51 protein-coding genes, 4 tRNA genes and 3 pseudogenes are annotated in these 56736 nt (G+C 60.9%); 41 read left to right on the top strand and 17 right to left on the bottom strand.

Annotated elements, in window-relative coordinates; translation table 11 throughout:
- Positions 1 to 54: 54 nt before the first annotated feature.
- From cysM to BI292_RS02190, 5 genes are all read left to right on the top strand, one after another.
- The gene (gene cysM / locus BI292_RS02210) at positions 55 to 957 is read left to right on the top strand and encodes a cysteine synthase CysM (protein ID WP_092279152.1); all 903 of its coding nucleotides are present in this window, start codon (positions 55 to 57) and stop codon (positions 955 to 957) included.
- Positions 957 to 2309 carry a 23S rRNA (uracil(1939)-C(5))-methyltransferase RlmD gene (rlmD, locus tag BI292_RS02205; protein ID WP_101206841.1) on the top strand — a complete coding sequence of 451 codons (1353 nt, stop codon included), beginning with the start codon at positions 957 to 959 and terminating at the stop codon, positions 2307 to 2309. Before cysM ends, rlmD begins: the two co-directional genes overlap by 1 nt.
- Positions 2310 to 2432: 123 nt before the next feature.
- The gene (gene relA / locus BI292_RS02200) at positions 2433 to 4676 is read left to right on the top strand and encodes a GTP diphosphokinase (RefSeq protein WP_092279156.1); all 2244 of its coding nucleotides are present in this window, start codon (positions 2433 to 2435) and stop codon (positions 4674 to 4676) included.
- A 128-nt stretch (positions 4677 to 4804) separates the two neighbouring features.
- Positions 4805 to 5638, top strand: coding sequence for a nucleoside triphosphate pyrophosphohydrolase (gene mazG, locus BI292_RS02195; RefSeq protein ID WP_101206840.1), 834 nt, complete (start codon positions 4805 to 4807; stop codon positions 5636 to 5638).
- 28 nt (positions 5639 to 5666) lie between these two features.
- On the top strand, positions 5667 to 6209 hold the full coding sequence (locus BI292_RS02190; RefSeq protein WP_092279160.1) for a DUF2058 domain-containing protein: 543 nt from the start codon (positions 5667 to 5669) through the stop codon (positions 6207 to 6209).
- Positions 6210 to 6312: 103 nt separating this feature from the next.
- Here BI292_RS02190 and BI292_RS02185 read toward each other — a convergent pair whose 3' ends face one another.
- The 6 genes from BI292_RS02185 to BI292_RS02160 all read right to left on the bottom strand — a co-directional run bounded on the left by BI292_RS02185 (position 6313) and on the right by BI292_RS02160 (position 13884).
- Positions 6313 to 6501: a hypothetical protein gene (locus BI292_RS02185; RefSeq protein ID WP_092279162.1), complete on the bottom strand. Its 189-nt coding sequence runs from the start codon at positions 6499 to 6501 to the stop codon at positions 6313 to 6315.
- A 432-nt stretch (positions 6502 to 6933) separates the two neighbouring features.
- A complete protein-coding gene (gene fabB / locus BI292_RS02180; protein WP_092279164.1) occupies positions 6934 to 8154 on the bottom strand; it encodes a beta-ketoacyl-ACP synthase I in 1221 nt (406 codons plus the stop codon).
- An 11-nt stretch (positions 8155 to 8165) separates the two neighbouring features.
- Complete coding sequence (gene fabA / locus BI292_RS02175) at positions 8166 to 8681, bottom strand: 3-hydroxyacyl-[acyl-carrier-protein] dehydratase FabA (RefSeq protein WP_042560484.1); 516 nt, start codon at positions 8679 to 8681, stop codon at positions 8166 to 8168.
- Positions 8682 to 8929: 248 nt separating this feature from the next.
- Complete coding sequence (locus BI292_RS02170; RefSeq protein WP_101206839.1) at positions 8930 to 10834, bottom strand: ATP-binding protein; 1905 nt, start codon at positions 10832 to 10834, stop codon at positions 8930 to 8932.
- Positions 10831 to 11760 (bottom strand): ABC transporter substrate-binding protein, encoded by a 930-nt coding sequence (locus tag BI292_RS02165; protein ID WP_101206838.1) that lies wholly within the window; start codon positions 11758 to 11760, stop codon positions 10831 to 10833. Before BI292_RS02165 ends, BI292_RS02170 begins: the two co-directional genes overlap by 4 nt.
- On the bottom strand, positions 11761 to 13884 hold the full coding sequence (locus BI292_RS02160; RefSeq protein ID WP_101206837.1) for a TonB-dependent siderophore receptor: 2124 nt from the start codon (positions 13882 to 13884) through the stop codon (positions 11761 to 11763). It abuts the gene before it with no gap.
- Between the two features lie 196 nt (positions 13885 to 14080).
- Here BI292_RS02160 and BI292_RS02155 point away from each other — a divergent pair, with 196 nt between their 5' ends.
- The 10 genes and pseudogenes from BI292_RS02155 (at position 14081) to BI292_RS02110 (ending at position 22393) form a co-directional block, all read left to right on the top strand.
- Positions 14081 to 15106: an NAD(P)H-dependent glycerol-3-phosphate dehydrogenase gene (locus BI292_RS02155; RefSeq protein ID WP_092279172.1), complete on the top strand. Its 1026-nt coding sequence runs from the start codon at positions 14081 to 14083 to the stop codon at positions 15104 to 15106.
- Between the two features lie 31 nt (positions 15107 to 15137).
- Complete coding sequence (locus tag BI292_RS02150) at positions 15138 to 15485, top strand: DUF4389 domain-containing protein (protein WP_092279174.1); 348 nt, start codon at positions 15138 to 15140, stop codon at positions 15483 to 15485.
- Entirely contained in the window at positions 15482 to 15934 is a 453-nt protein-coding gene (gene sixA / locus BI292_RS02145) for a phosphohistidine phosphatase SixA (RefSeq protein ID WP_092279176.1), read from the top strand. The genes BI292_RS02150 and sixA overlap by 4 nt, the downstream gene beginning before the upstream one ends.
- 204 nt (positions 15935 to 16138) lie before the next feature.
- On the top strand, positions 16139 to 17806 hold the full coding sequence (locus tag BI292_RS02140) for an AMP-binding protein (protein ID WP_101206836.1): 1668 nt from the start codon (positions 16139 to 16141) through the stop codon (positions 17804 to 17806).
- A 38-nt stretch (positions 17807 to 17844) separates the two neighbouring features.
- Entirely contained in the window at positions 17845 to 18288 is a 444-nt protein-coding gene (locus BI292_RS02135) for a hotdog fold thioesterase (protein ID WP_101206835.1), read from the top strand.
- Positions 18289 to 18601: 313 nt separating this feature from the next.
- Positions 18602 to 19408 carry an alpha/beta fold hydrolase gene (locus BI292_RS02130; RefSeq protein ID WP_092279182.1) on the top strand — a complete coding sequence of 269 codons (807 nt, stop codon included), beginning with the start codon at positions 18602 to 18604 and terminating at the stop codon, positions 19406 to 19408.
- Entirely contained in the window at positions 19405 to 20259 is an 855-nt protein-coding gene (locus tag BI292_RS02125) for an alpha/beta hydrolase (protein WP_092279184.1), read from the top strand. The genes BI292_RS02130 and BI292_RS02125 overlap by 4 nt, the downstream gene beginning before the upstream one ends.
- Before the next feature lie 50 nt (positions 20260 to 20309).
- Positions 20310 to 20432: pseudogene (locus BI292_RS29080) on the top strand (glutathione S-transferase); the annotation flags it as partial.
- Between the two features lie 17 nt (positions 20433 to 20449).
- On the top strand, positions 20450 to 21256 hold the full coding sequence (locus BI292_RS02115) for a DUF4892 domain-containing protein (RefSeq protein ID WP_101206856.1): 807 nt from the start codon (positions 20450 to 20452) through the stop codon (positions 21254 to 21256).
- Between the two features lie 84 nt (positions 21257 to 21340).
- Positions 21341 to 22393 carry an AI-2E family transporter gene (locus BI292_RS02110; RefSeq protein WP_092279188.1) on the top strand — a complete coding sequence of 351 codons (1053 nt, stop codon included), beginning with the start codon at positions 21341 to 21343 and terminating at the stop codon, positions 22391 to 22393.
- Positions 22394 to 22551: 158 nt separating this feature from the next.
- Here the strand turns inward: BI292_RS02110 and BI292_RS02105 are convergent, their stop codons facing one another.
- Positions 22552 to 23562, bottom strand: coding sequence for a HAMP domain-containing sensor histidine kinase (locus tag BI292_RS02105; RefSeq protein ID WP_101206834.1), 1011 nt, complete (start codon positions 23560 to 23562; stop codon positions 22552 to 22554).
- Entirely contained in the window at positions 23562 to 24320 is a 759-nt protein-coding gene (locus BI292_RS02100) for a response regulator (RefSeq protein WP_092279192.1), read from the bottom strand. The genes BI292_RS02105 and BI292_RS02100 overlap by 1 nt, the downstream gene beginning before the upstream one ends.
- A gap of 292 nt (positions 24321 to 24612) precedes the next feature.
- Between BI292_RS02100 and pyrF the strand changes: the two genes are divergently transcribed.
- Positions 24613 to 25311, top strand: coding sequence for an orotidine-5'-phosphate decarboxylase (pyrF, locus tag BI292_RS02095; RefSeq protein ID WP_167370440.1), 699 nt, complete (start codon positions 24613 to 24615; stop codon positions 25309 to 25311).
- Positions 25312 to 25443: 132 nt separating this feature from the next.
- On the opposite strand, the gene BI292_RS02090 is transcribed toward pyrF, so the two are convergent.
- A complete protein-coding gene (locus tag BI292_RS02090) occupies positions 25444 to 26448 on the bottom strand; it encodes an NADP-dependent oxidoreductase (protein WP_092279196.1) in 1005 nt (334 codons plus the stop codon).
- A gap of 236 nt (positions 26449 to 26684) precedes the next feature.
- Between BI292_RS02090 and BI292_RS02085 the strand changes: the two genes are divergently transcribed.
- From BI292_RS02085 to BI292_RS29400, 4 genes and pseudogenes are all read left to right on the top strand, one after another.
- Positions 26685 to 27446 (top strand): SDR family oxidoreductase, encoded by a 762-nt coding sequence (locus BI292_RS02085; RefSeq protein ID WP_092279198.1) that lies wholly within the window; start codon positions 26685 to 26687, stop codon positions 27444 to 27446.
- Between the two features lie 244 nt (positions 27447 to 27690).
- Positions 27691 to 29085 carry a PLP-dependent aminotransferase family protein gene (locus tag BI292_RS02080; RefSeq protein WP_101206833.1) on the top strand — a complete coding sequence of 465 codons (1395 nt, stop codon included), beginning with the start codon at positions 27691 to 27693 and terminating at the stop codon, positions 29083 to 29085.
- A 108-nt stretch (positions 29086 to 29193) separates the two neighbouring features.
- Positions 29194 to 30300 (top strand): annotated as a pseudogene (locus tag BI292_RS29405) (HAMP domain-containing protein); the annotation flags it as partial.
- Complete coding sequence (locus BI292_RS29400; protein ID WP_371918701.1) at positions 30280 to 31161, top strand: methyl-accepting chemotaxis protein; 882 nt, start codon at positions 30280 to 30282, stop codon at positions 31159 to 31161. The pseudogene BI292_RS29405 and the gene BI292_RS29400, both read left to right, overlap by 21 nt.
- 483 nt (positions 31162 to 31644) lie before the next feature.
- Here BI292_RS29400 and BI292_RS02070 read toward each other — a convergent pair whose 3' ends face one another.
- Complete coding sequence (locus BI292_RS02070) at positions 31645 to 32403, bottom strand: hypothetical protein (protein WP_178076517.1); 759 nt, start codon at positions 32401 to 32403, stop codon at positions 31645 to 31647.
- Positions 32404 to 32793: 390 nt separating this feature from the next.
- On the opposite strand from BI292_RS02070, the gene BI292_RS02065 reads away from it, so the two are divergent.
- The 4 genes from BI292_RS02065 to BI292_RS02050 all read left to right on the top strand — a co-directional run bounded on the left by BI292_RS02065 (position 32794) and on the right by BI292_RS02050 (position 33208).
- A tRNA-Glu gene (locus BI292_RS02065) sits at positions 32794 to 32869 on the top strand.
- A gap of 3 nt (positions 32870 to 32872) precedes the next feature.
- A tRNA-Gly gene (locus BI292_RS02060) sits at positions 32873 to 32948 on the top strand.
- Between the two features lie 105 nt (positions 32949 to 33053).
- A tRNA-Glu gene (locus tag BI292_RS02055) sits at positions 33054 to 33129 on the top strand.
- 3 nt (positions 33130 to 33132) lie between these two features.
- Positions 33133 to 33208 (top strand) — tRNA-Gly (locus BI292_RS02050).
- 133 nt (positions 33209 to 33341) lie between these two features.
- Here BI292_RS02050 and BI292_RS02045 read toward each other — a convergent pair.
- From BI292_RS02045 to BI292_RS02035, 3 genes are all read right to left on the bottom strand, one after another.
- Positions 33342 to 33980, bottom strand: a complete 639-nt coding sequence (locus BI292_RS02045; protein WP_101206831.1) for a LysE family translocator — start codon at positions 33978 to 33980, stop codon at positions 33342 to 33344.
- A gap of 1 nt (position 33981) precedes the next feature.
- On the bottom strand, positions 33982 to 34752 hold the full coding sequence (locus BI292_RS02040; RefSeq protein ID WP_101206830.1) for a 2OG-Fe(II) oxygenase: 771 nt from the start codon (positions 34750 to 34752) through the stop codon (positions 33982 to 33984).
- Between the two features lie 104 nt (positions 34753 to 34856).
- Positions 34857 to 35483 carry a hypothetical protein gene (locus BI292_RS02035; RefSeq protein WP_101206829.1) on the bottom strand — a complete coding sequence of 209 codons (627 nt, stop codon included), beginning with the start codon at positions 35481 to 35483 and terminating at the stop codon, positions 34857 to 34859.
- Between the two features lie 90 nt (positions 35484 to 35573).
- On the opposite strand from BI292_RS02035, the gene BI292_RS02030 reads away from it, so the two are divergent.
- Positions 35574 to 36572, top strand: a complete 999-nt coding sequence (locus BI292_RS02030) for a LysR family transcriptional regulator (protein ID WP_101206828.1) — start codon at positions 35574 to 35576, stop codon at positions 36570 to 36572.
- A gap of 147 nt (positions 36573 to 36719) precedes the next feature.
- Here BI292_RS02030 and BI292_RS02025 read toward each other — a convergent pair whose 3' ends face one another.
- Entirely contained in the window at positions 36720 to 37127 is a 408-nt protein-coding gene (locus tag BI292_RS02025) for a PA2817 family protein (RefSeq protein WP_101206827.1), read from the bottom strand.
- A 65-nt stretch (positions 37128 to 37192) separates the two neighbouring features.
- A complete protein-coding gene (locus tag BI292_RS02020; protein ID WP_101206826.1) occupies positions 37193 to 39640 on the bottom strand; it encodes an acyl-CoA dehydrogenase in 2448 nt (815 codons plus the stop codon).
- Between the two features lie 249 nt (positions 39641 to 39889).
- On the opposite strand from BI292_RS02020, the gene BI292_RS02015 reads away from it, so the two are divergent.
- The 4 genes from BI292_RS02015 (at position 39890) to BI292_RS02000 (ending at position 43069) form a co-directional block, all read left to right on the top strand.
- Positions 39890 to 40561 carry a transglutaminase family protein gene (locus BI292_RS02015; RefSeq protein WP_092279220.1) on the top strand — a complete coding sequence of 224 codons (672 nt, stop codon included), beginning with the start codon at positions 39890 to 39892 and terminating at the stop codon, positions 40559 to 40561.
- A gap of 43 nt (positions 40562 to 40604) precedes the next feature.
- Positions 40605 to 41228, top strand: coding sequence for a glutathione S-transferase family protein (locus BI292_RS02010; RefSeq protein ID WP_101206825.1), 624 nt, complete (start codon positions 40605 to 40607; stop codon positions 41226 to 41228).
- 132 nt (positions 41229 to 41360) lie between these two features.
- Positions 41361 to 42293: an ABC transporter ATP-binding protein gene (locus BI292_RS02005; RefSeq protein ID WP_092279224.1), complete on the top strand. Its 933-nt coding sequence runs from the start codon at positions 41361 to 41363 to the stop codon at positions 42291 to 42293.
- Complete coding sequence (locus BI292_RS02000) at positions 42290 to 43069, top strand: ABC transporter permease (protein WP_092279226.1); 780 nt, start codon at positions 42290 to 42292, stop codon at positions 43067 to 43069. Before BI292_RS02005 ends, BI292_RS02000 begins: the two co-directional genes overlap by 4 nt.
- A gap of 146 nt (positions 43070 to 43215) precedes the next feature.
- Here BI292_RS02000 and BI292_RS01995 read toward each other — a convergent pair whose 3' ends face one another.
- Positions 43216 to 43734, bottom strand: a complete 519-nt coding sequence (locus BI292_RS01995) for a DUF2062 domain-containing protein (protein WP_092279228.1) — start codon at positions 43732 to 43734, stop codon at positions 43216 to 43218.
- A gap of 136 nt (positions 43735 to 43870) precedes the next feature.
- On the opposite strand from BI292_RS01995, the gene BI292_RS01990 reads away from it, so the two are divergent.
- From BI292_RS01990 to BI292_RS01935, 12 genes are all read left to right on the top strand, one after another.
- The gene (locus tag BI292_RS01990; RefSeq protein WP_101206824.1) at positions 43871 to 46117 is read left to right on the top strand and encodes a DNA internalization-related competence protein ComEC/Rec2; all 2247 of its coding nucleotides are present in this window, start codon (positions 43871 to 43873) and stop codon (positions 46115 to 46117) included.
- 98 nt (positions 46118 to 46215) lie between these two features.
- Positions 46216 to 46851, top strand: a complete 636-nt coding sequence (locus tag BI292_RS01985) for a MotA/TolQ/ExbB proton channel family protein (protein WP_167370441.1) — start codon at positions 46216 to 46218, stop codon at positions 46849 to 46851.
- A complete protein-coding gene (locus tag BI292_RS01980) occupies positions 46848 to 47279 on the top strand; it encodes a biopolymer transporter ExbD (RefSeq protein WP_092279234.1) in 432 nt (143 codons plus the stop codon). The genes BI292_RS01985 and BI292_RS01980 overlap by 4 nt, the downstream gene beginning before the upstream one ends.
- On the top strand, positions 47279 to 48289 hold the full coding sequence (lpxK, locus tag BI292_RS01975; RefSeq protein WP_101206823.1) for a tetraacyldisaccharide 4'-kinase: 1011 nt from the start codon (positions 47279 to 47281) through the stop codon (positions 48287 to 48289). The genes BI292_RS01980 and lpxK overlap by 1 nt, the downstream gene beginning before the upstream one ends.
- A 25-nt stretch (positions 48290 to 48314) precedes the next feature.
- Complete coding sequence (locus BI292_RS01970) at positions 48315 to 48500, top strand: Trm112 family protein (protein WP_007945752.1); 186 nt, start codon at positions 48315 to 48317, stop codon at positions 48498 to 48500.
- Positions 48497 to 49261 (top strand): 3-deoxy-manno-octulosonate cytidylyltransferase, encoded by a 765-nt coding sequence (gene kdsB / locus BI292_RS01965; protein ID WP_101206822.1) that lies wholly within the window; start codon positions 48497 to 48499, stop codon positions 49259 to 49261. The genes BI292_RS01970 and kdsB overlap by 4 nt, the downstream gene beginning before the upstream one ends.
- Complete coding sequence (locus BI292_RS01960; RefSeq protein WP_101206821.1) at positions 49261 to 49725, top strand: low molecular weight protein-tyrosine-phosphatase; 465 nt, start codon at positions 49261 to 49263, stop codon at positions 49723 to 49725. Before kdsB ends, BI292_RS01960 begins: the two co-directional genes overlap by 1 nt.
- Positions 49722 to 50741 carry a UDP-N-acetylmuramate dehydrogenase gene (gene murB, locus BI292_RS01955; RefSeq protein ID WP_101206820.1) on the top strand — a complete coding sequence of 340 codons (1020 nt, stop codon included), beginning with the start codon at positions 49722 to 49724 and terminating at the stop codon, positions 50739 to 50741. Before BI292_RS01960 ends, murB begins: the two co-directional genes overlap by 4 nt.
- Before the next feature lie 255 nt (positions 50742 to 50996).
- Entirely contained in the window at positions 50997 to 51467 is a 471-nt protein-coding gene (locus BI292_RS01950) for a (2Fe-2S)-binding protein (protein ID WP_092279244.1), read from the top strand.
- A complete protein-coding gene (locus BI292_RS01945) occupies positions 51464 to 53791 on the top strand; it encodes a xanthine dehydrogenase family protein molybdopterin-binding subunit (RefSeq protein WP_101206819.1) in 2328 nt (775 codons plus the stop codon). Before BI292_RS01950 ends, BI292_RS01945 begins: the two co-directional genes overlap by 4 nt.
- Positions 53791 to 54774, top strand: a complete 984-nt coding sequence (locus BI292_RS01940) for an XdhC family protein (protein WP_101206818.1) — start codon at positions 53791 to 53793, stop codon at positions 54772 to 54774. The genes BI292_RS01945 and BI292_RS01940 overlap by 1 nt, the downstream gene beginning before the upstream one ends.
- A complete protein-coding gene (locus BI292_RS01935; RefSeq protein ID WP_101206817.1) occupies positions 54771 to 55361 on the top strand; it encodes an NTP transferase domain-containing protein in 591 nt (196 codons plus the stop codon). The genes BI292_RS01940 and BI292_RS01935 overlap by 4 nt, the downstream gene beginning before the upstream one ends.
- A 175-nt stretch (positions 55362 to 55536) precedes the next feature.
- Here the strand turns inward: BI292_RS01935 and BI292_RS01930 are convergent.
- Positions 55537 to 56736, bottom strand: a pseudogene (locus BI292_RS01930) (hypothetical protein); the annotation flags it as partial.

The following is a 56736-nucleotide window of genomic DNA, read 5'->3' as shown; positions in this document are numbered from 1 at the left end:
GCCAACGTTTGCCGGTATGATAGGCGCCCCCGCAGTCTGGATTGCGAATACGCCATGACCTTGCAGTACCCAACCATCGCCGATTGCGTCGGCAACACTCCGCTGGTCCGCTTGCAGCGCCTGTCTGGCGCCACCAGCAATACCCTTTTGCTCAAGCTTGAGGGGAATAACCCGGCGGGTTCGGTCAAGGACCGGCCGGCGCTGTCGATGATTACCCGTGCCGAGTTGCGCGGGCAGATTCATCCTGGCGATACGCTGATTGAAGCGACGTCGGGTAACACCGGGATCGCGCTGGCCATGGCCGCCGCGATCAAGGGTTACAAGATGATCCTGATCATGCCGGACAACTCCAGCGCCGAACGCAAAGCCGCGATGACGGCGTATGGCGCCGAGCTGATTCTGGTGACCCAGGAAGAAGGCATGGAAGGCGCTCGCGACCTCGCCCAGCGGATGGAAGCCGAAGGCCGCGGCAAGGTCCTGGATCAGTTCGCCAACGGTGATAACCCCGAGGCGCACTACACCAGCACTGGCCCGGAAATCTGGCGTCAGACCCAAGGCTCGATCACCCATTTCGTCAGCTCGATGGGCACTACCGGGACGATCATGGGCGTGTCGCGCTACTTGAAAGAGCAAAATCCTGACGTGCAGATCGTCGGTCTGCAACCGATGGAAGGCTCGGCGATCCCGGGTATTCGTCGCTGGCCGCAGGAATACCTGCCGAAGATTTATCAGGCCGATCGTGTCGACCGCATCGTCGACATGGCGCAACGCGAGGCCGAGGACGTAACCCGTCGTCTGGCCCGCGAAGAAGGGATCTTCTGCGGCGTGTCCTCGGGCGGCGCCGTGGCAGGGATGTTGCGCCTGTCGAAGGAAGTGGAAAACGCGGTGATCGTTGCGATCATCTGCGACCGTGGCGACCGTTACTTGTCGACCGGCATTTTCGACGCGCCCAACTGATGGCCAAGCAAGAGAGAGGCCTGCGCTTCCAACCCACGGGCGGCAGCAAGGCACCACAAATCCCGACCGGCAAAAAGCAGCGCTTGAGCATCGAGCGCCTGGCCAATGACGGTCGCGGCATCGCGTTTTTCGAAGGTCGTACCTGGTTCGTCATCGGCGCGCTGGCCGGTGAGGAGGTCGAGGCGCGCGTGCTCAATGCCCACGGCAAAGTGGTCGAGGCGCGCACCGAGCGGGTATTCCAGGCCAGCGAACTGCGGCGCCCGGCACCGTGCCCGCACGCCGGTCGTTGCGGCGGTTGCAGCGTGCAACATCTGCCGCACAGCGAGCAGCTTGCCCTGAAACAGCGCATGCTCGCCGAGCAATTGTCCAAGGTTGCCGGAGTCGAACCGCAAGAGTGGGCGGCGCCGCTGAGCGGCCCGGAATTCGCCTACCGTCGTCGCGCCCGCGTGGCGGTGCGCTGGGACATGAAGGCGAAAAAGCTCGAAGTCGGGTTCCGTGCTGCCGGCAGTCAGGACATCGTCGCCATCAGCGAATGTCCGGTGCTGGTACAGCCCTTGCAACCGATCATGACGCGCTTGCCGGAAATGCTTCGACGCCTGAGCAAACCTCAAGCGCTGGGGCACGTGGAATTGTTCAGCGGTTCTTCGTTGGCGGTGTTGTTGCGGCATATGTCGCCGTTGTCCGAGGCCGATCTGACGATTCTCAAGGATTTCTGCGCGTTTCATGAAGCGCAATTGTGGCTGCATGGCGATGGCGAGCCGTACCCGGTGGAGGCTGACCAGACGTTGGGTTATCGGCTGCAGCAGTGGGATTTGGACCTCGCGTATCGGCCCGGGGATTTTATCCAGGTCAACGCCGGGGTCAACGAAGCCATGGTCGCGCAGGCGCTGGAATGGCTGAAGCCGGCGGCGGATGAGCGGGTGCTGGATCTGTTCTGCGGTCTCGGCAATTTTGCCTTGCCGCTGGCCAAAGTCGTCCGCGAAGTAGTCGCGGTCGAAGGTGTGCAGACCATGGTCGAGCGCGCCGCTGCCAACGCTGCCAGTAACAATTTGCATAACACCAAATTTTTTCAGGCCGATTTATCCCAGCCTTTGGCCGATGCCGAATGGGCGCGCGAAGGCTTTTCTGCGGTACTCTTGGACCCACCGCGCGACGGTGCTTTCGAGGTGGTGCGCAAGCTCGCATCCCTGGGCGCCAAACGGTTGGTGTACGTGTCGTGCAACCCGGCAACGCTGGCGCGCGACACGGTCGAATTGGTCAAGCAGGGCTACCGGTTAAAACGTGCCGGGATTCTCGATATGTTTCCTCAGACGGCACATGTCGAGGCCATGGCGTTATTTGAAGCGAGCTAGGACGGCTCGTCTGGTCCGACTGGCCGCCCGTGCAGCCGCCGCGCAACCGCCCGGCGCGGGCGCACGGGCAGTGAAGGTCAGCGATTTGACGCATTGAACTGCGTCGTAGGGAAGGTAAGCAAGATGGTACAGGTGAGAGCACACCAGCCGATCAACACCGACGGCAGTATCAATCTCGAGGCTTGGCTCGATCATGCGGTCAGTGTCGATCTGGCACTGGATCGCGAAGCCTTGAAGGAAGCGTGCGAGTTCGCTCGCATGTCCGAACAACAGGCCAATGCGGCAAAAAACCTGTGGTCCGAGGGGACCTCAAGTTTTCGCACCGGCCTTGAGATCGCCGAGATTCTCGCCGACCTTAAACTCGATCAGGATTCGTTGGTGGCGGCGGTGCTGTACCGCGGCGTGCGTGAAGGCCAGATCGAACTGCCGGCAGTCAGCCAGCGTTTCGGCCCGGTGGTCGCCAAGCTGATTGACGGCGTGTTGCGCATGGCGGCCATCAGCGCCAGCCTGAGCCCGCGTCAATCGCTGGTGCTGGGCACCCAGGGCCAAGTTGAAAACCTGCGCAAAATGCTCGTGGCGATGGTCGATGACGTGCGCGTCGCGCTGATCAAACTGGCTGAACGTACCTGCGCGATCCGTGCGGTGAAAACCGCCGACGACGAAAAGCGCAATCGCGTTGCCCGCGAAGTCTTCGACATCTATGCACCGCTGGCCCATCGTCTCGGCATCGGCCACATCAAGTGGGAACTGGAGGATTTGTCCTTCCGTTACCTCGAGCCCGACCAATACAAACAGATTGCCAAGTTGCTGCACGAGCGGCGGCTGGATCGCGAGCGCTTCATCGGCGACGTGATGAACCAGCTGCGCAACGAATTGACCGCCACCGGCGTCGATGCCGACATCAGTGGCCGGGCCAAACACATTTATTCGATCTGGCGCAAAATGCAGCGCAAAGGTCTGGAATTCAGCCAGATCTACGACGTGCGGGCCGTGCGCGTGCTGGTCCCGGAAATGCGCGACTGCTACACCGCGCTCGGCATCGTTCACACCTTGTGGCGGCACATCCCGAAAGAATTCGACGACTACATCGCCAACCCGAAAGAGAACGGCTACCGCTCGCTGCACACGGCGGTCATCGGCCCGGAAGGCAAGGTACTGGAAGTGCAAATCCGCACGCATTCCATGCACGAAGAAGCCGAACTCGGGGTTTGCGCGCACTGGCGCTATAAAGGCACCGACGTCAAATCCGGCTCCAACCATTACGAAGAGAAGATTTCCTGGCTGCGTCAGGTCCTCGAGTGGCACGAAGAGCTGGGTGATATCGGCGGTCTGGCCGATCAATTGCGCGTCGATATCGAACCGGATCGGGTGTACATCTTTACCCCAGACGGCCACGCCATCGACTTGCCGAAAGGCTCGACACCGCTGGACTTCGCCTACCGCGTGCACACCGAAATCGGTCACAACTGCCGCGGCGCCAAGATCAACGGGCGCATTGTGCCGCTCAACTACAGCCTGCAAACCGGTGAGCAGGTCGAGATCATCACCAGCAAACACGGGACGCCGAGTCGCGACTGGCTGAACTCGAACCTTGGTTACGTCACTACCTCGCGAGCGCGGGCGAAGATCGTTCACTGGTTCAAATTGCAGGCCCGTGACCAGAACGTCGCGGCCGGTAAAACCTTGCTCGAGCGCGAACTGACGCGTCTCGGTTTGCCCGCGGTGGATTTCGACAAGCTGGCCGAAAAAGCCAACATGAAAACCGCCGAGGACATGTTCGCCGCCCTCGGTGCCGGCGATTTGCGCCTGGCGCAACTGGTGAATCTGGCGCAACAACTGGTCGAGCCGGAGCGCGGCAACGAACAGCTGGAGCTGATCCCGCGCAAAGCCACCGGTTACAAACCGGGCAAGCGTGGCGACATCCAGATTCAAGGCGTCGGCAACCTGATGACGCAAATGGCCGGCTGCTGCCAGCCGTTGCCGGGCGACGCGATTGTCGGTTACATCACCCAGGGCCGGGGCGTGAGCATTCACCGCCAGGATTGCGCCTCGGTGCTGCAACTCGGCGGGCGCGAGCCGGAGCGGATCATCCAGGTCAGCTGGGGCCCGGTGCCGGTGCTCACCTATCCGGTGGACATCATCATCCGCGCCTACGACCGTTCCGGCCTGCTGCGTGACGTTTCGCAAGTGCTGCTCAACGAGCGGATCAACGTGCTCGCGGTCAACACCCGCTCGAACAAAGAGGACAACACTGCGTTGATGTCCCTGACCATCGAGATTCCGGGGTTGGACGCATTGGGCCGATTGCTCGGGCGGATTTCGCAGTTGCCGAACATCATCGAAACCCGGCGTAACCGCACACCGTGAAGCGGTCCCTTGTAGGAGCGAGGCTTGCCCGCGAAGGCGTCATACCTGACACACCGCCTTCGCGGGCAAGCCTCGCTCCTACAGGTTTCCGGTTGCCCAATACACCGCGTTGCCGCAGAGATTGATTGATGTATTCACTTGAAGATTTACTGCACCTGATGAACCGCCTGCGCGACCCGCAGTTCGGCTGCCCGTGGGACATCAGGCAAACTTACACGAGCATCGTCCCGCACACCCTGGAAGAAGCCTACGAAGTTGCCGACGCCATCGAGCGTGGCGACTTCGATCACTTGCAGGGCGAGTTGGGCGATTTGTTGTTTCAGGTGGTTTATTACAGCCAGCTGGCCCGGGAAGAAGGGCGCTTCGAATTCGCCGGCGTGGTCGACAGCATTACCAGCAAGCTGATTCGCCGGCATCCTCACGTGTTCCCTACTGGCGATCTGTATGCGCCGCTGGACGTACCACGCCTGAACGAAGAACAGGTCAAACAGCGCTGGGAACAGATCAAGGCTGAGGAGCGCGCCGAGAAATCGTCGGCGCCGGAGCAACTGTCCTTGCTCGATGACGTGCCCGCCGCGCTGCCAGCCTTGTCCCGTTCGGCCAAATTGCAGAAGCGCGCCGGGCAGGTCGGTTTCGACTGGCCGGACGCCTTGCCGGTGCTGGACAAGGTCCGCGAAGAGCTCGATGAAGTGCTCGAAGCGATGGCCGACAACGACTCGGCAGCGATTGCCGATGAAGTCGGGGACTTGCTGTTTTCAGTGGTCAATCTGGCGCGGCACCTCAAGGTCGATCCGGAAACCGCACTGCGCGGCGCCAATGGCAAATTCGAAAGACGCTTCCGTTTTATCGAACAGGCATTGCGCGACACCCACCGTCCCATAGAAGATTGCACCCTCGAAGAGTTGGACGCCTTGTGGGGCGAAGCCAAACGTCAGGAAAAGAATTTGCCCAGCTGCGGTTGAGCAGTTGCCTAAGTGAGAAATAAGCACCATGAGCATTTCCCTTCGCGACCAGTTGCTCAAAGCAGGGCTGGTCAACCAAAAGCAGGCCAAACAGGTCGGCAAAGACAAGCAGAAACAGCAACGCCTGGCCCACAAGGGGCAGATTGAACTCGATGATTCGCAGCAGCGCGCGGCTCAGGAAGCGAAGGCCGAGAAGGTCAAGCGCGATCAGGAGCTGAACCGTCAGCAACAGGAGAAGGTCGAGGCCAAGGCCCGCGCCGCTCAGGTCAAGCAACTGATCGAGGCGTCGCGCCTGCCGAAGCTGACCACCGAGGATTACTACAACTTCGTTGACGACAAGAAGGTCAAGCGCCTGTGCGTCAACACGCTGATGCGCAACAAGCTCAGCAACGGTTCGCTGGCGATCGTGCATCACGCTGGCGGCTACGAAGTGATTCCGCGTGAGGCGGCGCTGAAGATCCAGGAGCGTGATCCGCAGCGCATCGTGCAGATGAACGTCAAGACTGAAGAAGTCGCGGCTGAGGACGATCCGTACGCGGCTTACCAGATTCCTGATGATCTGATGTGGTAAGCCTTTCTGTGTCGAGTCGATAAAAGGCCCGCGACAACGACGAACCCCGCCAATGGCGGGGTTCGTCGTTTTCAATGCTGTGATTGCCAAATGCTTCGCGGTGTCAGGCAGAACGTAACTCGCGTTGTTGTTCCAGGGTTTCCAGTTCGGCCTTGTAGTTGTGCGCGTCGGTCTCGGAATGAAACATCCCGACCAGCAAGTCTTGTTGATGCACGTCCCAGATCCGCACACCGGCGGCCACACCTTCGTGGGACATGTGTGAATCGTCGCGTTCAGTTACTTTTACAGTCATCTGCTAGCTCCAATTTCAGTTATCTGCAGCAAAGCGTGTGCAGGCCTCTGTTATATGTTTGGTTAGCTCCCTAAGTAAACGCTTTCGTTTCGCAATGAATAATTGCGAAAACTGCAAATGAGCTGCAGCCCGCTGAAACCGCGACATTCGGTCGCAGGCTCTTGAGTTTCATGACAAATGTTTCATGTTGGCCCGAGTAAATGCACGACTTGTAGCAGCTGGCGAAGCCTGCGTTCGGCGACGAAGTCGTCGCAAATTCGGAATATACGATTTACCTGACACACCGCGGTGCCTGATTTCACGACGACTACGTCGCCGAACGCAGGCTTCGCCAGCTGCTACAGGAGGGCGGCGGGGCCGCCATTTTCCAGGCATAAAAAAACGCCCCGAACCAGTCGGGGCGTTTTTATCTGAAGCGAGCGGCGGCGAGTATTACTTGCCGGCCCAGCGCTTCAACACCAGCGTGGCGTTAGTACCGCCGAAGCCGAAGCTGTTGCTCATCACGGTGTTGATGGTGGCGTCTTCGCGCGTCTTGGTCAGGATCGGCATGTCTGCCACTTCCGGGTCCAGTTCGTCGATGTTGGCGGAGCCCGCCATGAAGTTGCCTTCCATCATCAGCATGCAGTAGATCGCTTCGTGAACGCCGGCGGCGCCCAGGGAGTGACCCGACAGGCTCTTGGTCGAGCTGATGGCCGGAGCGTTCGCGCCGAACACTTCACGCACACCTTTCATTTCCGCGACGTCGCCGACCGGAGTCGAAGTGCCGTGGGTGTTCAGGTAGTCGATCGGGGTATCCACGGTGGACATCGCCATCTGCATGCAGCGGATTGCGCCTTCGCCGCTTGGGGCGACCATGTCGTAGCCGTCGGACGTTGCGCCGTAGCCAACGATTTCCGCGTAGATCTTCGCGCCGCGGGCCAGAGCGTGTTCCAACTCTTCAACCACGACCATGCCGCCACCGCCGGCAATGACAAAACCGTCACGGTCAGCGTCGTAGGCACGGGAGGCTTGTTCCGGGGTGTCGTTACGCTTGCTGGACAGAGCGCCCATGGCGTCGAACAGGAACGATTGGCTCCAATGCTCTTCTTCACCGCCGCCGGCGAACACGATGTCCTGTTTGCCCATCTGGATCTGTTCCATGGCGGTACCGATGCAGTGAGCACTGGTGGCGCAGGCAGAAGCGATGGAGTAGTTCAGGCCCTTGATCTTGAACGGCGTTGCCAGGCAAGCGGAAACGGTGCTGCTCATGGTCCGCGTGACACGGTATGGGCCGACGCGCTTCACGCCTTTCTCACGCAGGATGTCCAACGCTTCCATCTGGTTCAGCGTGGAGGCGCCACCGGAACCGGCGATCAGGCCGGTGCGCGGGTTGGAGACTTGCTCATCGGTCAGACCGGAGTCAGTGATGGCGTCTTTCATGGCCAGGTAGGCGTAAGCCGCCGCGTGGCCGACGAAGCGATAAATCTTGCGATCGATCAACTCTTCGAGGGGCAGGTCAATGGAGCCGGAAACCTGGCTACGCAGACCCATTTCGGCATATTCCGGGTTGAACCGGATGCCCGGGCGACTTGCACGCAGGTTAGCGGAGACGGTCTCTTTGTCATTGCCCAGGCACGAAACGATGCCCAGACCAGTGATAACGACGCGGCGCATGCGGATAACCCTTAGAAGTTTTCAGTGGAGGTAAACACGCCGACCCGGAGGCCTTCGGCGGTGTAGATTTCGCGGCCATCGACACTGACCGAACCGTCGGCGATTGCGAGGTTCAGCTTGCCTTTGAGGACGCGCTTGATCTGAATGTTATACGTAACTTTCTTGGCGGTCGGCAGGACCTGACCAAAGAACTTCACTTCGCCCGAACCGAGGGCGCGACCGCGGCCCGGCAGACCTTGCCAGCCGAGGAAGAAACCGACCAGTTGCCACATGGCGTCGAGGCCCAGGCAGCCCGGCATCACCGGATCACCTTCGAAGTGACAGGCGAAAAACCACAGGTCTGGAGTGATATCCAGCTCGGCGACCAATTCACCTTTGCCGTACTTGCCACCTTCTTCGCTGATATGGGTGATGCGATCCACCATCAGCATGTTCGGCGCGGGCAGTTGCGCGTTACCTGGGCCGAACAGCTCACCGCGACTGCAGCGCAGCAGGTCTTCCCGAGTAAAGGCGTTTTGTTTGGTCATGCGAGCTCCTCAATAGTCCCGTGCGGCAGGGTGGGGCAAATCTTCCCGGCCGATCGAAGCGTTCATGCCTCGAGTCGACAGCCTACTCATAGACTATTGCGTTGTGGTGAAAGTCACAGCGCCAAGGACATGAATGTACACTTGTGCACTGAAATTATTATTCAAGCCCCTTTTCGGGCCTGTTCGGGTGCCTAAGACTGCCGCACTTTCGCCTTTCACGCCAGTCGCAGATAGCCGAAAGGACAGCACTACTGCACCCAACGCTGCAGAATTTGCTGCAGATCAGTGCGTTTGAACGGCTTCGCCAGGTAATCGTTCATACCCGCCGCCAAACAAGTTTCGCGGTCACCCTGCAAGGCGTTGGCGGTGAGCGCGATGATCGGCACGTCGAGGCAGCCGGGTAACTGGCGAATCTGCCGGGTTGCTTCGTAGCCGTCGATAATCGGCAGTCGGCAGTCCATCAGGATCGCTTCGAAAATCAGGCTCTCGGCACTGCGTACCGCTTGCTCGCCGTCAGTGGCGACGCTGACGGTGAAACCGAGACTGCGCAACATCGCTTCAATAACCGTCTGGTTGACCGGATTGTCCTCCACCAGCAGCACATTGCGGCCCTCGCCATGACCATTGCCCGACGGTGCGCGCGGGCTCGGCAACGGCGGCAATGCCTGCTTATAAAGAGCCAGCGGTATTTCCAGGGTAAACACCGAACCGCGACCTTCCTCGCTTTGCGCGCGCAACGTGCCGCCCATGCGTTCGGCCAGCGTGCGGGCAATCGGCAAGCCCAGCCCGGTGCCGCCGTAACGTCTGGAAATCGAACTGTCGGCCTGCTGGAAAGCGTTGAACATCAACTCCAGGCTCGCCGCCGGAATACCGATGCCGCTGTCGCGCACGGTGCAGGTGAACCACAGCAATTCGTGATCCAGCGATTGCCATTGCGCTTCAATGGACACGCGGCCGTGCTCGGTAAACTTCAGCGCGTTGCCGACCAGGTTGACCAGAATCTGCCGGATCCGCGTCGGATCGCCCTGTACCTGCAAGGCGCGCAGGTCTGCGGGGATGGTCAGGTCCAATTCCAGTTTGCGTTGCGCCGCGCTGTGCTGGAACGCCTGCGCGCAACTGCCGATCAGGTCCGCGAGGTTGAACGGGATGTGCTCCAGTTCCAGCTCCGAGCGCTCGATGCGCGAGAAGTCGAGAATGTCGTTGATCACCTTCAGCAAGTGCTCGGTCGACTCCGAGGCCAGCGCCGCGTATTCGACTTGCTCCTCGGTCATGTCGGTGGTTTCGAGCAACTGCAACATGCCCAGCACGCCGTTCATGGGCGTGCGCAATTCGTGGCTCATCATCGCCAGGAAGTCGGATTTGGCGTTGTTGGCTTTCTCCGCTTCTTCACGCGTCTGGATCAACTGCGACATGGCTTGCTGCTGTTCGCGGCTGGCCTGTTCGAGGCCGTCGGCGAGGTTGTTGATGTGTTGCGACAAGGCGCCCAACTCAGTGTCATCGACGATTGGCAGCGGCGTGCTGTAGTCGCCTTGCTGGATGGCCTTGACCGCGTTGCCGATGTCGCGGATCGGTTGCGACAGACTGCCGGCCAAGCGTCGCGCCAGCAGGAAAGTGAAGAGCAAGGCGAACAACGCCAGAATCGCTGCTTTGAACAGAATCTCTTGCTGGCGCTGGCTGAAGGCGTCATTGGACAGACCGACGATCACCCGGCCCAGGTAGTCCTCGCTCGGCGCACTGACCGAGGTGCGGGTGTTCTCGAAGAAGTCGTTGTTCAGCGCAATCCGTTGCAGGCGCACCGGTGCCTGGAACACCTCGACCTGCTGCGAACGGTTGTGCGATTCCGACGGTTGCTCGACATACACCAGAATCCGGTCGGCGCTGTCCTGCACTTCGAGAAAGCGCACATTGGGCGTGGCCAGCGTGGCTTTGAGCAGGCTTTCGAGCACATCGTTGTTGCCGGAAATCACCCCGTATTCGGTGGCCGGCGCCAGTTGGTTGGCGATCAGTTGCCCGGTGTGATTAAGCTCCTGGCGCAGGTCTTGAATGCGCACAAACGTGAAGAAACTGATCAGCAGCAAGGTCAGCAACAGGGCAGGGCCGAGGCTGATGATCTGGGTGCGGGTGTTGATGTCCCAACGGCGTCGGAAGGTCATGGGTGGCGTTCTCCTTCGGCCAACTGTGTTGCGACAGACGCTTCATTCATCTGTTCAATACCTAATGAACGAGCCACTTGCGCATTGCTTAACACTTTGAAGTGCCGTGGGTAGAGCGTGCGTGGCCAACTGGCGGTCGGGCGGTCGAGCAAATCGTCGAGAATCGCCAGCCAGTCATTCTGGTCGCTGTAAGTGCTGGCAAGGCTGCCGGCCTTGACGAAAGCGGCGTTGGGCCCGATCAGCGCCATTTGCCGCGCGTAGCTGCTGAGCAGCAGGTTTTTCGCGGTTTTCGGGTTGTACAAATCGGGGTCGTCGAGGCCGAGCAATACGTCGCTGTTTTTCAGCAGGTCCTGCAAAGGGCGGCTGTCGCTGGTGTCGTCCCAGCGCTCGGCGACGATCTCCAGGCCCAGTGGCAGGGCGGCGTGGCGCAGTTCTTTGAGGAGAAATTCGCTGTGGCGGTCATACAAAACGCCGACGCGGCGCGCTTGCGGCAGGATCATCCGGGTCAGGCGCAATTGCCGCTCCAGCGGCGGATCGCTCCATAACAGACTCAAGTGACTGGGCTGCAGATTGTTCAAGCGTTGCCGCGCTTGCAGGCGGCTGATGCGCAGCACCAGCGTGGCCGGGCCCTGACTTTCCTGTAGACGCCAGTCGAGGCTCGGCGGGTCGAGCAGAATCAAGCGTGTGCCGCTGGGCAAGTTGCCCGGCGCCGGCAGGCTGTCCAGTGCTTGAAAACGCACGTTGTCGCTGGGGCGCAACGTTCTCAGGGCCTGGACGAAAGATTGCACGCCGGGGCTGTCCTCAGCGCCGGTCAGCAGAATTTCCACGGCACTCGCCGACAGACTGGCAAACAAACCACTGACGACCACGCACAGCACGCCGAGCAGTTGGCCAAAGGTTGGCGTCTTCCGTGACTGAACCCGCATTTAGAACGCCAGCTCCGCGCTGAAATAAAGCACTCGGCGCTGGTCGTAATGGTTGTCGGCGAAGGTAGTCGGCTGATTGTCGAGGCGCTGTTGCAGCACGCCGGCCAGCTCCAGATTGGCCTTGCCCAGACCGATACGTTTGGCCAGGCGCGCGTCGACCCGTTCGAAACGGTAGCCGTTCAGCGCGTCGTCACCATAGTAGAAGAGCGCGCTGTTCCAGCCGTGGCCCCAATCGCGCAACCAACCTGCCGAACCGCTGTTGCGCGCGGTTTGCTGCTGGTCCAGCGGGTTGCTCGCCTTGGCATCGACGTAGGCGTAAGTCAGGCGCACGCGATCGGCACTGCCGAGGCGCCAGTCGAGTTGCGTTTCGGCGCCGGAGAATTGCGAGGTGTTGGCGTTGCTGGCGATGTATTGGTTGTTGCGCAACGGCTCGCTGATCATCCCGGTGATTTCGTCGTAGAACAGCTTCACATCGATTGCCAGCCCGAGCTCGGCGAAGAAGCCGTTGTAGCCCAGTTCCCGCGAGCGCATGCGTTCCTTGTCGAGGTCGCCGGGGCCGCGGGTCTTGACGAAATAACGAGCGCTGGACTGGCCGTAGGCGCTGGGGCGCAGGTTGGTCACCTGATAGCTCCAGTTCACGTTGTTTTCGAACATGTTCGGCGAGCGGATTGCTTCCGAATACACCGCGCGCACGCCGTGGCGCGGGTTGATCAGGTAGTTCACCGCGACGCGCGGGGTCAGCGAACTGCCGGTCAATTGCGTGTCTTCAAACATCGCGCCGCCCTGCAGCAGCCAGTGTTCGCTGGCGCGCCACTCGAGTTGGCCGAACGTGCGCCACGTGGTGTCGTCGAGCGTGCCATTGAAGTAGGTCTCGGAATCTGCCCGGTCGTAACGATAGTTCATGCCGCTGACCAGTCGCAGACTATCGGACAGGCTCAAGGTGTCCTGCAATTCGAGGTCGTAGCGCGACTCGCGGGTGCTCTGGTCGATGTCGCCGCAGAGGGTTCGGCGGGCGCCGTTTTTCCATTGGTCGAGCACTTGATTGGCCAGCGCCTGCTCGGTGGCGGTGCCGGCCGGTGCGCCGGGGCCGGTGAACATCAACATGTTGCGCGCGAGACGCTCGGTGTAGTTCGGGTTGATCTGCCACAGCTCGCTCAGTTGCGGGCTGAACGACACCTCGGCATCACAGGCGCGCCAAGTCTGCTGGCGGTCCCAATGTTGCGCCGAGCCCTGAACGTACAGGCTGTGATCAGGATTGATGTCGAGGTTCCAGCGCAGCGAGCCGGCGTAATCCTTGGCAATCACGTCGGAATTGTTACCCGCAGCGGTAATCCCCGAGAACACTGGCCGGTAGGTATAAGGCCGCTGGTTGGCGCCGTCCTTGGCATTCAACTGCACGTCGATGCTCTGGTTGTCGTTGAGCGCCTGGCTGACTGCAAGGTTGAAGCGGTCGAGGCGTCGACTGTCGCGGTAGTCGGCGCCATTGCGGTCGGTGTCAAAGCCGTCGTCCTGCTGGCCGGAAAGCGACAGGCGCAAATCGCCGCCGTCCCAGCCGGTGCCTTGGCTGGCGTAGAAATCATTGATGCCGCGCTGGCCTCGGGTGATTTTCAGGCGTGTGCCGTGGCTGTCCGCCGGGTTGCGCGTGATGATGTTGACCACCGCCATCAGCGCATTGGCGCCGTAGCTGACGGTGTTCGGGCCGCGAAACACTTCGATGCGCTCGATGTCTTCCATGGCCACCGGAATATCGCTCCAGTCCACCGTCGCCAGGCCCGCGCGGTACACCGAGCGGCCATCGATCAACACCTGCATGCGCCGTGCTTCGCTGGCGTTGGTGCCGTGGTAATTCACCGCCGGCTGATTGCCGTTGATGTTGCCGACCATCATCCCCGGCACCAGCCGCAGCAACTCGCTGATGTCGCGGGCACCGCTGGCGTCGATCAGTTGGCTGTCGATCACCGTCATGCTTCCCGGCACGGCCGCTGGCGACTGCTTGAGCCGCGTTGCGGTGAGCACTTGCGGCAGCGCTTCGCTGTCGAGAAACAGGTCGTCGGCGAGCAAAACCGGGCTGAAGATCAGCGCCAGCAGCAATGACGAGCGAGGTGCAGGAGGACCGAAAAACACGACAAAGCCTTGGTAGCGATTAAGTGGCGCGCATGTTAACCGAGGTCGTCGAGTTTTCCAGTCACGATCTGGGCATTTTCCTCGGTTTTATTGGTCTTCTTCCTACAACTGCCGGTAATTGTCGCAGGGGCTGGCCGCCACTGGGCCGCTCCGTATAATGCCGGCATCGCCACTGGTATGGATTAACGGATTGCATATGACTGAACAGCGCCCGATTGCGGTCCTGGGAGGCGGAAGTTTTGGTACCGCCGTGGCTAATTTACTGGCCGAGAATGGCCATCAGGTTTTGCAGTGGATGCGTGATCCCGAGCAAGCCGAGGCCATTCGGGTCAATCGCGAGAACCCGCGTTACCTTAAAGGCATCAAGATTCTGCCCGGCGTCGAAGCTGTCACCGACTTGCAAGCTACTTTGCAGGCGTGTGATTTGTGCTTCGTCGCGCTGCCATCCAGCGCGTTGCGCGCCGTGTTGGTGCCGCACGCCGAACGCTTGAGCGGCAAATTGCTGGTGAGCCTGACCAAAGGCATCGAAGCCCAGACCTTCAAATTGATGAGCGAGATCCTCGAAGAGATCGCGCCGCAAGCACGCATCGGCGTGTTGTCGGGGCCGAACCTGGCCCGTGAAATCGCCGAGCACGCGTTGACCGCCACGGTGGTCGCCAGCGAAGACGAAGAGTTGTGCCAGCGCGTTCAGGAAGCGTTGCACGGGCGCACTTTTCGCGTGTACGCCAGCGCCGATCGTTTCGGCGTGGAGCTGGGCGGCGCGCTGAAAAACGTTTACGCGATCATCGCCGGCATGGCGGTGGCGCTGGGCATGGGCGAAAACACCAAGAGCATGCTGATCACCCGCGCACTGGCGGAAATGACCCGTTTCGCGGTGAACCAGGGCGCCAACCCGATGACCTTCCTGGGTCTGGCCGGCGTCGGCGATTTGATCGTCACCTGCTCATCGCCGAAAAGCCGCAACTATCAAGTCGGCTTTGCTCTCGGCCAAGGCTTGAGCCTGGAAGATGCAGTGACGCGCCTCGGCGAAGTGGCCGAAGGGGTCAACACGCTGAAAGTGCTCAAAGCCAAATCGCAGGAAGCGGGGGTCTACATGCCGCTGGTCGCCGGGCTGCACGCCATCCTGTTCGAAGGTCGCACGCTTGATCAGGTGATCGGTCTATTGATGCGGGGCGAGCCGAAAACCGACGTCGACTTCATTTCCACCAGCGGTTTCAACTGAACACGTTTTGCCAATGGAGCAGGGACGAGATATGAACGATCCGAAAACCGAAGCCAAGTACGAATCCATCCTCCTGCGGGTGTTGTGGATGATCGTCTACTTGCTGGTCTGGCAAGTGGCGCAATTTATCCTCGGCGCCGTGGTGCTGGTGCAACTGATCTACCGTTTGATCTACAGCGCGCCGAGCGGCAGCCTGATGAATTTTGGCGACAGCCTCAGCCAGTTCCTCGCGCAGATCGGTCGTTTCGGCACCTTCCACACTGATCAGAAACCCTGGCCGTTCGCCGATTGGCCAACCCCGCGCGCACCCGAAGGTGAAGCGCCGCACGCGGTCGCGCCTGCGCCACATCCGGCGCGTGATGAGGAGCCGAAGCTATGAAAATCTGGGTATTGCGCCACGGTGAAGCCGAGCCACACGGCTCGCGTCCGGACTCCGAGCGCGCCTTGACCGATCACGGTCGCGAAGAAGTGCTGCGTACCGCCGCCGAGTTGATCGGCCATCCGATCAGCGCCATTTATGCCAGCCCTTATTTGCGCGCGCAGCAGACCGCCGAGCTGGTGCGCGATGCCTTGGGTTTCCTGCCGGAGATTCGCACCGTCGAATGGCTGACCCCGGACAACCGCCCGCAAGCGGTGGCCGAACAGTTGGTGTCGGTGGATAACGCCTTGCTGGTCAGCCATAACCCGCTGGTCGGCAACTTGCTCGGGTTCCTCCAGCACGGCCACGTGCAAGACCCGGAAGCGGTGAAAACCGCAGGCCTGGCTGAACTCGAAGGCGACCTGCCATTGGCCGGCGCGATGAAACTCAAAGCGCTGAAACACCCCTGATCCGCTTTGGCTCTCGTAGGAGCGAGGCTTGCCCGCGAAAGCGGCGTCCCAGGCAATAAATCTGCCGAAGGATGCGCCCTCATCGCGAGCAAGCTCGCTCGCACCATGTCGCAGGTCATCGCAAAAATTTGTATCAAATAAGCAACCAAGCACTTGCTTGGTTGACTACGCTTGCTCCAGACCAAAAAAACAGGAGCGAGTCGCATGTCTGCTGCTTTCCGTTTGCCGCTGGACGTGTTCTACGAGCGTGAAGCCCGTCATCCCGAGCAGCGATTTCTGGTTCAGCCCAGCGGCGGCGGTCGCGTCGAAACCCTGACCTGGGCCGACGTCGGCCATCAGGCTCGCTGCGCCGCGCACTGGTTGCGCGCGCGGGAATTGCCGCCAGGCAGCCACATTGCCCTGATCTCGAAAAACTGTGCGCACTGGATCGTCGCCGACCTGGCGATCTGGATGGCCGGCCATGTGTCGGTGCCGCTGTACCCCAACCTCACCGCCGAATCCGTGGCTCAGGTGCTGGAGCATTCCGAAGCAGCGCTGGCCTTTATCGGCAAACTCGATGACTGGCCCGGCATGTCGCGCGGCGTCAGTGCTGATTTGCCGACCATCAGCCTGCCACTGCATCCGCCCGGCACATTCAGTTTCAGTTGGGACGACCTGCAAAACAGCTCGCCGATCCAGGACAATCCGACGCCGGCCGCCGATCAATTGGCGACGATCATCTACACCTCGGGCACCACCGGCCTGCCCAAAGGCGTGATGCACACCTTCGGCAATCTCGGTTTCGCCACTACGCGCGGCACGCAACTGTTCGGGCTTAACGAGTCGGATCGGCTGCTGTCGTACTTGCCGCTGTGCCATGTGGCCGAGCGCATGTTCGTCGAACTGGCGTCGATCTATACCGGGCAAACCGTGTTCTTCGCCGAGAGCCTCGAGACTTTCCTCACCGATTTGCAGCGCGCGCGACCGACCGCGTTGTTCGGCGTGCCGCGCATCTGGACCAAATTCCAGATGGGCGTGTACAGCAAGATCCCGGCGAAACGCCTGGATTGGCTCCTCGGCCTGCCGTTCATTGGCAAGCGAGTCGGGCACAAAGTGCTCGCCGGGCTCGGCCTCGACGCGTTGCGCATTGCCTTGTCGGGGGCCGCGCCGGTGCCACAAACCCTGCTGCTGTGGTACCGCAAATTGGGGCTCGACGTGCTCGAGGTGTATGGCATGACCGAAAGTTGCGGTTACTCGCACATCGGGCGGCCCGGCGACAACAAACCGGGCTGGATCGGCCGGCCATGTCCGGACGTCGAAGTGCGAATTGCCGAGACCGGCGAGGTGATGGTGCGCAGCGGTGCGACCATGCTCGGCTATTTCAAGGAACCGCAGAAAACCGCCGACACCATCACTGTCGACGGCTTTCTGCGCACCGGCGACAAAGGTGAGCAGGACGCTCAGGGCAACTTGCGCCTGACCGGGCGCCTGAAGGAAATCTTCAAGACCAGCAAAGGCAAATACGTCGCCCCGGCGCCGATCGAGAATCGGCTGGCGGTGCATTCGCGGATTGAACAAGTGTGCGTTGTCGGCGATGGCTTGAGTGCGCCGTTGGGTTTGTGCGTGCTCTCGGCCGTCGGCCAGCAGGACGCGACGGGCGCCGCGCGAGCGGGGTTGCAAAGCAGCCTGGAAAAACTCCTCGAAGAGGTCAACGGCGCGCTCGACAAACATGAGCGCTTGCGCCGATTGGTGGTGGTCAAGGACAGCTGGGCGGTGGAAAACGGCTTCCTCACGCCGACGCTGAAGATCAAGCGCAACGTCATCGAGGCCGCGTATGGCGCGCGTTTCGAAGAATGGAGCGAGCGAAACGAGCCAGTGCTGTGGCAGGATTGAGCGACCATCAATACCTATACCTGTAAAAGGAACCTGCGATGAGTCTCTGGCGTACTGCTCCCAACATTGAACAACTGAACACATTCCAGAAAAACACCATCGGCGAAGTGCTGGATATCCGCTTCGACGCCTTCGACGACGAATCCCTGACCGCCAGCATGGTCGTCGACCATCGCACCCATCAGCCGTTCGGCCTGCTGCACGGCGGCGCCTCGGTGGTGCTGGCCGAAACCGTCGGGTCGATGGCCAGTTACCTGTGCATCGATGCCAGCAAATTCTATTGCGTGGGCCTTGAAGTCAACGCCAACCATCTGCGCGGTTTGCGCAGCGGCCGGGTGACAGCGGTGGCCAAAGCCATTCACATCGGCCGCACCACGCACGTCTGGGACATCCGCTTGAGCAGCGACGAAGGCAAAGCCAGTTGCGTGTCGCGCCTGACCATGGCGGTTGTGCCGTTGGGCGAGAATCCTCCGGCGCGTTGAGGTTGAGTTTCTTCAGATGAAACCATCCCTCACCCCAACCCTCTCCCCAGAGGGGAGAGGGGGCCGACCGAGTTGTTTAGTCGAAGTACATCGACCTGAAAGTCCGAGTCGAACGCAGGTTCTGAAAAGTCCTCGATCGGCTCCCTTTCCCCCTCTCCCCCTTGGGGAGAGGGCTGGGGTGAGGGGTGGATTTAACTGACACCCCCCATAGCCATGGCCAGACTGTCATCATTCCTGTCAGTTACAGTCATTGCCGCCGCTCATGCTGTTGCGGACAATCACCCTCACGTTTCTCGCCCATGGATTGACCGGTATGCCGCAGCAGATCTTTTTCGCCCACGCCAATGGCTTCCCGTCGGGGACCTACGGCAAGTTGTTCGCGGCGTTGGCGCCGGAGTACCAGGTGACGCATCTGGAGCAGCACGCCCACGACCCGCGTTTCCCGGCGGACGACAACTGGCACAACCTCGTGGACGAGTTGATCCATCACCTCAACCAACAGCCTGAGCCGGTCTGGGGCGTCGGTCATTCCTTCGGTGGCGTCTTGCATTTGCATGCCGCGCTGCGGTGCCCCGAACTGTATCGCGGCGTGGTCATGCTCGATTCGCCGGTGCTGACCCGCGCCGATCAGTGGGTGATCCGTGCGGCCAAGCGGTTTGGCTTCATCGATAAGTTGACCCCCGCCGGGCGTACTTTGGGCCGTCGCGAAGAATTCGCGGACATCGAAAGCGCGCGCAGCTACTTCGCCGGCAAAACCCTGTTTCGCGGCTTCGACCCGGAATGTTTCGACGCCTACCTGCAGCACGGTTTGCACAAGGTCGGCGACAAGCTGCGACTGCGCTTCGACCCGGCCACCGAAATCAGCATTTACCGTGGCGTGCCGCACACCAGCCCCGGCCGCGCCCGGCAATTGAAAGTGCCATTGGCGGTGGTGCGCGGGCACAAAAGCCGCGTGGTCATGCGCCATCACGCCAGCTCCGTCGGGCGCATGCCGTTCGGCGAATCCCTGAGCATGCCCGGCGGCCACATGTTTCCCCTCGAACGCCCGCAAGACACCGCTACGCTGCTGAAAAACCTGTTCAGCCGCTGGGAAGGCCGCCGCCAGCAGGATTGCGCATGAGCAGCGTCGTCGAAGAAGTCCGCCTGAGCCTGCCGCACATCGAATTGGCCGCGCACCTGTTCGGCCCCGAAGACGGTTTGCCGGTGATCGCCCTGCATGGCTGGCTGGACAACGCCAACAGCTTTGCGCGGTTGGCGCCCAAGCTCACCGGTTTGCGGATTATCGCGCTGGACATGGCCGGTCACGGTCATTCCGGACACCGTCCGACTGGCGCTGGCTACGCAATGTGGGATTACGCGCACGACGTGCTGCAAGTCGCCGAGCAATTGGGGCTGAAGCGTTTTGCGTTGATCGGCCATTCAATGGGCGCGATTGCTGCGTTGATCATTGCCGGCTCGATGCCGGAGCGCGTCACGCATCTGGCGTTGATCGATGGCGTGATTCCTCCTACAGACAAAGGCGAAAATGCGGCCGAGCGCATGGGCATGGCCTTGCAAGCGCAACTCGACCTGCGGGAGAAACGCAAACCGGTCTACAACACCCTCGACCGCGCCATCGAAGCGCGGATGAAAGGCTTGGTGGCGGTGAGTCGCGAGGCTGCGGAGTTGTTGGCGCAACGCGGTTTGATGCCGGTGCCGGGCGGCTACACGTGGCGCACCGACAGCCGTCTGACGTTGCCATCGCCGCTGCGGCTGACAGAAGAACAGGCAATGGCCTTCGTAGCGCGTATCACTTGTCCTACGCAATTAGTGGTCGCGGCTGACGGCATGCTCGCCAAACACCCGGAGTTGCTGGAGCGTCTACCCTTTGCCCGGGAACAGCTGCCGGGCGGCCATCATTTGCACCTGAATGACGAGCTCGGTGCCGGCCTTGTCGCAGACTGTTTCAATCGGTTCTTCGCCGTTCCTTGACTTGCGCCGGGCAACTGTCGAGGCTGGGCGGGTTGAAATGGGAGACAACCATGATAGATCTCTACACCGCTGCGACCCGGGAAGGCCACAAGGTCTCTATCGTGTTCGAGAAACTCCGCTTGTCCTGCACGATGCAGGCACTGAGTTTCGACCAAAAGGAACAGGGCGTGCCAATCCGATGAGCAGCCCCATGCGTACACTCAGTCTGCTGGCCCTCAGTTGTTTCAGTCCGTTGCTGTTGGCGGCTGACATTGCGGGCAGCCAGGACTTGCCGATCGTGCCGCGCCTGGCCGACGCGCAAATCGTCGACTATCGCGCGCCGGTCGAGCTTGAGCGGATCTATCCGCTGGGCTCGATCCGCAAGATCAGCGGCCAATTGCGTTTCGACGGCCAAGTCAGCGCCCGTGGCCAGACCACCTCGGTGACCTACGAACTTCCCGCCGAGCATTCCTCCACCGAAGCCTTCACCGTAGCGCGCGAAGCCTTGCAAAAGCAGGGCGCCGAGTTGCTGTTCTGGTGCCAGGCCCGCGATTGCGGCGAGAGCAGCCTGTGGGCCAATGAAGTCTTCGGCAATTCCAAACTGTACGGCGCCGACGAACAGCAGGCGTACTTGCTGCTGCGGCTGGCGGCGCCCAACGATGACTCGCTGGTGGCGCTTTACAGCATCACTCGTGGCAATCGCAAAGCCTATCTGCACGTCGAGCAATTTGCCGCCGCCGCACCGCTGGGCGATCTGCTGCCGACCTCCGCGACCCTGCTGCGCCAGCTCAAAAGCACCGGCAAGCTGGATTTCCCCAAACTCGACGCTGAACCTGACGCCACCTGGCTGCGTCTGATTTCCCGTGGTTTGAACCTCGACACGACCCTGCGGGTCAGTGTTTCCGGGGCCAATGCCGAAGCCTGGCGTCAATCGCTGATCAGCCAAGGGGTGCGCGCCGCCCGCATGGAGACTGGCAACGTCGAAGGCTCTGGCCTGCACTTCGAACTGTTGCGGTAAGCTGCACCCGGCGAGCGCGCCCGTCGCGTTCGCCTACTCTTTGTTTTAGTGACCTTTGCTCTACTGACTTTTCTCGAGACTTGGATGATCAATAACGATCGGCTGTTGGTGCAGATTCTGCTCCTGGTGCTGTTTGGCGCGAGCCTCTGGGTGATGGCACCGTTCTGGTCGGCATTGTTCTGGGGCGCGGTGCTGGCGTTTGCCAGTTGGCCGCTGATGCGTTTGCTGACCCGTTGGCTGAATGGCCGCGAATCGCTGGCGGCGGCTGTGCTGACCCTCGGCTGGATGTTGCTGGTGGCGGTGCCGCTGGTTTGGCTGGGGTTCAATCTGGCTGATCACGTGCGCGACGCCACGGCGTTCATCAAGGATGTGCAGGTCGACGGCCTGCCGGAAGCGCCGACCTGGCTTGGCAGCATTCCGCTGATTGGCGAACGGCTGGTGGGTTTGTGGAACAGCATCGACGAGCAGGGCGCGGCGCTGATGGTCACGGCCAAACCTTATCTGGGGCAGGTCGGCAACTGGTTGCTCGCGCGCAGTGCGCAGATCGGTGGAGGAATCCTCGAGCTGACCTTGAGCATCGTCTTCGTGTTCTTCTTCTACCGCGACGGCCCGCGTCTGGCCGCGTTTGTTCATGGTTTGCTCGAGCGGCTGATCGGTGACCGCGCCGGTTATTACATCGAACTGGTCGCCGGCACCGTGCAGCGCGTGGTCAACGGCGTGATCGGCACCGCGGCGGCGCAAGCGGTGCTGGCGTTGATCGGTTTCCTGATTGCTGGCGTTCCGGGCGCGCTGGTGCTGGGGATCGTCACGTTCATGTTGAGCCTGATTCCGATGGGTCCGCCGCTGATCTGGATTCCGGCGACAGCTTGGCTGGCGTGGAAAGGTGAGTATGGAATGGCGGTGTTCCTCGGCATCTGGGGCACGTTCATCATCAGCGGCGTCGACAACGTGCTGAAGCCGTACCTGATCAGCCGTGGCGGGAATCTGCCGCTGGTGATCGTATTGCTCGGGGTGTTTGGCGGGCTGATCGCGTTCGGGTTTATCGGCCTGTTTATCGGCCCGACGTTGTTGGCGGTGGCGTACAGCTTGCTGACGGACTGGAGCAAGAGCCATGCGCGGATAGAAGATCGGCGCTGAATTGTGGCGGGCTTGCGGCCACCCTAAAAACCCTGTGGGAGCGAGCTTGCTCGCGATGAGGGCGTATCAGCCGACATCAATGTTGACTGATACACCGCCATCGCGAGCAAGCTCGCTCCCACAGTTGATTTGTATTTCAGCGCGAGTATTGCCGGAATTCAATTGCGCGGCAGGTTGATCACGGCGGTCAGGCCGCCGCCCGGCGTCTCTTCCAGGCTGAGCTGCCCGCCGAGGCGTTCCGCCGCTTCCCGGGCAATAGTCATGCCCAGTCCCACCCCGCCGGAATTACGGTTGCGCGAACCTTCCAGGCGAAAGAACGGTTCGAACACCGCTTCGCGTTTATCCGCAGCAATCCCCGGACCGTGGTCGATCACCCGGATCACCAGATGTTCGCGGCTGTCCTCCAGCGTTATCAGCGCCTGCCCGGCATAGCGCAGCGCGTTGTCCATCAGGTTATTGATGCACGAACGCAGCGCCATCGGCTGCACTTGCAGCGGCACGCAATGCCCGCTGGCCTGCACATCGGCGCCCTGATCCTGGGCGTTTTCACTGAGCGATTCGACCAGCGCCTGCACGTCCATCCACTGCCGGGCTTCGCTTGTGCGTTGCTCGTGCAAATAGGTCAGGGTCGCGTCGAGCATGCCGATCATGTCGTCCAGGTCCTGACGCATCTGGCCTTGCAGTTTGCTGTCGTCGATTTGTTCCAGCCGCAGTTTCAGCCGCGACAACGGCGTGCGCAAGTCGTGGGACACCGCGCCGAGCATCCGCGAACGCTGCTGCACTTGTTCGATGATTCGCCGCTGCATCTTGTTGAAGGTGTGGGCCGCCTGCCGCGCCTCCCGTGGACCGGACTCGTCGAGCGGCGGGCTGTCGAGGTTCTCGCTCAAGCGCTCGGCGGCATCGCTGAGGCGCTGGATCGGCCGACTGAGCAGTTTGGCGCCGTACCACGCGGCGATGATCAGCGAGACAAACTGAAAGGTCAGCGGCACCAGCGGTCCGCCAAACCACGGGCGTGGCGGCCGCTGCTGGTCAGAGAAACCCGGCGGTGGCGGCGGGGGCGGCGGGCCGTAATGGTGAAACCAGAAAAACGCCAACAGGTGCGCGAGGATAATCGCGATCAGCAACATACCAAACAGGCGGCCGAACAGCGTATCGAAGCGCGCCCGCATCAGCCGATGTCTCGAGCGTCGAACAGGTAACCCTCACCGCGAACGGTTTTGATCAGCTGCGGATTTTTCGGGTCATCACCGAGTTTCTGCCGCAGGCGCGACACCAGCAGATCGATGCTGCGATCAAACGCTTCAATCGAACGACCGCGCGCGGCATCGAGCAATTGTTCGCGGCTGAGCACGCGCCGGGGACGTTCGATAAATACCCACAGCAGGCGGAATTCGGCGTTGGACAGCGGCACCACCAAACCATCAGCGGCGATCAACTGGCGCAGCACACTGTTCAGGCGCCAATTGTCGAAGCGAATATTCGCACGCTGCTCGGTGCGATCGTCGCGCACCCGCCGCAGAATCGTTTGAATCCGCGCGACCAACTCACGCGGCTCGAACGGCTTGGCCATGTAATCGTCGGCGCCCAGCTCCAGGCCGATGATCCGGTCGGTGGGTTCACAACGCGCGGTGAGCATCAGGATCGGAATATCCGATTCGGCGCGCAACCAGCGGCACAACGACAAACCGTCTTCGCCGGGCAGCATCAGGTCGAGCACCACCACATCGAAATGTTCCGCTTGCAGCGCCTGGCGCATGGCCGCGCCGTCGGTGACGCCGCTGGCGTGGATATTGAAGCGCGCCAGGTAGTCGATCATCAGTTCGCGGATCGGAATGTCATCGTCAACGATCAAGGCGCGAATGCTCCAACGCTTGTCGTCGCCGGGCGTCTTTTGATCGTCGTTCACAGGTGCAGGGGTGTTGTGCATGCGTGTGTTCATCTGCCAGAGAGGCTGCCAACCACAAAGTGGGCTGCGAGGTTGTGGCTTCAGCATAGGCGTCCGGCCCGGAGGCGGGAAGTGCTGTAAGGACATGTTGCGGTGGACGAGGGTAGCGCCGGCAGTTGTTGCCGGCGTGTCGTGAGTGTATCGGCCTCGACACAATTGGCGCAGCGGCTAGGCTTGGCAGAGTCTGCGGGACGAATTACCGATCATCGGGTCCCGCAGCGGCGCTGGTTCCGCTACAATGCGCGCCGATTTCGTCCTGCCTGAGAGCCCGCACATGTCCGTCTGCCAGACTCCTATCATCGTCGCCCTGGATTTCCCCACTCGTGACGCCGCACTGAAGCTGGCCGACCAGTTGGACCCGAAACTGTGCCGGGTCAAAGTCGGCAAGGAACTGTTCACCAGTTGCGCCGCAGAAATCGTCGGCACCTTGCGCGACAAGGGTTTCGAAGTGTTCCTCGACCTCAAGTTCCACGACATCCCGAACACCACCGCCATGGCGGTGAAAGCGGCGGCGGAAATGGGCGTGTGGATGGTCAACGTGCATTGCTCCGGCGGCCTGCGCATGATGGCCGCGTGCCGCGAAGTGCTCGACCAGCGCACCGGCCCCAAGCCGCTGTTGATTGGCGTGACCGTGCTGACCAGCATGGAACGTGAAGATCTGGCGGGGATTGGTCTGGACATCGAGCCGCAGGAGCAAGTCTTGCGCCTCGCCGCGTTGGCGGAAAAAGCCGGGATGGACGGTCTGGTGTGTTCTGCACTGGAAGCGCAGGCGTTGAAATCGGCGCATCCGTCGCTGCAATTGGTGACGCCGGGGATTCGTCCGGCGGGCAGCGCGCAGGATGACCAGCGACGCATTTTGACCCCGCGTCAGGCGCTGGATGCTGGCTCGGATTACCTGGTGATTGGTCGCCCGATCAGCCAGGCAGCGGATCCGGCGAAAGCGTTGGCCGATGTCGTCGCCGAAATCGCCTGAACACCGCTAAACCTGTAGGAGTGAGCCTGCTCGCGATTGCGCAGTATCAGCCGACATGAATGTTGACTGATACACCGCTATCGCGAGCAGGCTCACTCCTACATTGGTTTAAGTGGTGTATTAAAAAATCCGTTAAACCTTCAACACCAACTTGCCGAAATTCTCGCCGCTGAACAATTTCATCAGCGTCTCCGGGAATGTCTCCAGTCCCTCGACAATATCTTCGCGACTCTGCAATTGCCCCTTGGCCATCCAGCCGGCCATTTCCTGCCCGGCGGCGGCGAATTGCGCGGCGTAGTCCATCACCACAAAACCTTCCATGCGCGCGCGATTGACCAGCAGCGACAGGTAGTTGGCCGGGCCCTTGACTGCTTCCTTGTTGTTGTACTGGCTGATCGCGCCGCAAATCACCACCCGCGCTTTCAGCGCCAGACGACTCAACACGGCGTCGAGAATGTCGCCGCCGACGTTATCGAAATACACGTTCACGCCTTTCGGGCATTCGCGCTTGAGCCCGGCGTGGACGTCTTCGTTCTTGTAATCGATGACGCCGTCGAACCCCAACTCATCGATGAGGAACTTGCACTTGTCTGCGCCGCCGGCGATGCCGATCACCCGACAGCCTTTGATTTTGGCGATCTGCCCGGCAATGCTGCCCACCGCACCTGCCGCGCCGGACAGCACCACGGTGTCGCCGGCCTTCGGTGCGCCGACGTCGAGCAGCGCAAAGTAAGCGGTCATGCCAGTCATGCCCAGCGCCGACAGATAGCGCGGCAGCGGTGCCAGTTTCGGGTCGACCTTGTAGAAGCCGCGCGGCTCGCCGAGGTAATAATCCTGCACGCCGAGGGCGCCGTTGACGTAATCACCGACGGCAAACCCCGGATTGTTCGACGCGACGACTTTTCCTACGCCCAACGCGCGCATTACCTCGCCGATACCGACCGGCGGGATGTAGGACTTGCCCTCGTTCATCCAGCCACGCATGGCCGGGTCCAGCGACAGGTATTCGTTCTTGACCAGGATCTGACCCGCCGCCGGCTCGCCGACCGGTACTTCTTGATAGGTGAAGGTTTCGCGGGTCGCCGCGCCGACCGGGCGTTTGGCGAGCAGGAATTGGCGATTGGTCTGGGTAGTCATGACGGGCACTCAAGCTGAATGAAGCTTTGTTGATAGCCGTTCGTGGCCCATGTCGCAAGGTTGGCTGACGCGGCGAATGCACTCCGATCCAGTGCAGTGATAGTTGCGCGGGCGCTTTTATCACTGCAACGCATGGCCGCTCAACCGGGCTTCTGATAGTGCTGCCGCGCGATGCGTCGCTGTGGCTAGACTGCGAAACACGCGATCCCCCCGCACCTTCTTTCGAGGACATAACAATGAGCATGACGTTTTCCGGCCAGGTCGTCGTAGTCACCGGCGCTGCCAACGGCATCGGCCGCGCCACCGCCCAGGCCTTTGCTGCCGAGGGCTTGAAAGTGGTGGTCGCCGATTTCGACACGGCGGGGGGCGAGGGTACGGTGGCGCTGATTCGTACAGCGGGCGGCGAAGCGTCCTTCGTGCGCTGCGACGTAACGGTGGAGAGCGAGGTAAAAAATCTGATGGACGAGGTGATCAATACCTACGGCCGTCTCGACTATGCCTTCAACAACGCCGGGATCGAGATCGAAAAAGGCAAACTGGCTGACGGCACGCTCGACGAGTTCGACGCGATCATGGGCGTCAACGTCAAAGGCGTGTGGTTGTGCATGAAGTATCAATTGCCGCTGTTGCTGGCGCAGGGCGGTGGCGCGATCGTCAACACCGCGTCGGTGGCCGGCCTCGGCGCGGCGCCGAAAATGAGCATCTACGCGGCCTCCAAGCATGCGGTGATCGGCCTGACCAAATCGGCGGCGATTGAATACGCGAAGAAGAAAATCCGTGTCAACGCGGTGTGCCCGGCGGTTATCGACACCGACATGTTCCGCCGCGCCTACGAGGCCGATCCGAAGAAAGGCGAGTTCGCCAACGCGATGCACCCGGTCGGGCGAATCGGCAAAGTCGAAGAAATCGCCAGCGCAGTTTTGTACCTGTGCAGCGACGGCGCAGCGTTCACCACCGGGCATTCGCTGGCAGTGGACGGCGGCGTTACTGCGTTTTAACTTTGCCAGCCCGATCCCCTTGTAGGAGTGAGCCTGCTCGCGAAATCGGTGTATCAGTCGGTATCAGTAGTGACTGAAACACCGCAATCGCGAGCAGGCTCACTCCTACATGGGATTGTGGTCGGCAGTGAGCAATGTGTTTCAAATAGTTAGAACCGCTGTTTTTGACGGCGTTGTCGCACAGCCCTGTCCGCACTCCTGTGATTAACTGCGCGCAGCAAAACGGACAGGAGTTTGCGTGCTCATGGAATTGAGAATTGACCGACAGGCAATGGTGCCGGTCGTACAGCAAATCGTCGACGGATTGGCGAGCTGGATCGCTCAAAGCGAAGTCCCGCCCGAGACTCGCTTGCCCTCCGTGCGACAGATCGCGCGGCTCAATCTGCTCAGTCAATCGAGTGTCGTCGAAGCGTGTGAACGGCTGGTGGTGCAGGGCGTTCTGGCCTCGCGTCCGGGTTGTGGCTTCCAGGTCGCAACGTCGCTGGCGGTGGCCCCGGAGACCTTGGACCTGCCGCGATTCGAAGGCATGCACAGCCTTTGCAGCGCCAGCCTGTCGGGCGAGTTGCTGCTGGGCTGCGGCGGATTGCCCGAGAGTTGGCGCGAGACTGATGACCTCAGCTACGCGATCCGCGAGGTCACGCGAACCGACATGGCCGGCCTGTTCAATTACAGTACGCCGCTGGGATTGCTGCCATTGCGCCAGCAGATTCTCCAGCGCCTGAAACCGCTGAATATCGTCGCCACTGAATCGTCTGTCCTGACCACCGCCGGGGCCAGCCAGGCACTCGACCTGATCGTGCGCACGTTGCTCAAACCCGGCGATTGTGTGGTGGTGGAAAGTCCGGGTTTTTCGCATTTGTTCGATTTGCTCAGGCTGCACGGCGTGCGCATGCTTGCAGTGCCGCGCACGCCGACTGGCCCGGATACCCGAGTGCTCGAGCGTTTATGCCGCGAGCACAGCCCGCGCGCGATGTTCATCAATAGCTTCCACCACAACCCGACGGGCAGTTGCCTGACAGCCGTGGTCGCGCAAAAAATTCTGCAGTTGAGCAGGGCGCACGGTGTGCTGGTGATCGAGGACGATGTCTACGCGGACATGCACCACGCGCCCGGCACACGTCTCGCGGCGCTGGATGACCAAGCGCGAGTGATTTACGTCGGCAGCTTCTCGAAAACCCTGAGCAGTTCGTTGCGCGTGGGTTTTGTGCTGGCGGGGGCAGGGCTGATTGCGCAGCTGGCCGAGGTCAAGATGGTCAGCAGCATGGGCGGCTCACGGTTTTGCGAGTCGGTGCTGGCCAATCTGTTGAGCACTGGCGCCTATCGCAAGTTGGTTCAGCGCCAGCGTCAGCGCTTGAGCATGGACCGTGCCGCCGCGCTGCAATTGCTCGAAGATGCTGAGTGGGAAGTGTTCGGCAAGCCGGTCGGTGGCCTGTTCATCTGGGCGCGATCGACCCGATGCGACTACGCTCAGCTGCGCACACTGGCGCGGCGATTTGGTGTGCTGTTGTCGTCCGCGACGGCGTTCAGCCCGGGCGGCGAGGCCGGCTCGTGGCAGCGGATCAACGTGGCGTATGCCTGTGATCCAAGGGCGCGGAGGTTTTTCCAGGCCAGCGCTGGGGATCGACCTAAAACGTTCTGAAAACGACGCGGGCGTAGCTTTTTGCCATTATTCCGACGCCAGAGACTTGTGCTGGCACAGGCCCGTTGCGAATCTCCATCTACAGACTATGGCAGGGGACTACGCGCAATGATTTCGGCCGTGCAAGGACGTTTTGCCAACCTCGGTATGGCGAAAAAACTGGGCATCGGGTTTGTCCTGGTGCTGTTGTTGACCGCCGTGGTGGCAGCCATTGGCGTATGGTCCCTGCAAACCATCAGTCAGCGTTTCGATGGGCTCAAGCAGATGTCTTCGCTCAACAGCGAGTTGCTCAAAGTGCGTTTGCTGGAACAGGACTACGCGCTGCACAACAACCCGAAAACTGCGGACGCGTTGCGTCAGGGCGTCGATGAGTTGGTTGCTCTGGCCAACCAATTGAAAGCGCAATCGGCGGCCAATGTGCCGGTCATGAACGATGTCGAGCAGTCGCTTGGCGCCTATCGCAAGGCGTTCGACGAGTTCGTCTCGTTGACCCAGGCCAAGGACCTCGCTCTGGAAATGGCCAGTTGGTCGGTGTCGAGCGTGGCCAATAACCTCGACGTGTTGCAGGCCGGGCTGGCTGATGATGGCGCTTATACCTTGAAGGAATCCGAGGGCAAGGACGGCGCGCAGTTCATCGAGCAGGCCAGTCAGGTCAGCCAGGTTTCGCAGTTGATGTTGCAAGCGATGAACGAGGCCCGAGTGCGCCTCGACCTGAGCCGCAAGGGCGATGACGACAGCGCCGGCAAAGGCAAGATCGAACAGGCCGATCAGGCGTTGGCGCAAGCCGAACAACTGAAAACGTCGGTCAAGGATGAGGGTTATCAAACGGTGCTCAACGAAGTGGCCGGGCATATCGCCGGTTTCAGCGAGAAACTGGCCGAGTACACCGGGCTGCTGGCTCAGGAAAACACCGTCTACGAACAATTGCATCAGCGCGCCGCTCAGGTGGTAGCGCGGGTCGATCAGGCGTATGTCGCCGAAGATGCGGCGATGCAGGCTGAATTGAAGAAAAACTCATTGTTGATCATTGCTTCTTCGGCGCTGGCGCTGTTGGTCGGGTTGATCGCGGCGTGGGTGATTACCCGGTTGATCGTCGCGCCGTTGCGCAGCGTTATTCGCGTCGCGCAGCAGATTGCGGCGGGGGATTTGAGTGCGACGGTGGAGGTGACCCGGCGTGATGAGATCGGCCAATTGATGCTGGCGATGCAGCAGATGGGCGCGGGGCTGAGCAGTATTGTCAGTGGGTTGCAGGCGGGGATCGAGCAATTGGCCAGTTCGGCGCAATCGCTGTCGGCGGTGACTGAGCAGACCAACCTGGAGGTCAGCAGCCAGAAGGAAGAAACCGAGCAGGTGGCGACGGCGATGAATCAGATGACCGCCACGGTGCATGACGTGGCGCGCAATGCCGAAGAGGCCGCGACCGCCGCGCAGACCGCCGATGACAAGGTTGAGAGCGGGCAGCAGGTGGTGCGCCAGAGTATGGCGCGGATCGAGCAGTTGGCGGATTCGGCGACGTCGGCGAGTTCGAGTATCGAGAGTTTGAGTGCCGAGATTCAGAATATCGGCACGGTGTTGGGGGTGATCAAGAGTGTTGCCGAGCAGACTAACCTGTTGGCGCTGAATGCGGCGATTGAGGCGGCGCGGGCGGGCGAGCAGGGCCGGGGTTTTGCGGTGGTGGCGGATGAGGTGCGGGCGTTGGCCAAGCGTACTCAGCAGTCGACCGAGGAGATTGAGCGGTTGGTTTCGGCGTTGCGTTCGGCGGCGCAGTCGTCGGTGCAGCAGATTCGCAGCAGTGGTGAGTTGGTGAAGTTGGCGGTGAGTGATGCGTTGCAGACGGAGAGTGCGTTGGGGAGTATTGCGGCGGCGGTGTCGTTGATTCAGCAGATGAATCAGCAGATTGCGGCGGCGGCAGAGCAGCAGAGTTCGGTGGCCGAGGAGATTAATCGGAGTGTGACGAGTATTCGGGCGAGTGCGGATCATTCTTCGCTGGCAATGCGCGGGAATGCGGCTTCGAGTATTGAGTTGGCGCAGTTGGGGGTGGAGTTGAAGGGAATGGTTGGGCATTTTCGGCTTTGATTATTTGGTCTCGCGGCCTCCGGGCCAACCCATCTCCCCAAATTCACCCGATCCCCTGTGGGAGCGAGCTTGCTCGCGATGAAGCCCTCCCAGCCAACCACTCTCCCCAGAATGTACCCAACCCAACTGTAGGAGCGAGCCTGCTCGCGAAGACGTCCTTAAACTCAACCATCCCCTCCCGAATGTACTCATCCCCACATAGTCAAGGCAGGCGTCGTAGGGTAATGGATCGGTGTGCGGCGGATTGGGCGTTACTTTGAACATCTTTGCTTTCCTGTTTTGGGGCAGCAACCGTTCAGTCGTAGGTAAAGGCACAAGGTTTTGTAGCCTTCAGGACGTTTCTGCGCGTGTCGTTAAACGGATCTTCTTAAACGTGTTTATACCGATTCGCCTGCACCTGTGACAGGCATCGGCAGGCGCCGAAACGCAAAACGCCCGGTGCAATGCACCGGGCGTCAAGGTGTTACAGCAAGCCAGCGACGATCAGTCGTAAATCGCTTTTTTCTTCCAGTCCGCATCAGCCTCAACGTCTTTCAGGCCTGAGGTCAGTTGATTGACTTCGTCTTCGGCCGGGGCGTTTTGGTCCATGACTTGGGCGTTGACGCGGGCCAGGAGTTTTTCCAGGTATTCGAGTTGTTCGGCGTAGATCTGCGGTTCCTGCTGTTTGCGCAGGTATTGCACGCCGCGTTCGAAGGCGAGGCGGGCCTGGCCGGGTTGGCCTTGTTGCAGGGAGTGCTGGCCGAGGTTGTTGAAGAATTCGATGTGCAGCAACACGAGGATGTGGCGGACTTCGCGGATCCAGCGCTTGGCTTCGTTGGTCGGCAGGAAGCCGTCTTGCGCGGCGCGGGTGATTTGGCCGTGCAGGGCTTCGAGCAGGAAGCGCACGTCTTTGGCTTTGGCTTCGGTCTGGATCGGTGCCGGCGGGTTGTTCACCGGGAGCGATTCGCCTTGGGCGACCAGAGCGTTGAGTTCGATGATGCGGGCCTTGAGCGCGGCGTTGTTTTTTTCCAGGTTTTGCAGACGCTGGCAGACGTTCAGCTCCAGACGGGTCAACAGCAGCTTGAGCGCAGGGTTCATCAACTGACCGGGGAAGGTCTCGGTGATTTCGCCGCAGCGACGCATACGGTCGTTGAGTTCAACCTTGGTACGGGCCTTTTCCAGCTTATTGTTTTCCACCACATGGTTCATGTAGCCAATGGCGATCAATAGTGCGATCCCGGCTACAACTAGCAGGGTGATCATGAGTGGTGTCACCGGTAAGACCTCTTTATTGGGTTCGCGTGCGAGTGTAGTGGCTTGGCGTGGGGGCGCATAGCGCCGCTCGACCAGTTGGAGCAGCCGGACTCTACTGTTTATCGGCCGTCATCGCGCTTATATAAGCAGCGGCGTGCACGTTGCACATGGCCATCATTGTTGCAGGCGGACTATAACGCCTTGATCGGCGCCAGAATATAGGCGCCAAACACCGAGCGACGGAAAACCCGGATTCGCTGCTCAAAGCAGGGCGAAGTCATTGATTTAAATAAATTTATATCAAGGGGTTGACGACCCCTCAATCCATCCATAGAATGCGCGCCACTTACAGCGTAAAGCACACAGCGAAACGCGGTAGGGAGTGAATGTTGTACGTGTGTCCCCTTCGTCTAGTGGCCTAGGACACCGCCCTTTCACGGCGGTAACAGGGGTTCGAGTCCCCTAGGGGACGCCATATGCGGGAATAGCTCAGTTGGTAGAGCACGACCTTGCCAAGGTCGGGGTCGCGAGTTCGAGTCTCGTTTCCCGCTCCAATTTTAAACAGCGTTGCTTTCGGGCAGCGCTGAGTGAAACCAGAACCGACATCTTCGGATGCGGATTTGGGCACTGAAATACACACCATGTGTTTCAGTTAGCGTGTCCCCTTCGTCTAGTGGCCTAGGACACCGCCCTTTCACGGCGGTAACAGGGGTTCGAGTCCCCTAGGGGACGCCATTTGCGGGAATAGCTCAGTTGGTAGAGCACGACCTTGCCAAGGTCGGGGTCGCGAGTTCGAGTCTCGTTTCCCGCTCCATATTCAACAAAAACGCCGCTCACTGAGCGGCGTTTTTGTGTGCGCTCGATTTATCCCTAGCCTGCAAAAAAAAGGCCCGCCAGTCTGACTGGGCGGGCCTTTTGCGTGGTGCATGTCTCGTCGTGAATAAGCCTTACATCGACAAAATCAGGCGCCCGGCGAACAGGATCAGAATCACCCCCATGCTGCGTTCGAACCAATGCCCCATGCGCATGAACAGCAGGCGCACCCGGTTACTGGAAAAAAACAGCGCCACAATCACGAACCACAGCGCGTTGACAAAACACATCCACACGCCGTACAGCGCTTGAATGTTCAGCGGCGTCGTGGCGCTGATGATGGTGGTGAAGATCGCCAGAAAGAACAGCGTGGCTTTCGGGTTGGTCGCGTTGGTCAGGAAACCCGTGGTAAACGCTTTCAACAGCGTCTGCTCGACCACTGGTTCGTCCGTGACTTTTTCCCCTTCAAGCACGGTTTTCGGCTTACTGCGCAACAGGCTGACGCCGAGGTAAAGAATGTAGGCGCCGCCCACGACCTTGGCCACGGTCAACAGCCACGGCGTGGTGTGCATCAGCGCGCCAACGCCGAGCAGGGTGTAAAGCACGTGCACGGAAATCCCCGCGCCGATGCCCAGCGCAGTGCAGATGCCTACCAGCCGGCCGAAACGTACGCTCTGGCGGATGGTGACGGCAAAGTCCGGTCCGGGGGCGACGACGGCCAGAAAGTGAATGGTCGCCAGTGCCAGAAACTCGCCCAGGTAATTCGAAAACATCTCAACTCCAGAAAGTAAGGGGTGAAGCGTTGCCGCGATAACCGACAAAAAAGGACACGCTCAAACGCGGATCTGCCACGCCCGGAGTCACCGAGTGCATGCAGCGCGAGTTGAACATGATGAAATCGCCCGGATCGGGGCGTACCTCCAGGGTCGGAGGGCCAAGCAGTGCCGGGTCGATGCCGTAGCTGTCGCCACGCATTTCATCGAACTGGTCGGGGGTGATGGGGTGGTCCCACATCTGCAACGCGCCGCCCTCGGTCGGCATGTTCAGGTAGACGTTGCAGGCGAACTGCGCGTCGAGGCTGCGCGCCTGAAAACTGTCCGGGGCGTCCTTGGCGAAGATGTCGTGATGGGCGAGAAAACACACGCCGGGCTTCACCACTCGCGACAGGCCGACGTACATTTTGCGCCCGTAGAGGTTTTCCAGATGCGCGCCCGCCGGCCAGGTCTCGTCGAGCATGCAGCGCAGCGTGTCGACGGGGGAGGCGTAGGGCGCGCAGCGGTTGCGCAGTTCTTCAATGTTGCTGGCGGCGCGGGCGAAATAGTCTTCGATCAGCAGCGGCTGGTTTTCCGCTTCATAAAACGCCATGCCGATGCGACCGATGCTCGGTGCGTTGATGTAGCCCTCGAAACCAGGCGCAAGAATCTTGTCGCCAATCTGCACCGCCAGCGGCTGGGGCAAAAAGCCTTTGACGCGAACGGCCAGCACTTCTTCGTTGGCGAGTTTTTTTATGCACGTCTCATCGAGACGCTCGACGTCAAGCATCATGTTTTTAGGTCCATCTATCGAATAGTCAACGGAGCTCGCGAATGCGCGCCCCTCCGGCGCCGGGCGATGACATTGGCGCCATCGCGCAAAGCTCAGTCCGCGCGTCAGTCCACGTGGTAATGGACGGACAACGTGCCCTTTTTCTGTGCAAGGGAGTCGATCGTTACCGTGCCCAAATCCTTCAGGCTCCGTACATGCGTGCCGCCACAACCGTAGGCCGGCAGGTCGCCGAAACTGATTTCCCGAGCGCCTTCGCGCAGTGACGTCAGGCGCGGCAGGTCGGCGGCAATCCACTGTTCGATGCCGCGTTGAACCGTTTCCACATCGAGTTCTTCAGCCGATTCGGCCGGTTTGAATTGCACGCGGCTTTCACCCGGCCAGTGGTGCGCCTTGATCGGCATCCAGCCGCGCGCCTGAATGAAATGCCCAATCAGGTGACCGGCCGAGTGCAGGCGGGCGTTGAGTTGGCGGCGTTGTTCGTCGACGCGGATCTGGATCATCCCGAGTTGTACCGGGTGGTCGACGTAATGGACGATCCGCTCGGGATCCTGAGCCACGCGCAGCACCTGGCTTTCACCGATCCAGCCAATGTCCGACGGCTGCCCGCCGCCCTGTGGGTGAAACAGTGTGGCGCGTAAAACCACCGCGAATTCATTCTCGTGGGGCGTGCAGTCGAGGACTTCCACATTGGCCTTGAGGTCATCACTATGGAAAAAGAGGCGAAGCGTCATATTCCATGCCCTTATTAAAGATTCTGTTTTTATTATATGAAGCGTGGAATTGCGTGATAATCCGTTCAAACATCAAAGGACTGTTGCGCTGTGAGCATAAATCTACCGCTGCCGTTGTTGGGTGAAATGGCGATTTTCGTCAAAGTTGTCGAGACCGGCAGCTTCTCCGAAGCCTCTCGCCAATTAGGCTCGTCGCCATCGGCGGTCAGCCGCAGTATTTCGCGTCTGGAGAAAGCCTTGAACACGCGCTTGCTGCAGCGCACCACGCGTAAATTGCGCTTGAGTGATGGCGGCGAAGAAGTGTTCAAACGTTGCCAGGAAATGGTCAGCGCGGCGAAGTCAGTGATGGAAATCAGCGGCCAGTTCAACCACGAGGCGGAAGGTCTGGTGCGGGTCAGCGTGCCGAAAGCGGTGGGCCGTTTTGTGATTCACCCGCATATGCCGGAATTTCTGCGGCGTTATCCCAAAGTCGATGTGGAGTTGTTGCTGGAAGATCGGCAGGTGGATTTGATCGATGACAATGTTGATCTGGCGATCCGCATCACCGATCGCCCGCCCGCCGGATTGGTTGGGCGGCAATTGCTGACCATCGACCATTTGCTTTGCGCCACGCCGCAATACCTCGCCGAACACGGCACGCCGACCCATCCTCACGACTTGCTCAATCACAGCTGCATCTACCTGGGCGAAACCCCGAGCGATGCTCGCTGGAAATTCAAGAAGGGCGGTAAAGCGGTAACCGTCGGAGTGCGTGGACGCTATGCGGCCAACCACACTGGCGTGCGGCTCGGCGCGGTGTTGCAGCACATTGGCATTGGCAGCTTGCCGTATTTCACCGCGCGTTATGCGCTGGAGCAGGGATTGATTGTGCAGGTGCTGCCGGACTGGACGTTCCTCGCGTCCTACCATGGCGGCGCCTGGTTGCTGCATTCGCCGACGCGTTATCTGCCGCCCAAGCTTCGGGTGCTGATTGATTATCTGGTGGAGTGTCTGGAGAAAGAGCCGACGCTGAGCAAGCCGGGGAAGCCGAGTGCCTTGGGCAAGGTTGCGGCTGAGTATGAGTTGCCGGAGAGTGACGGATTGCTTTGACTGACGCCTTCGCGGGCAAGCCTCGCTCCTACAGGGATCGCGCATAACCTGTAGGAGCGAGGCTTGCCCGCGAAGGCGCCCTCATTAACGCCACAAAAAAAGGCCCGCATGTTCACCATGCGGGCCTTTTGCATTGCTGATCCGGGATCAGTGCTTGCTGTCGTCGTTCGACATCGCCAGCAGCTGTTTTTCCTGATTCCAGTCAAACGGTTCGTCGTTCTGCTCAGCTTCGAAACGACGTTCTTCCAGAGCCTGATACAGATTGATTTCATCGTCAGGCATGTAATGCAGGCAGTCGCCGGCGAAGTACCACAGCAGGTCGCGCGGTACCAGGTGGGCGATTTGCGGATAACGGGTGATTACCTGGCAGAGAATGTCCTGACCCAGGTATTGGCTTTCGATCGGATCGACCGGCAGCAATGCACGCAATTCGTCGAAGCGCTCCAGAAACAAGGCATGGCTTTCTTCGGGAACCTGTTCGGCCTCACCTACGGCGACCAGGATGCTGCGCAAGTGGTCAAGCAAGACGAGATGGTCGGCAACGACATTGGACACGAGATAAGTCCTCAAGAGCAAAACGGGCGCGGGAGTATAAAGCTCCCGCACCGGTTTTTACAGGATCAGCGGACCTTTCCGTCGGCCAGCGCCAGTTCTTCCTTGTCGAAATCATCGACATCAATGACTTTGCGGCGCGCCAGTTCGGCATCACGCAGGGTCTGTGCTTCGGCCGGTTGCAACACGCCGGCTTCCAGTGCGGCATCGATCGCGTGTTCGCCGGCAGTCGGTTTGACCTGACCGCTCTTGAGCGCGACGTGCAGCTTTTTGTGCAACGGCTGCGCGCTGTTCAGCAGATTGCACGCATGTTGCAGCGCGCCAACCGCGTCATCAGCCGATTGCGGACGGTAGCAACCGCCGAGCAACTCTTCGAGGGTTGGATCGCCCTTGGCCCGGCCAATCACCGCAGCCACTTCGGCGCCGAGTTTGTCCGACGGACCTTTGTGGCGGCGGCCGAACGGGAACACGATCACCCGCAGCAGGCAACCGAGGAACTTGTTCGGGAAGTTGCTCAACAGTTCGTCCAACGCCCGCTCGGACTGGCCGAGGCTTTCTTCCATCGCCCAGTTGAACAGCGGCGCCATGTGGTCCGGCGAATCCAGATCGTGATAACGCTTGAGCGCGGCGGAGGCGAGGTACATGTTGCTGAGCACATCGCCCAGACGCGCCGACAGCCGTTCGCGACGCTTCAGTTCGCCGCCCAGCAGCATCATGCTGAGGTCGGCAAGCATGGCGAATGCTGCAGCCTGGCGGTTGAGCGCGCGGAAGTAACCCTGGCTCAGTTTGTTGCCCGGCGCGTGTTCGAAGTGGCCGAAACCGAGGTTCAACACCAGCGTGCTGGCAGCGTTGCTGACCGCAAAACCGATGTGCTGGAGCAGCAGACCGTCGAATTCCTTGAGTGCCTGATCCTTGTCTTCACGACCGGCCAGCGCCATTTCCTTGAGGACGAATGGATGGCAGCGAATCGCGCCTTGGCCGAAGATCATCAGGTTGCGCGAAAGGATGTTTGCGCCTTCCACGGTGATGAAGATCGGCGCGCCATTCCAGCTGCGGCCCAGATAGTTATTCGGCCCCATGATGATTGCTTTACCGCCGTGCACGTCCATCGCGTGGCTGATGCACTCGCGGCCGCGTTCGGTCAGGTGATATTTGAGGATCGCCGACAACACCGACGGTTTCTCGCCCAAATCCACCGCGTTGGCGGTCAGCATGCGCGCGGCGTCCATCATCCAGGCGTTACCGCCGATGCGCGCCATGGCTTCCTGGATACCTTCGAATGCCGACAGCGGCACGTTGAACTGTTCACGCACCTGAGCGTATTGGCCGGTGACCAGACTGGTGAACTTGGCGGCGCCAGTGCCCACCGCCGGCAGGGAAATGGAACGCCCGACCGACAGGCAGTTCATCAGCATCATCCAGCCTTTGCCGAGCATTTCCTGGCCGCCGATGAGGAATTCCAGCGGAATGAATACGTCTTTGCCGGAGTTCGGACCGTTCATGAACGCTGCGCCGAGCGGCAAGTGACGACGGCCGATTTCGACGCCAGGGGTTTCGGTCGGGATCAGCGCGAGGCTGATGCCGAGGTCTTCCTTGTCACCCAGCAAGTGATCCGGGTCATAAGCCTTGAACGCCAGACCGAGCAGGGTAGCGACCGGGCCGAGGGTGATGTAGCGTTTTTCCCAGTTCAGGCGCAGGCCCAGGGTTTGCTGACCTTCCCATTCGCCTTTGCAGATGATCCCGGTGTCGGGCATCGCGCCAGCGTCGGAGCCGGCCAGCGGCCCGGTCAGTGCGAAACACGGAATGTCATCGCCGCGCGCCAGGCGTGGCAGGTAGTGATTGCGTTGTTCGTCGGTGCCGTAGTGCAGCAGCAGTTCAGCAGGGCCGAGCGAGTTCGGGACCATGACGGTGGAGGCGAGATCGCCGCTGCGGGTCGCCAGTTTCATCGCGACCTGAGAGTGGGCGTACGCGGAGAAGCCTTTGCCGCCGAATTCCTTGGGAATGATCAGCGCAAAGAAGCCGTTTTCCTTGATGTGCGTCCAGGCTTCAAGCGGCAGGTCCATGTCCTGGCCGATCTGCCAATCGCTGACCATCGCGCAGAGTTCTTCGGTCGGGCCATCAATGAAAGCCTGTTCCTCTTCGGTCAGTTGGACTTTTGGATAGGCCAGCAACTTGTCCCAGTCCGGACGACCGCTGAACAGCTCGCCGTCCCACCACACGGTGCCGGCATCGATGGCGTCGCGTTCGGTTTGCGACATCGGCGGCAGGGTTTTCTGAAACCAGCTGAACAGCGGCGCGCTGAAGTATTTGCGGCGCAGGTCGGGCAGCAACAGAGGCGCCGCCACTGCAGCGACCAGCACCCAGAGAATCAGCAACAGCCAACCCGGTGCATGGCTGAAGGCGCCCATCGCCAACACGTAAACAGCCACAATGCCCAACGCCGGCAGCGGGGCAACGCGGCGGTGAGCCAAATAGGCCACTCCGACGATCAGAACCAGTATCCACAACAACAGCATATTTAATCCTCCGTGACACCAGGGCAAAACCAACCTTCAGAGCTTAGACGGCATCCGCAAAACAGTGTGGTCAGACCGATGTGATTGATATCGTGGGAAACCTTGGACGGGTTTTGTAAGAACTGTGGGCAACAGCCCTGGGAAAACGTTCGCGGGGTTAGCGGCAAAGCGCCCATGTTTGGCCGAATCGTCGTTATCTGTGTGCTGAAGGTGTCGCTAGACTCGAGGCTCCCCCAGGAGATCGCCCTCATGCACGAGTATTTGAATCCCGGCCGCTTCATCGATAGTGACCACCCCGCGGTGGTGGAGTTCGCCGAAAAGCATCGCGGCGTCAGTCGCGATCCCGTTCAGCAGGCGATCAATCTGTATTACGCGGTGCGCGAGGCCGTGCGCTACAACCCCTATACCTTCAGCCGCGACCCAGACACTTTACGTGGCAGTTACGCGCTGGCGGCCGGCGAAAGTTATTGCGTGCCCAAAGCGACCCTGCTGGCGGGATGTGCCCGGCATTGTGGGATTGCCGCGCGTATAGGTCTGGCCGATGTGCGCAATCACCTGTCGACGCCGCGCTTGCTGGAATTGCTCAAGAGCGATGTGTTCGCCATGCACGGTTACACCGAGTTGTATTTGAACGGGCGTTGGGTCAAAGCCACGCCGGCGTTCAATCAGGGTTTGTGCGAATTGTTCAACGTGGCGCCGCTGGAATTCGATGGCGTCCACGACAGCGTTTTCCATCCCTTCAATCGCGAAGGCGAGCAGTTGATGGAGTACCTGGTGGACCACGGTCAGTTCGCCGACGTGCCTGAGACATTCTTTTTCGAACACCTGGAAAAGTGCTATCCGCACCTGTTTGGCGATCATTTGCCCGCGCTCCTGGGTGACATGCGTGGCGACATGCAGGGTGATTTGAGTCGCGCCTGATCCGGCGTATGCTGCCTGCGCATTCATCCATAAAGAGGCGGTCATGCTGAAGATCTGGGGTCGGAAAAACTCGTCGAATGTGCGCAAACCATTGTGGGCCGCCGAAGAACTCGGCCTCGCCTACGAAGCCATCGATGCCGGTGGTGCGTTCGGTGTCGTCGACACGCCGCAGTACCGGGCGATGAATCCCAATGGCCGGGTGCCGGTGATTGAAGACGACGGTTTTGTCCTGTGGGAATCCAATGCCATCGTGCGTTACCTGATGGCGAAACACGCCAGCAACACGGCCTGGTATCCGCAGGATGTTCAGGCTCGCGCGACCGCTGACAAATGGATGGACTGGACCACTTCAAGTTTCGCCGGCCCGTTCCGCACGGTGTTCTGGGGTGTGTTGCGCACGCCGAAAGATCAGCAGGACTGGCCCGCCATCCATGCGGCGATCAAGGAATGCGAAGGCTTGCTGGCGATGGCCGATCAGGCGTTGGCAAACCAACCGTACCTGTCCGGCGCCGAAATCGGCATGGGCGACATTCCGCTGGGCAGTTTCATTTATGCCTGGTTCGAGATGCCCATCGAGCGCGCGCCGCAGCCGCATCTCGAAGCCTGGTATGCCCGGTTGAAACAGCGTCCGGCGTTTCAGAAAGCGGTCATGACCGCGTTGACTTAATACTCACTATCGACACACTTGACTGTACTTGTGTGGCGGCGACACGCACCATTGCGCTCCTGCGCCGCGGTTGTATTCGTCGCCGCCCGCCCTTATTTATTCCTTTCTTCCCTTCTTGGTGCGTAATCAGATATGAGTTCCGCTCTGTCCATCCGGCAGCTAACCAAAACCTACGGCAACGGTTTCCAGGCCTTGAGTGGTATCGATCTGGACGTCGCCGAAGGTGACTTTTTTGCGTTGCTCGGCCCTAACGGCGCCGGCAAATCCACCACCATTGGCATTCTCTCGACCCTGGTCAACAAGACCAGCGGCACGGTGAATATCTTCGGCCACGACCTGGACAAGAACCCTGCGCAGCTCAAGCGCTCGATTGGCGTGGTGCCGCAGGAATTCAATTTCAATCAGTTTGAAAAGACCTTCGATATCGTCGTGACGCAGGCCGGTTATTACGGCATCCCGTCGAAAATCGCCAAGGAACGCGCCGAGCAATACCTGACACAGCTCGGTCTCTGGGATAAACGTGATACGCCCTCGCGGTCACTGTCCGGCGGGATGAAACGGCGTTTGATGATTGCTCGCGCCCTGGTTCACGAACCGCGTCTGCTGATCCTCGACGAACCGACGGCGGGCGTGGACATTGAACTGCGTCGTTCGATGTGGACCTTCCTCACTGAACTGAACCAGCAAGGCATCACCATCATCCTCACCACGCATTATCTGGAAGAGGCTGAGCAGTTGTGCCGCAACATCGGGATCATTGACCACGGCACCATCGTCGAGAACACCAGCATGAAAACGCTGCTCGGCCAGTTGCACGTGGAAACCTTCCTGCTCGACATCAAGAACACCTTGACCACACCGCCGCAGTTGCTCGGTTACCCGACCAAGCTGATCGATGGCCATACGCTTGAAGTGCAGGTCGACAAAGCCATGGGCATCACCGCGCTGTTCACCCAGTTGGCGCATCAGAGCATCGAAGTGCTGAGCTTGCGCAACAAAACCAATCGCCTCGAGGAGTTGTTCGTGTCCCTGGTGGAGAAAAATCTGTCGAAGGTGGCGGTATGAGTTCCGAGCTGCAACCCAACCTCGTTGCCCTCAATACCATCGTTTACCGTGAGGTCCGGCGCTTTACCCGGATCTGGCCGCAGACGCTGCTGCCGCCAGCGATCACCATGGTTTTGTACTTTGTGATCTTCGGTAACCTGATCGGCAAGCAGATCGGGGGCATGGGTGGCTTCACTTACATGGAGTACATCGTGCCGGGGCTGATCATGATGTCGGTGATCACCAACTCCTACGGCAACGTGGTGTCGAGTTTCTTCGGCAGCAAGTTCCAGCGTTCCATCGAGGAACTGATGGTCTCGCCGGTGTCGCCGCACACGATTCTGATCGGCTACACCTTGGGCGGCGTGCTGCGCGGTTTGATGGTCGGGGTCATCGTGACGCTGCTGTCATTGTTCTTCACCGATTTGCAGGTGCATCACCTCGGCGTGACCATTCTGGTGGTGGTGCTGACGGCGACGATCTTCTCGCTGCTGGGCTTTGTCAACGCCGTGTTTGCGCGCAACTTCGATGATATTTCGATCATCCCGACGTTCGTGCTGACGCCGCTGACCTATCTGGGCGGGGTGTTCTACTCGATCTCGCTGCTGCCGCCGTTCTGGCAAACCGTGTCGCTGGCCAACCCGGTGCTGCACATGGTCAACGCCTTCCGTTACGGCATTCTTGGCGTGTCGGACATCAAGATCAGTGTGGCGATTACCTTCATGGTCGTGGCGACCGTGGTGTTGTACGTCGCTTGCGCGCGGTTGCTGGTGAGTGGGCGCGGCATGCGCACCTGATCTGCGACCGAGTCGTCTGCTTCGCGGGCAAGCCCCGCTCCTACAGGGGCGAACGCTGAACCTGTGGCAGCCGAGCTTGCTCGCGATGGCGTCAGCGCAAACACCGCGTAAAAAAACGGCCTCCCATCAAGGAGGCCGTTTTGCATTCAACCCATTCTCTTCTTCTTGCGTCGCCGCCACTGCCGCGCCACCCACCAACGCCAATACATCATCGTCAGGCAATAGGCGAGGGCGCCGAGCACCAATCCCATCACCACCGACCCCAGCAAAAACGGTTGCCACAACGTCGAGAGTTGGCCGCTGATCCATTCCCAGGTCAGCTCATCCGGCAGATGTCGGGCCGGCACATCCATCAGCCAGGCGCCGGTCTGATAGGTGCAAAAGAACACCGCTGGCATGGTGATCGGATTGGTCAGCCAAACCAGGCTCACCGCAATCGGCATGTTGCCGCGCACCATGATCGCGAGCACCGCAGCGACGAGCATTTGCAGGGGAATAGGCAGGAACGCGGCAAACAGACCCACCGCCATCGCCCGGGCCACCGAGTGTCGATTGAGGTGCCAGAGGTTGGGGTCATGCAGCAGAGTGCCGAGAAAGCGTAAGGATTTGTGTTCCTTGATGCTGGTCGGGTCTGGCATGTAGCGTTTGAATAAGCGCCGGGGCATAAGGCTTCTCGGTCGGTTCAGGCCGCAAGTATGTCTGGATTCTATAAGTGGCCCATTCAGACTTTGTGACAATTAATAACCGTGCATGTGCGTAAAGCCGACTAAGCCTAGGGAGGGACCTCTCAAGGACGGGCTTATGCGCACAGGGATAGTGGCGCTGGCGCTCGGATTGTTGGCGTTGCGTTTTTTACCGGAATTACCGCCGGTCTGGTTGTGGCTGTTGTTGCCGGTGGTGGCGTTGATGCTGCTGCCGTTTCGCACGTATCCGTTGGCATTCTGGCTGTTTGGTTTTAGCTGGGCATGTGGTTTTGCGCAAACGGCGCTGGATGATCGGTTGCCCGCGAAGCTGGATGGCGAAACACGCTGGGTCGAAGGGCGAATCACAGGGTTGCCGCAGAACAGCGAAACGGTGGTGCGTTTCGAACTGGCCGACGCGCACTCGCGCCACGCCGCGGTGCCGTCGCTGATGCGCCTGGCGTGGTACGGCGGGCCAGCGGTCAACAGCGGCGAGCGCTGGCGTCTGGCGGTGAAAATGAAACGGCCGGTGGGTCTGCTCAACCCGCACGCGTTTGATTACGACGCCTGGTTATTGGCCCAAGGCATCGGCGCGACGGGCAGCGTCAAGGACGGCCAGCTTTTGGCACCCGCGCGTTGGGCGTGGCGCGACGGCATCCGCCAGCGCTTGCTCAACGTCGATGCTCAGGGCCGCGCCGGTGCGCTGGCGGCGCTGGTGCTGGGGGATGGCGCCGGTTTGAGCCGCGAAGACTGGCAAGTGTTGCAGGACACCGGCACCGTGCACCTGTTGGTGATTTCCGGGCAACACATCGGGTTACTGGCGGGCACGGTGTACTTGCTGATCGCTTTGCTCGCCCGATATGGCGTGTGGCCGGGGCGAATGCCGTGGTTGCCGTGGGCGTGTGGCTTGGCGTTCGCCGCCGAGCTCGGTTACGCACTGCTGGCCGGTTTCGACGTGCCGGTGCGCCGCGCCTGCGTAATGATTGGCCTGGTGCTGCTGTGGCGATTGCGCTTTCGTCATCTCGGCGCGTGGTGGCCGCTGTCGCTGGCGCTCGGTGGAGTGTTGTTGCTCAACCCGCTGGCGAGCCTGCAACCGGGTTTCTGGTTGTCGTTCACGGCGGTCGCGGTGTTGATCTTCACTGTCGGCGGGCGACTGGGTCCGTGGCGCTGGTGGCAGACCTGGACCCGCGCGCAATGGTTGATTGCGATTGGCCTGTGCCCGGTGCTGCTGTTGTTGGGATTGCCCATCAGTGTCAGCGGGCCGCTGGTCAATCTGCTCGCGGTGCCGTGGATCAGTCTGGTGGTGTTGCCGCCAGCCTTGTTGGGGATGTTGCTGCTGCCAGTGCCTGTGGTCGGTGAAGGCTTGCTGTGGCTGGCCGGCGGGCTGATCGACCTGATGTTCAAAGGCCTCGGATTGGTCGCCAATCAACTGCCCGCGTGGGTGCCGGTGGCGGTGCCGTTATGGATTGGTGTGCTCGGTGGGTTGGGCGCGTTCCTGCTCCTGATGCCGCGCGGTGTGCCGATGCGCGCACTAGGCTGGCCGTTGCTGCTGTTGCTGGTGTTTCCGCCGCGCGATGAAGTGCCCGAGGGCCGCGCCGACGTCTGGCAATTCGACGTCGGCCAGGGTCTGGCGATTCTGGTGCGCACCCGGCATCACGCATTGCTCTACGACGCCGGCCCGCGCGTCGGCGATTTCGACCTCGGCGAGCGTGTGGTGCTGCCGGCATTACGCAAACTCGGGGTGAAACAACTTGATGTGATGTTGCTCAGCCATGCCGACGCCGACCATGCCGGCGGCGCGCGCTCGGTCGCCAACGGGCTGCCGGTGGCGCGCGTGCACAGCGGCGATCCTCAAGGCTTGCCCGTCGAATTGCTGGCCGAGGGCTGCGAAAATGGCCGGCAATGGACGTGGGACGGCGTGACCTTCCAGCTCTGGCAATGGACAGCGGCGAGCGAAAGCAATCAAAAATCCTGCGTGCTGCAGATTCAAGCCAATGGCGAACGTTTGCTGCTGACCGGCGATATCGACCGCCACGCCGAGCGCGCGCTGCTCGACAGCTCGTTGGCAGTCAGCACCGATTGGCTGGCGTCGCCGCACCACGGCAGCCGCAGTTCTTCGTCGATGGCGCTGCTCAGCGCGCTGCAACCCAAAGCCGTGCTGATCTCGCGCGGGCAGGGCAATTCCTTTGGTCATCCGCATCCCACGGTGCTGGCGCGCTATCGCAAACGCGGCTTGCGCATCTATGACAGCGCCGAGCACGGCGCCATCCGTCTGCAACTCGGCAGCTTCGAGCCACCCCGAACCATGCGTCAACAACGGCGCTTCTGGCGCGATTCGCCAACGGCTAACCACGGGGGCAATAAATAGCCATGAGCTATCACGGCCGGACGGGATGCGACATGACAGTCTTCGGTGCACCGAACCCCTATGTTAGAGTGGCGCACTTTTTCGAGGGGACTGTCACTGTGTGGGAATTGGTTAAATCCGGCGGCTGGATGATGATTCCGATCATTCTGAGTTCCATCGCGGCAATGGCAATCGTTGCTGAACGTCTGTGGACCCTGCGCGCCAGTCGCGTGACCCCGGAGCACTTGCTCGGGCAGGTCTGGGTCTGGATCAAGGACAAACAGCTCAACAAAGAGAAGCTCAAGGAACTGCGCGCCAACTCGCCGTTGGGCGAAATCCTCGCGGCCGGCCTGGCCAACTCCAAGCATGGTCGCGAGATCATGAAAGAGTGCATCGAAGAAGCCGCCGCTCGGGTGATTCACGAGCTGGAGCGCTACATCAATGCGCTCGGCACCATCGCCGCCATGGCCCCGCTGCTCGGGTTGCTCGGGACGGTGCTGGGCATGATCGATATTTTCAGCGCGTTCATGGGCACGGGCATGACCACCAACGCTGCGGTGCTCGCCGGGGGTATCTCGAAAGCGCTGATCACCACGGCGGCGGGCCTGATGGTCGGTATTCCGTCGGTGTTCTTCCACCGTTTCCTGCAACGTCGCATCGATGAACTGGTGGTTGGCATGGAGCAGGAAGCGATCAAGCTGGTCGAGGTGGTGCAGGGCGACCGTGACGTCGATCTGGCTGAGGGCAAAGCGTGAAATTCCGCCGCAAGCAACGGGAGAATGTCGACATCAACCTCGCGTCGCTGATCGACGTGGTGTTCATTTTGCTGCTGTTTTTTGTCGTGACCACCACGTTTACCCGCGAAACCCAGTTGCGCGTCGAACTGCCGGAAGCGGTCAGCGGCTCCCCGGCCGAAGATCAGCAGCTCAAGCAACTCGACGTGGCGATCAGCGCCGAAGGCGTGTTTTCGGTGAACAACCAATTGCTGCCGAAAAATGATCTGGCGACGTTGATGGACGCCTTGCGCAAGGAATCCAATGGCGACACCAACTTGCCGTTGTCCATCAGCGCCGACGGCAAGGCCCAGCATCAGTCCGTCATCATCGCCATGGATGCCGCCGGCAAGCTCGGTTTCAGCCATTTGCGCATGACCACCGTCGAGGCGGCGCCGCCCGCACCCTGATGGCCATGTCTGATCGTTTGCTCGCCGCGTGGTATGCCGGTCATCCGGCGCTGAAGCTGTTGCAGCCGCTCGAATGGCTGTACCGGCGCGTGGTGGTCGGCAAGCGCCAGCGGTTTCTGGCTGGCGAGGGCGAAATCTACCAGCCGCCGGTGCCGTTGATTGTCGTCGGCAACATCACCGTCGGTGGCACCGGCAAGACACCGATGATCCTGTGGATGATCGAGCATTGCCAACGCAGCGGTTTGCGCGTCGGCGTGGTCAGTCGCGGTTATGGCGCCAAGCCGCCGCAACTGCCGTGGCGTGTCGAAGCTGAGCAGAACGCCGCGATTGCCGGTGATGAGCCGTTGCTGATCGTCCAGCGCACCGGCGTGCCGTTGATGATCGACCCCAACCGCAGCAACGCGGTCAAGGCATTGCTGGCCAGCGAACCGCTGGACCTGATTCTGTCCGACGACGGCATGCAGCATTACCGCTTGGCCCGCGACCTTGAACTGGTGCTGATCGACGCCGCGCGAGGCTTGGGCAATCAGCGTTGCCTGCCCGCCGGGCCGTTGCGCGAGCCGGTCGAGCGCCTGCAAAGCGTCGATGCCGTGCTGTTCAACGGCGCCGCCGAAGACCGCGACGACGGTTTTGCCTTTCAGTTGCAACCGACCGCGCTGGTCAACCTGCACAGCGGCGAACGCCGGCCGCTCGATCACTTTCCTGCAGGTCAGGCGCTGCACGCAGTGGCCGGGATCGGCAATCCGCAGCGTTTCTTCAATACCCTCGAAACGCTACACTGGCGGCCAATACCGCATGCCTTTGCCGATCACGCCGAATACAGCGTGCAGGCGTTGAGTTTCACCCCGTCATTGCCGTTGGTGATGACCGAAAAGGATGCGGTGAAGTGCCGCGCCTTTGCTGCCGCCGACTGGTGGTACCTGGCGGTCGATGCTGCGCCGTCGCCGGCCTTTGTGGCCTGGTTCGATACGCAGCTGATGCGCCTGTTGCCGAATCGTCTTTTGCCTTAATTACGTCTTTATCCAGGGAACGCTCATGGACACCAAACTGCTCGATATCCTCGCTTGCCCGGTCTGCAAAGGCCCACTCAAGCTCAGCGCCGACAAGACCGAGCTGATCAGCAAGGGCGCAGGCCTGGCGTACCCGATTCGCGACGGCATCCCGGTGATGCTCGAAACCGAAGCCCGCACCCTGACCACCGACGAGCGCCTGGATAAATGACCACAGCCTTTACCGTTGTCATTCCATCGCGCTACGCCTCGACCCGCTTGCCGGGCAAACCGCTGCTGCTGATCGCCGGCAAACCGATGATCCAGCACGTCTGGGAACAGGCGAGCAAAAGCAGCGCCCAGCGCGTGGTGGTTGCCACTGACGATGCGCGGATTGTCGAGGCTTGCAAAAGCTTCGGCGCCGAAGTGGTGCTGACCCGCGAAGATCACAATTCCGGCACCGACCGTTTGGCCGAAGTTGCGACCAAACTAGGCCTGGCCGCAGACGCGATCGTGGTCAACGTGCAGGGCGACGAGCCGTTGATTCCGCCGAGCGTGATCGATCAGGTGGCCGCCAACCTCGCCGCCCACACCGAAGCGCGCATGGCCACGTTGGCCGAGCCGATCGAAGACGTCGAAACCCTGTTCAACCCCAACGTGGTCAAGGTCGTCAGCGACCTCAATGGTCTGGCGCTGACCTTCAGCCGTGCCACGTTGCCGTGGGCGCGCGACGCATTCGCCAAAACCCGCGAGCAAATGCCTGAAGGCGTGCCGTATCGCCGTCACATCGGCATCTACGCCTATCGCGCCGGTTTCCTGCATGACTTCGTCAGCTGGGGCCCATGCTGGCTGGAAAACACCGAATCCCTGGAGCAACTGCGCGCCTTGTGGCACGGCGTGCGCATCCACGTTGCCGACGCGTTGATCGCGCCGCCGACCGGCGTCGATACCGTCGAAGACCTTGAGCGCGTTCGTCGCTTGCTGGAGGCCTGATGCGGGTTCTGTTTGTCTGCCTCGGCAACATTTGCCGCTCGCCCACTGCTGAGGGCGTGCTGCGCCACAAGCTGCGTGAAGCGGGGCTGGCCGGGCAGATCGAAGTGGCTTCGGCCGGCACCGGTGACTGGCATGTCGGCACGGCGCCGGACAAGCGCAGTCAAGCGGCGGCCAAGCTGCGCGGTTACGACTTGTCGGCGCAACGCGCGCAGCAAGTCAGCCGCGCCGATTTCTCCAGTTACGATTTGATCCTCGCGATGGACAACAGCAATCTGCGCAACCTCAAGGCCTTGCAACCGGCCAAGGGCAGGGCGGAGCTGGATTTGTTTCTGCGCCGTTATGAGTCGGAAGTCGATGAAGTGCCGGACCCGTATTACGACGGCGACCAAGGCTTCGAGTACGTGCTGGATCTGATCGAACGTGCCAGTGATCGGCTGGTGATCGAGTTAAAAGGACGGTTATGAGTTTGCAGGTACAACCCCGGGTTTCGCTCAAGCCGTTCAACAGTTTTGGCGTCGACGTTGAGGCGCAGCTGTTTGCCGAAGCGCACAGCGACGCCGATGTCCGTGACGCGCTGGCCTACGCCGCCACGCACGCGGTGCCGCTGTTGGTGATCGGTGGCGGCAGCAATTTGCTCCTGACCGCCGATATTCAGGCACTGGTGCTGCGCATGGCCACGCGCGGGATTCGTGTGTTGAGCGACGATGACGGCCAAGTGGTGATCGAGGCCGAGGCCGGTGAGCCTTGGCATCCGTTTGTACAACACACGCTGGCCGCAGGGTTGTCCGGGCTGGAGAATCTCAGCCTGATCCCCGGCACTGTCGGCGCCGCGCCGATGCAAAACATCGGCGCTTACGGGGTCGAGATCAAAGACGTGTTCGCCGGCCTCACTGCGCTGGATCGGCAGACCGGCGAGCTGCGCGATTTCACCCTGCAAGAATGCAACTTCGCTTATCGCGACAGCGTGTTCAAACAGCAGCCGGGCCGCTGGTTGATTCTGCGGGTGCGCTTTACTTTGAGCCGCGCCGCGCACTTGCATCTGGAATACGGCCCGGTGCGTCAGCGCCTGACCGAGCAGGGCATCGTTCAGCCGACGCCGACTGATGTCAGCCAGGCGATTTGCAGCATTCGCAGCGAAAAACTCCCGGACCCGGCGGTGCTCGGCAATGCCGGCAGTTTCTTCAAAAACCCGTTGGTGCCGGCGTCGCTGGTTGCGCAACTGAAGCTCGAATACCCGGACCTGGTGGCGTACGCGCAAGCCGACGGGCAGATGAAACTGGCGGCCGGTTGGCTGATCGAGAAAGCTGGCTGGAAAGGTTTCCGCGACGCTGATGCCGGCGTGCACAAATTGCAGGCGCTGGTGCTGGTCAACTACGGCGGCGCGACCGGGCTGCAACTGCTCGAACTGGCGCAACGCATCCAGCAAGACATTTCGCAACGATTCGGCGTCGAGCTGGAAATGGAGCCTAATCGTTATTGAGGCTACGCTTTCAAGATCGAATTCGAAGCCCTGCACACTTCAAATGTGCAGGGCTTTTTTGTTAACGCTGGGTTAACTTAGCCACCTAACGATGCAACCATTTGTTTCACCCATTTATTTAACGACAGGCCCGACGCAGACGCATCCGTCCGCGTAAGAGAGCCGATTAGCCTGAGCCGATCTGTTGAACCCACCGCCATCCCCCGGCGGCAGATTGCTCGACCCCATGACCAAACCAAATATGCGGGCGTGCCCATGATTACCCTGAAACTCAATGGCCAAGACCATCAACTCGACGTCACCGAAGACATGCCGCTGCTCTGGGCGATTCGCGATGTCGCCGGTTACAACGGCACCAAGTTCGGCTGCGGCATGGGCCTGTGTGGCGCCTGCACCATCCACATTGACGGGCTGCCGGCGCGCAGCTGCATCACGCCGATTGGCTCGGTCGTCGGTCAGGACGTGCGCACCATCGATAACCTGCACGCCGACCCGGTCGGGCAAGTCGTCCAGCAAGCCTGGCTCGACACCGCCGTGGCCCAGTGCGGTTTCTGCCAGGGCGGGCAAATCATGTCCGCCACCGCACTGCTCAAGACCAACCCGAACCCCAGCGACGAGCAGATCGAAGAAGCGATGGTCGGCAACATCTGCCGTTGCGGCACTTACAACCGGATCAAGACTGCGATCCGCCAAGCCTCTACTCATTTGAAGGAGGCCAAGGCATGAGCCAGCTCCCGAAGGATTTTGCCCTGAGCAACTTGAGTAATATGAGCCGTCGCGGCTTTCTCAAAGGCGTCGGCGCCACCAGTGCGCTGGTGGTCGCGGCGAGTTGGGGTTTGCCCGATGCTTTCGCTGAGGAGAAAGACAAGAAGTTCGGCGCCGAAGGCATGCCCAACGGCTGGATCGACGATCCGAAGGTCTACGTCAGCATCGCCACCGACGGCACGGTCACCGTGGTCTGCAACCGCTCGGAAATGGGCCAGGGCGTGCGCACCAGTCTGAGCATGGTCGTCGCCGATGAACTCGACGCCGATTGGGCGCGGGTCAAAGTGCAACAGGCGCCGGGCGACGAAGTGCGTTTCGGCAACCAGGACACCGACGGCTCGCGCAGCATGCGTCACTGGTACGAACCGATGCGTCGCTGCGGTGCCGCCGCGCGAGCCATGCTCGAACAAGCCGCCGCTGATCAGTGGAAAGTCCCGGTCGGCGAATGCCGCGCGCAATTGCACAAAGTCGTGCACCAACCGAGCAAACGTGAACTCGGTTACGGCGAATTGGCCGCTGCCGCGGGTGCGCTGGCCGTACCGGCGCGCGACAGCCTGCGGCTCAAGCAGCCGTCAGAGTTTCGCTATATCGGCAAGGAAGGCGTGCGCGCCATCGACGGTGACGACATCGTCAACGGCCGCGCGGTGTACGGCGCCGATGTGCATTTCGAGGGCATGCTCTACGCGACAATCGCCCGCCCGCCGGTGTACGGCGGCAAAGTCAAAACGGTGGATGACAGCGCCGCGCTGAAAGTCCCCGGCGTGATAAAAGTCTTGCAGATCGAAGGTCGTCCGTTGCCATCGGAGTTTCAGCCGTTGGGCGGTGTGGCCGTGGTGGCGAGCAATACCTGGGCGGCGATCAAGGGTCGCGAGGCGCTGAAAATCGAGTGGGACGACGGCCCGAATGCCAGTTACGACTCGATTGCCTATCGCAAGGAACTGGAAGCCGCTTCGCTGAAACCCGGCAAAGTGGTGCGCAACACCGGCGACATCGACAAAGCCTTGAGCGGCGCCAATACGTTGGAAGCGTCTTATTATTTGCCGCATCTGGCGCAGGCACCGATGGAGCCGATGGTCGCCATCGCGCGCTTCAAGGACGGCGTGATCGAAGCCTGGGCGCCAAGCCAGGCACCGCAAGTCACCCGCGAGCGGATCGGCGAGCGCCTGGGTGTGCCGTTCGATAACGTCACGTTCAATGTCACATTGCTCGGTGGTGGTTTCGGGCGTAAGTCGAAACCGGATTTCGTCGTCGAAGCGGCGATCCTTGCCAAGGAATTCCCCGGCAAAGCGCTGCGCGTGCAATGGACGCGTGAAGACGACATCCATTGTTCGTACTTTCACACCGTGTCGGCTGAATACCTGAAAGCCAGTCTGGACAAGGACGGCATGCCGTCGGGCTGGTTGCACCGCACCGTGGCACCGAGCATCACCGCGCTGTTTGCGCCGGGCATGAACCACGAAGCGGCGTTCGAATTAGGCATGGGTTTCACCAACATGGCGTACGCGATTCCCAATGTGCGCCTGGAAAACCCGGAAGCGACCGTGCGCACGCGGGTCGGCTGGTATCGCTCGGTGTCGAACATTCCTCACGGTTTCGCGATCCAGACCTTCGTTGACGAATTGGCCCACAAGGCCGGGCAGGATCCGTTGAAGTATCAGATCAAGTTGCTCGGCCCGGATCGCAAGATTGATCCGCGCACCTTGAGTGAAGAGTGGAACTACGGCGAATCTCCGGAGCGTTATCCAATCGATACCGCGCGCATGCGCACCGTTTTGGAAACTGCGGCCAAGGCTGCCGGTTGGGGTCGGCAATTGCCCAAGGGCCGAGGCCTGGGGCTGGCGGTGCATTACAGCTTCGTCACCTATGTGGCGGCGGTGATTGAGGTCGAGGTCAAGGACGATGGCACGTTGATCGTGCACAAGGCTGACATTGCGGTGGATTGCGGGCCGCAGATCAACCCCGAGCGCATCCGTTCGCAGTTCGAAGGCGCTTGCGTGATGGGCCTCGGCAACGCGGTGCTCGGCGAGATCAGCTTCAAGGATGGCAAGGTCCAGCAAGACAACTTCCACATGTACGAAGTGGCGCGCATGTCGCTGGCACCGAAGGAAATCGCGATACATCTGGTTACGCCACCGGGCGAGGTGCCATTGGGCGGCGTCGGCGAACCGGGCGTGCCGCCGATTGCGCCGGCATTGTGTAACGCGATTTTTGCCGCGACCGGCAAACGCATTCGCGACTTGCCGGTGCGTTATCAGTTGCAGGGCTGGCAGAAGGCTGAAGCCTGATGGACAGCGTCGATCTGAACGTCCTGCGCAGCGTCCTCGAATGGCGCCGCGCCGGTCAGCGCGTGATGTTGTACAGCGTGGTCCAGACCTGGGGCACCGCGCCCCGGGCACCTGGCGCGATGCTGGCGTTGCGCGAGGACGGCGTGGTGATCGGCTCGGTGTCCGGCGGGTGCGTCGAGGACGACCTGATTGCGCGGTTGCACGACGGGCGGATTCCGCCTGACGGGCCGCCGGTGCAATTGATCACTTACGGCGTTACCCGCGAGGAGGCCGCGCGGTTCGGGTTGCCTTGCGGCGGCACGTTGCGCCTGACTGAGGAGCGCGTCGGCGATCCGGCGTGGGTCGCCGAATTACTGGCGCGTTGTGAAGACCATGAAATCGTCGCGCGTCTGCTGGATATCTCCAGCGGCGAAGTGCTGCTGGAGCCCGCGAGCAAGACCGACGCGCTGAGTTTCGACGGCAATACGTTGCGCGCGATCTACGGGCCACGCTGGCGTCTGCTGCTGATCGGCGCCGGGCAGTTGTCGCGTTATGTCGCGGAAATGGCGCGGCTGCTGGATTTCGAAGTGCTGATCTGCGATCCACGCACGGAGTTCGTCTACGGCTGGGAAGAACAGCACGGCCGATTCGTCACGGGCATGCCCGATGAAGCGGTGCTGAACATTCAGACCGACGAGCGCACGGCCATTGTTGCGCTGACCCACGATCCACGCCTGGATGACATGGCGCTGCTGACGGCGCTCGATTCCAGGGCGTTTTACGTCGGTGCGCTGGGTTCGCGGGTCAACAGTCAGAAACGCCGCGACAATCTGGCTCAGCTAGGCTTGTCAGCACAGGCCATCGAGCGGCTGCACGGCCCGATCGGCCTGCACATCGGCAGCCACACTCCGGCGGAAATCGCTTTGTCGCTGCTGGCCGAAATTGTCGCGATCAAAAACGGCATCGAGCTGAAACAGAAGAAGCCGTTGCGGGAGGACGTATGAGTGAGCCGATTGGCGTGATCGTGCTGGCGGCGGGGCAGGGCAGTCGGTTTCGCCAGGTTGCCGGTGCTGATAAAGACAAGTTGCTCGCCGATTGCACCGGTCGCGATGGCGCTGTGCGTTCGGTGATCGAGCAGGTGCTGCTGAGTTTGCCGGCATCGCAGCACAAACGCGTGCTGGTGACCACCGAGGATCGCCCGCAAGTGATTCGCATGGCGCAGGCGTACGGCTTCGAAATTGTGCTGATCGAATCGACCGGCATGGGCGACAGCATCGCTGCCGGCGTGGCGGCGTGTGCCGAGCTTGATGGTTGGTTGATCGTGCTCGGGGATATGCCGTTTATCCTGCCTTCGAGTGTTGAGCGGGTGGTGGCGGGGATGGCCGAGGATTGCATTAGCGTCGCGGTGCATGAGGGCGACCATGGGCACCCGGTGGGATTTGGGCGGCGCTTCGGTCCTGAGCTGATGGAGTTGGCGGGTGACCGTGGGGCCAAGCCGTTGTTCGCGCAGGCGCGGGTTGTGGAAGTGGCGGTGGATGATCCCGGCGTGTTGTGGGATGTGGATGTGCCGCAGAGGTTGGTCTTCCAGTAGTTCTGCCGCAGTTTCCTTGTGGGAGCGAGCTTGCTCGCGATAGCAGCTTAATATTCAACATTTATGCAAGCTGACTCACCGCCATCGCGAGCAAGCTCGCTCCCACAGGGATTGTGGTGAACATAAAAAAGCCCCGCCTGGATCACCAGGCGGGGCTTTTTAATGGCCGATGGAATCAGACGAGGGGTTTAGGCTCGTGTTCTTTTTCCAGGGCTTGCTCGTGTTGCTGTACCGCGTCTTGAACGGAGCGTGGCGCTTCGTCGATAGCGGATTCAGCTGTGCCAGCAGCAGGCGCTTCAGCAGTCGGGGCAGGGGCTGCCTCGGCAACTTCAGCAGCGGCCGGAGCAGCAGAAGCAGCCTGTTCGGCTTCTTTCTGCAGACGCTCGGCTTCACGCTTGCGGCGACGGACTTCACGTGGGTCGTTCGGCGCGCGGCCGTTTTCAGTCAGGGCGCTGACCGGAGTAGTTTCGACAACCGGTGCAGCCACTTCGGCAACAACCGGTGCTTCAACCACTGGAGCAGGCTCGGCAGCGGCAACCACTGGCTCGGCGACCACTGCTTCAGCGACTGGCGCTTCAAACGACGGCGCTTTGAATGCCGGAGCTTCAATTACTGGAGCTTCATTTACTGGAGCTTCAACTACAGGAGCTTCAACAACTGGAGCCTCGACTACCGGAGCTTCAATCGACGGAGCTTCCACTGCCGCAGCTTCAGCGACTGGCGCTGGTGCTTCGACGGTTGGCTCAGCGGCTACTGGCTCGGAGACCCAGTTGAACGCGGTTTGCTCTTCACGCACTTCGCGAACGGCTTCGGTGACTGTTTCGGTCGATGTTTCCGGAGTTGCCTGATGGGCAGCTTCGGCGACAAAAGCAGGCTCGGCAGCAGCTTGAACTTCAGGCTGTGCTTCACGAACCGGCGCGACTTCGATTTCCGGCGATGCCGTGGCTTCTACCGGAGTAGTCGCTTCAACAACCGGCGCTTCTACCGGGGCAGTTTCCTGCACGGCGGCGGTGGCGCGTTCGGCTTGCTCGTTAGCCTGAGCTTCGGCCGGAGCGCTGATCACGCTGCTGGCGACGGCTGCAGTAACGGCCAGGCCGGCGGCCAGATCACCAGCGCTTGGTGCCTGGTTGTTGTCGTTGCCTTCGCTGCCTTCGGCGGACTCGGATTCTTCCGAACCTTCGATCACGTTGCCGTTGGCATCGCGTTGACGCTCGCGACGGTTGCTGCGACGACGCTGGCCACGGGAGCGGCGGCGTGGACGATCGCCTTCGGCGTTGTCCTGACCGTCTTCCTGCAGTTGCTCTTCGTTGGTCAGCTCTTCTTCAGCGACGGCGGCAACAGCTTGCTCGGCACGTGGTTGACGCTCTTCACGCGG

It is taken from the genome of Pseudomonas sp. 43NM1, from assembly GCF_002836905.1.
GTDB classification, from domain to species: Bacteria; Pseudomonadota; Gammaproteobacteria; order Pseudomonadales; family Pseudomonadaceae; genus Aquipseudomonas; species Aquipseudomonas prosekii.
This window is presented reverse-complemented; position numbering and strand designations above follow the sequence as displayed.

Bases quoted from the DNA above. Each gene is read 5' to 3' on its own strand.
- cysM (WP_092279152.1), top strand. From the start codon at position 55: ATGACCTTGCAGTACCCAACCATCGCCGATTGCGTCGGCAACACTCCG.
- rlmD (WP_101206841.1), top strand. From the start codon at position 957: ATGGCCAAGCAAGAGAGAGGCCTGCGCTTCCAACCCACGGGCGGCAGC.
- relA (WP_092279156.1), top strand. From the start codon at position 2,433: ATGGTACAGGTGAGAGCACACCAGCCGATCAACACCGACGGCAGTATC.
- mazG (WP_101206840.1), top strand. From the start codon at position 4,805: ATGTATTCACTTGAAGATTTACTGCACCTGATGAACCGCCTGCGCGAC.
- BI292_RS02190 (WP_092279160.1), top strand. From the start codon at position 5,667: ATGAGCATTTCCCTTCGCGACCAGTTGCTCAAAGCAGGGCTGGTCAAC.
- BI292_RS02185 (WP_092279162.1), bottom strand. From the start codon at position 6,501: ATGACTGTAAAAGTAACTGAACGCGACGATTCACACATGTCCCACGAA.
- fabB (WP_092279164.1), bottom strand. From the start codon at position 8,154: ATGCGCCGCGTCGTTATCACTGGTCTGGGCATCGTTTCGTGCCTGGGC.
- fabA (WP_042560484.1), bottom strand. From the start codon at position 8,681: ATGACCAAACAAAACGCCTTTACTCGGGAAGACCTGCTGCGCTGCAGT.
- BI292_RS02170 (WP_101206839.1), bottom strand. From the start codon at position 10,834: ATGACCTTCCGACGCCGTTGGGACATCAACACCCGCACCCAGATCATC.
- BI292_RS02165 (WP_101206838.1), bottom strand. From the start codon at position 11,760: ATGCGGGTTCAGTCACGGAAGACGCCAACCTTTGGCCAACTGCTCGGC.
- BI292_RS02155 (WP_092279172.1), top strand. From the start codon at position 14,081: ATGACTGAACAGCGCCCGATTGCGGTCCTGGGAGGCGGAAGTTTTGGT.
- BI292_RS02150 (WP_092279174.1), top strand. From the start codon at position 15,138: ATGAACGATCCGAAAACCGAAGCCAAGTACGAATCCATCCTCCTGCGG.
- sixA (WP_092279176.1), top strand. From the start codon at position 15,482: ATGAAAATCTGGGTATTGCGCCACGGTGAAGCCGAGCCACACGGCTCG.
- BI292_RS02140 (WP_101206836.1), top strand. From the start codon at position 16,139: ATGTCTGCTGCTTTCCGTTTGCCGCTGGACGTGTTCTACGAGCGTGAA.
- BI292_RS02135 (WP_101206835.1), top strand. From the start codon at position 17,845: ATGAGTCTCTGGCGTACTGCTCCCAACATTGAACAACTGAACACATTC.
- BI292_RS02130 (WP_092279182.1), top strand. From the start codon at position 18,602: ATGCCGCAGCAGATCTTTTTCGCCCACGCCAATGGCTTCCCGTCGGGG.
- BI292_RS02125 (WP_092279184.1), top strand. From the start codon at position 19,405: ATGAGCAGCGTCGTCGAAGAAGTCCGCCTGAGCCTGCCGCACATCGAA.
- BI292_RS02115 (WP_101206856.1), top strand. From the start codon at position 20,450: ATGCGTACACTCAGTCTGCTGGCCCTCAGTTGTTTCAGTCCGTTGCTG.
- BI292_RS02110 (WP_092279188.1), top strand. From the start codon at position 21,341: ATGATCAATAACGATCGGCTGTTGGTGCAGATTCTGCTCCTGGTGCTG.
- BI292_RS02105 (WP_101206834.1), bottom strand. From the start codon at position 23,562: ATGCGGGCGCGCTTCGATACGCTGTTCGGCCGCCTGTTTGGTATGTTG.
- BI292_RS02100 (WP_092279192.1), bottom strand. From the start codon at position 24,320: ATGCACAACACCCCTGCACCTGTGAACGACGATCAAAAGACGCCCGGC.
- pyrF (WP_167370440.1), top strand. From the start codon at position 24,613: ATGTCCGTCTGCCAGACTCCTATCATCGTCGCCCTGGATTTCCCCACT.
- BI292_RS02090 (WP_092279196.1), bottom strand. From the start codon at position 26,448: ATGACTACCCAGACCAATCGCCAATTCCTGCTCGCCAAACGCCCGGTC.
- BI292_RS02085 (WP_092279198.1), top strand. From the start codon at position 26,685: ATGAGCATGACGTTTTCCGGCCAGGTCGTCGTAGTCACCGGCGCTGCC.
- BI292_RS02080 (WP_101206833.1), top strand. From the start codon at position 27,691: ATGGAATTGAGAATTGACCGACAGGCAATGGTGCCGGTCGTACAGCAA.
- BI292_RS29400 (WP_371918701.1), top strand. From the start codon at position 30,280: ATGCTGGCGATGCAGCAGATGGGCGCGGGGCTGAGCAGTATTGTCAGT.
- BI292_RS02070 (WP_178076517.1), bottom strand. From the start codon at position 32,403: ATGATCACCCTGCTAGTTGTAGCCGGGATCGCACTATTGATCGCCATT.
- BI292_RS02045 (WP_101206831.1), bottom strand. From the start codon at position 33,980: ATGTTTTCGAATTACCTGGGCGAGTTTCTGGCACTGGCGACCATTCAC.
- BI292_RS02040 (WP_101206830.1), bottom strand. From the start codon at position 34,752: ATGATGCTTGACGTCGAGCGTCTCGATGAGACGTGCATAAAAAAACTC.
- BI292_RS02035 (WP_101206829.1), bottom strand. From the start codon at position 35,483: ATGACGCTTCGCCTCTTTTTCCATAGTGATGACCTCAAGGCCAATGTG.
- BI292_RS02020 (WP_101206826.1), bottom strand. From the start codon at position 39,640: ATGCTGTTGTTGTGGATACTGGTTCTGATCGTCGGAGTGGCCTATTTG.
- BI292_RS02015 (WP_092279220.1), top strand. From the start codon at position 39,890: ATGCACGAGTATTTGAATCCCGGCCGCTTCATCGATAGTGACCACCCC.
- BI292_RS02010 (WP_101206825.1), top strand. From the start codon at position 40,605: ATGCTGAAGATCTGGGGTCGGAAAAACTCGTCGAATGTGCGCAAACCA.
- BI292_RS02005 (WP_092279224.1), top strand. From the start codon at position 41,361: ATGAGTTCCGCTCTGTCCATCCGGCAGCTAACCAAAACCTACGGCAAC.
- BI292_RS02000 (WP_092279226.1), top strand. From the start codon at position 42,290: ATGAGTTCCGAGCTGCAACCCAACCTCGTTGCCCTCAATACCATCGTT.
- BI292_RS01995 (WP_092279228.1), bottom strand. From the start codon at position 43,734: ATGCCCCGGCGCTTATTCAAACGCTACATGCCAGACCCGACCAGCATC.
- BI292_RS01990 (WP_101206824.1), top strand. From the start codon at position 43,871: ATGCGCACAGGGATAGTGGCGCTGGCGCTCGGATTGTTGGCGTTGCGT.
- lpxK (WP_101206823.1), top strand. From the start codon at position 47,279: ATGGCCATGTCTGATCGTTTGCTCGCCGCGTGGTATGCCGGTCATCCG.
- BI292_RS01970 (WP_007945752.1), top strand. From the start codon at position 48,315: ATGGACACCAAACTGCTCGATATCCTCGCTTGCCCGGTCTGCAAAGGC.
- kdsB (WP_101206822.1), top strand. From the start codon at position 48,497: ATGACCACAGCCTTTACCGTTGTCATTCCATCGCGCTACGCCTCGACC.
- BI292_RS01960 (WP_101206821.1), top strand. From the start codon at position 49,261: ATGCGGGTTCTGTTTGTCTGCCTCGGCAACATTTGCCGCTCGCCCACT.
- murB (WP_101206820.1), top strand. From the start codon at position 49,722: ATGAGTTTGCAGGTACAACCCCGGGTTTCGCTCAAGCCGTTCAACAGT.
- BI292_RS01950 (WP_092279244.1), top strand. From the start codon at position 50,997: ATGATTACCCTGAAACTCAATGGCCAAGACCATCAACTCGACGTCACC.
- BI292_RS01945 (WP_101206819.1), top strand. From the start codon at position 51,464: ATGAGCCAGCTCCCGAAGGATTTTGCCCTGAGCAACTTGAGTAATATG.
- BI292_RS01940 (WP_101206818.1), top strand. From the start codon at position 53,791: ATGGACAGCGTCGATCTGAACGTCCTGCGCAGCGTCCTCGAATGGCGC.
- BI292_RS01935 (WP_101206817.1), top strand. From the start codon at position 54,771: ATGAGTGAGCCGATTGGCGTGATCGTGCTGGCGGCGGGGCAGGGCAGT.